This is a genomic window from Bacteroidota bacterium, assembly GCA_016195025.1.
GTDB lineage: Bacteria > Bacteroidota > Bacteroidia > Palsa-948 > Palsa-948 > Palsa-948.
The window spans coordinates 1-43,475 of sequence record JACQAL010000067.1 but is presented as its reverse complement, the minus strand read 5'-3'; the positions used below and the strand labels follow the sequence as shown (position 1 = coordinate 43,475).

Sequence of the window (43,475 nt, the reverse complement as noted above, 5' to 3'; positions counted from 1 at the left end):
GCATTTTGGTTTTCATTTGTTACTTTGGCATTTTCGCTTTCAGCCGCGCAATTTCTTTTGCAATCCACTTCTCCGTTGGCATCATGCACTTTTGAATGCGCGCGGCATAGCGGATGCTTGCAAGAATTTCTTCCTGCTTTTCTTCTATTTTCTTTTTCTGCTCGCTGATGAGAATGTTTTTCTTTTTGATTTGCGTGTAGGCGCGGAGAATAAACGCAGCGAATGCAACGACCAACAACAAACCACCAACAACAAACAGCAGTATTATTTTTTGTTTGCGCGCTTCGGCTGCTGCAACGGCATCCTTTTTTTCCTGTTCTGCTTTTGTGGCGGCTTCTTTCTTTTCAAACTCGTAATTCATTTCGGTGCGGGTTTGTTTTTTCTGGTTCTCCTCGCTGTTGATGGTATCGCGGGCGGCTATGTATTTTTTGTAATGCTGAAAAGAGAGTTTGTAGTTTGTGGTTTGTAGTTTGTAGTTTCCAACTGACAACTGCGCAAGCGTATCGTAAAGTTGGGAGAGGTTTTGATTAACTTCTTTCACTCCTTCCAAATCGCCAAGCGTATCGCTGAGCGCGACCGAATGTTTCAGATACTCCTCCGCTTCTCTGAACTTTCCTGTTTTGGAATAAAGCGCACCGATGTTGCCGAGAGTGCTTGCAATTAATTTTTTTGCTCCGAGTTCTTCCCGCATCTTCAATGCCCTGAAATAATAGTCGAGGGCTTTAGTGAAGAGTCGGTCCCGATACGCTGCGCTATCGGGACTTCGCTGACACTCAGCTTGCTCCTTATAGACAATTCCGATGTTGCCGAGATTGATTGCCATATTACTTTTGTTTCCTGATTCTTCATCCAACTTCATTCTCCTGAAATAATAGTCGAGGGCTTTGGGATAATCGGCTTGCTCCTTATAGACAATTCCGATGTTGCCGAGATGTCTTGCAATTCCATTTTTATTCCCGAGTTCTTCATCCATCTTCAATGCCCTGAAATAATAGTCGAGGGCTTTGGGGTAATCGGCTTGGTCAGCATAGACAAGTCCGATGTTGCCGAGACGGGTTGCGACCCCTCTCCTTGCCTCTCCCCAAAGGGGAGAGGAATGAGGCAGCGTGTTTACAAGACCTTCATCAATTTTTAATGCAGCAAAATGATTTTCTAATGCCTTGGGATAATCGCCTTTCACCCAATAGCCGACACCCGCAGTGCCGTAAGCGTTGGCGAGCAAAGTCCCAAGTTTCAAGTCCCAAGTCCCAAGTCCCATTTCTTTTCCTTGGAATTTGGAACTTGATACTTGGAACTTGGAACTTAATATTTGAATTGCCTGCTTGGCGAGGAGAATAGTGGAATCGGGGTTGGTGTAGTAAAGAGCGAAAGCGAGGGCGTTGAGGTGGTTCACCTTATTCGTATCCTCTTTGTCTTTCTTTAGGAGGGAGAGGAGGGAATCGGTCTTCGCATTTTGCGAAATGGATAATGTAGAATGGATGATGGATAATGTGAATACAAAAACCACATTAGCCATTAAACATTTTCCATTAACCATTTTATTTACATTAGCCATTAAACATTTTCCATTAACCATTTTATTTACATTAGCCATTAAACATTTTCCATTAACCATTTTATTTATTTTGGTTTTCTTTTGAAACTTGAAACTTGATACTTGATACTTGTGTCTTTTCTTCATTTTTTCTTCAAATAGGCATACTTTGTGTACCGCTTCGGTTAGTTTGTGTACCGCTTCGCCTTCTTTGTGTATGGCTTTTCTTGCTTTATTTACAAAGACGCTTCCATATTGCATGGCTTCGCTTAGTTGGTTGTCAACTTTCATTAGTTAGTTGGCGGTTTCGCTTTGTTAGTCATCCGCTTTGGTCAGGTTGCCGTGAATGAACATATACTTGTCTTGTCTTGTGTGTTCGTTGTTGTGAATAATGCTTTCCTGCTCTTGTTTCCTGCTTTCCTTTCCGCACATAAACAGACAGCAGTTCTGAACTTAAAGAAAGAGAGCGGGAAAGTGAGAGAGTGAGAAAGTGAGATTCGCTCACCTACCCGTTTTCCCGTTTTCTCACTTTTCCGTTTTCTCACTTTCATTTTTTTCCGCAAGGTCATTGTTTTGATTTGCCTGCTGCTGCTTTATGGAAATCATTTCTTTTATTTTTTCTGCCACTAAGGAATTGAAAAGTTCGGGAGTGATTTGCGCGAGGGAAAATTGCTGCTCCGTTTTTTTCAGTGAGCGGGGCGGCTTGTCCTCGCGGTCATTCACATATTCGGCAATCACGGATATTTGCTGCAGGGCATAGTTGCCGAGCACGGTAATAATGAGTGCGATTCCCTGCGCCAGTTCGGGGGCGGCAATGTAATAGTTTTCATAATCCTTATAGAGCAGGTTGCTTTTCACATCTATTGCGGGCGGCTGGGCAAAGGGTTTAATGTGCGGCAGGTCGCTGCTTTTGTCCCTGCGCCTTTTGAGCGCGAGCGCCTGGCAATGCCTGCCCCGGAGGTTGCTGAGAATATCAATCATGGCGGGGTGAATGATTTGAGCAAGCGCGTTTTTGAAATCAGCAACAAACGCATTTTGTTTGCGCCATACCTGCCGCTGGGCTTCGTCTGTCTTTTTTTGCTCCTCTTTTACGGAGTTAAAGAGTTGGTCTATTTGGTTTGTCATGGTAAATGGTTTTAAAAGCAAATGTATTTATTCCTCACTCTGCTTAAACTTGCGTTCAAATAAATTTTTCTGCTGTTCGCTTCCAATGGAAAACTCGTAGGGGGTTTGCCCGCGCTCGGTTTTGAGCGAACGCTTATCAGATTTCAAATCCTGAATGGCTTTGTTGAAGTTGTTATCGCTCGAAACGGCTGTGAGCAATCCTTTGGTGTAGCGGAAATAATACCAGTTGTTTTTATCCACCTGCAGAAGAATATCGAGAATGTCTCCGGTGCGTTTTTTCGAGAGGGCAATTTTTCCGTCCACCATTTTGTTCACTTGGTTTTTGCGGACGATGCCGATGCCGATACCGCCTGTTGAAACATAGGCGTTGTTCTTTTTATTCCATTCCATATTCAGTTGCGTGATAAAGAGCGTGTGCTCCAGTTCATCAGGGAATTTTTTGAACTTGCCGTAGAGGTTCACTTCGGCAATCAGTTTATCGGCCCGTTCTTTTCCGAGGAGTTCGTGCAAGCCCTTTTCGTAATTGCCGCTCACGGGCACGCCCGTAAGATTTTCAGTGGCGGTAATGAGGTCTGCCATTTTATCGAGAGCCCCGTTATCAAAGAAGAAATCTATTGCCATCATCAGTTCAAACTCGGCAGAATCGGATTTCAAATCGTGCGAAACATTTCCCACGGCATCAATCTTCACCTGCCCCAAATCCAATCCAAGCCCGCCCATTTTCCCTTCCCCGTAAATGGTGCAGGCATCGGTGTTCAGGCGCAGGTAATTTCCGTTTAGGGTGAGTTCGTTGAGTTTTTCTTTTGAAGCAATGCGGTATTCTTTCGCGGCATTGTCATAAAATAAAAATCCGGTGGCGGTGAGAACATCCTGGTCGGTCTTGCGGAGTTTATGGGTGAGGAACGCGGAATAAATTCCGTTCGTATCTGCCGCAACGATTACGCCCGAGCCGAGTTCTTTGTCTTTTTCATCGAGTAATTTATCGGAAATGGGAATGAGAATTTTTTCAGGATTGATTTGCGCAGAAAACTGAAACCAGGTTTTTCCGTTTCCAAGGGCAGCGCAGGCATGAGAAATTTTTGTTAAGCCGGTGAAGACAAGGAACTGGTTGTTGGAAGCCAGGTTCACTTTTCCTTTGAACTCGTAATTGGGGCTGAGCATGAAGTGCGTGGTGTCTTTTATTTCGGCTTCGGCAATGGTCTGGTACGTGGTATCCACTTTTATGTTGGCGAAATAAATGGGTTGCTTGTTTTTCATTTCATCCGTGTAATCATACCAGCCCGAAGAGGCGTAACTTTTCTTGCCGAAGACATTGGTGTTTGCCTTGTAAATGGTATGGTAAGCGGTGATGCTGTTCGCCACAATTTTTGAATTGCTGAGCGTTTTCATTTCGGCATCTTTCAGAATGGTAACGCTTCCGCTGTCGGGATAAATTTTTGCATCCGCCACGTTAATCCACGCCACATCTTCTGCCGAAATAATATACTTGCGGAAATCAAATTTCGCCTTGGGCGCGTTGAAGCGCAGCGAATCCTGCTTGGGATTGGTGGAAATAAATTCAGGTCCCGAAAGTTCCAACTGGCGGGCATCTTTCGGCTTGTTGGCATCGCGCGAAGAAAGTTCAATGTCGCCTTTATCCATGTACCATTTGAAATTATCCATGTAGCAGATGTACTGGTTCACGGGAAATTCCACCACTGTTCCTTTTCCGTTGGCAGCAAAATCGCCCGTGCGCTTTTCAAAATCAATTACGGCATTCACGTTCTTGGTGGCAAAAGCAAACTGCGCGGTCTCGAGCGCTTTCAAACTGAAGTTGGCGGAATCAGACAACACTTTCTTGTTCTGAAATTTCATGAGCGAGGCAGACATGGTGGCTCCGGAGAAATCCAGTTTGCCGTTTCCGGTGAGCGCTTTGGGAGAGTAATCGAGCCGCCCTTTCATTTGCGACTGCCCGCTGTACAAATCGAGCGGCTTGAGTTGAGAAAATACCTGCAGCACATCCTGTTTGGGTTTCCAGTGCACATACACCGTGTCGCCTTTCACGGGGGGATATTCCGTTTTGCCGCTTCCCTTCGCCACTTCGCGCACTTCAAACTTCTGCGCGGTTCCGTTGGTGGAGTCGGGAAAGAAAATAAAATCGTTTGAAACGGAAGTGGACGTGAGAAAATCTATGGTGCCGTCTCCGCGCAAGCCATCGTTGCTGAGGCGAATCTTGTTGTTGAATTTTCCGGCATTGTTGTAAACCGGAAAACCTCCGGCAGGCGTGGGGCGGATGAAGCCGAGCGAATAATCCTGCTGAACGGAAAGCGTATCGCGGAAGGTGGGAAAAATTCCTGCGGAAGCCAGTTGTCCGGTGAGTTTCAAACTCTGCGTGCTGAACCGTCCCAAACTATCGAGCGAGTAGGGGTCGAGTTTGAAATAAAACTTATCGCGCCTGTAAACTCCGTGCTGAATGCCGCGCTTGTCGTAATACACAAACGATTCTTTGGCGGAGTTGAAGATGGGATATTTCTTCAAACTTTTTCTTCCCGATTTGTTGTCAATGCGGTCAATGAGCAAATCGCCCTGCACCTGCTCAATGACTGATTTCACGCGCACTTCGGAATAATTTCCAAAGCCATCGGGCGTAAACCTGCGCACAGTAAACGTGAGCGAATCCGCGCTGTTAATGTCCACTTTGAATTTATCGTAGTTGAAATAATAATCTTTTCCGAAGTAGGTGAATTTTCCTGCCGTCATCACTCCGCCAAAAGTAAAGTCGCGGTTTTTCTTCAGCACAATCATTTTGCGCGAAGGATAAATGGCAACGTTCTGCGAATCGCTGAGGGCAATCTGCGACACGCCATAAATGCGCAAATCATAATTGAGAAGATTCAGCACGGCATTCACCGCACCGCCTTTTACATCCGAGTGAATTCCGATTACATCGTAATCGGTGGTGCCTGCTTTGGCTTTCAGAAAAGTGAACAGCCGCTCCTGCAAAACAACTTCATCGGTTTGCGGATTATAACTGATGAATCCTCCGTTGGCAATGGGAATAAGATAGGGGCGAATGGCTTCGGCAGTTGCGTGCCTGCACCTTGCATACTCTTCACCGGTGAACGTGTTTCGCTTCAGTTTCTCTCCGCATTCTTTCAGCGCATAGAGCGGATTCACGGGGTCTTGCCCCTGCAGTTCATAAAACAATTCGTTGCGGAAATAATTTGCCGAAACAAAATCGGCAATGCCCTGCGAACTTCCAATGAGCGTTTTGAAATCCATTTTTGCCGAATCAAGTTTCCAGTCAATTTCTTCCACGTACATATCCACTTTGTGAAACGTGTTGAAGTAAGGCGTTTTTGAAATTCCTTCGAGTGTGCGGATGAGAACAAGGAATTTGTTGTCAATGTCAAATTTCACTTTGATGGAAGGATGGTACACCGAGTCCTTATCGAGATACATGGTGATGGCGGCATCATCGCTGGTAATCCTGTCCTGCCGGAAAATAAATGTTTTGCTCGTTGCTTTCACTAATGGCTTGTTGTTGCGCTTGAAGAAAAGCGAGGCGTCACCGGTTTTGCTTCCCGAACCAATGAACTTGCTTCCGCGCAGCGAAAACCCGCCTGAGAAATCAACTAATCCGTTGGCAATGTTTTTTATTTCGAAGCGCGTGCTGTAGGACTCAAAGCGCGGATAGGTGGAATTTTCGGGCGTGGCATCGGGCACCGCTTTTTCTTCGAGCGTGCCGGGGAGGGGCGACTGAAAATAAATTTTGTTGGTGAACACCACCGAATCGGCTGAGTAACTTTGCTTGGTGGTGAGAATGGTATAGTTGTTCAGTTCGGCATACACGAGCGCATCGTCAATGCCCGCGCGCGTCCAGGTAACTTTTCCTCCCTTGCCCACCCATTTTTTTTCGGTGGGATAATACACTCCGCTTGTTCCGAAAATGGTGGCGGTGTCGGCTTTCACCGCGCAGTATAAGTTGGTGGAAGAGAAAATAATTTTCGGCAGCGAGTCGAACTGAAAATCGTAGTTGTTGCTGCCGGTGAACCATTCCACCGAGGATGACTTGTATAATTTGTTGGAAGAGAAAATTCCGTTGGAGGCATCGAGGAAGGCGGAAAGTTTTGTTCCGCTTCCTTTCGCCAGCAGTTTTTCCAAACTCTCGCGCCACGACTGAAAACTGCTCTCCTGCAACTTCGCCACGTTGTAAAAGTTCATGATGGCGCTGAAGAAATTGAAGTAATCGGGAAAGGGGCGCATGTTTTTTTTGAGCATGGCAGCGCTGGTGTTGTAAACAAACATGCGCTTGTCATCTGATAACGTGCCGCTGAACCAGAAGGGCTTGAACTGCTCCTTGATGAACTCATGCCCTTCTTTTTCTTTTCCCTTGATGGAAGAAAACCAGTCGTCCATTTCGCTGAGGAACTTCACCGAATCGGCAGAGAAAGATTTGGGCGCCTGTGCGAATGCAGCGGAAGGCAGCAAGCAAGCAGTAAGCAGAAAAAAGAAAAGGCAAAAGTGTTTAATCATATTTAATCAGGCGACTTTCAGAAGTGTTTTCTTCGCTGCTTTCAGAATGTCAAGTGCTTTTTTCTGCGTGGATGACTCTGCGTATAATCTGAGAACCGGCTCTGTGCCCGATGCGCGAATCATCAGCCATTCTTCTTCGTTGAAAAAATATTTCCAGCCGTCAAGGTCTTCTGTTCTTTCCACTTTATATTTTCCGAAGGAGGAATAGTTTCCCTGTTTGCAGTTCTCCACAATTTTATTTTTCAGTTCTTCCGCAAGATGCCAGTCATCGCGCTCGAAGGCGAAACTTCCGGTAATAGCGTAGACCTCTTTAATTAATTCTTCGAGCGTTTTTTTTGACTTCGCCATGAATTCCCAGAGCGTTAACCCAATCCAGATTCCATCGCGCTCGGGAATATGCCCTTTAATGGCAATGCCGCCCGATTCTTCTCCGCCCAGCAGAACGTCTTCCTTAATCATGATTCCGCAGATATATTTGAATCCGATTTTCACCACATCGAGCGGAAGATTATAGTGCGCGCACATTTTTTTTATGCGCACGGTGGTGGAAAACGCGGTGCAGACCTTGCCGCGCATCTTTTTGTATTTGCAGAGATAATGAATGAGCAGCAGAATGATGTGATGCGAGTCCACAAAATTTCCTTTGCTGCCGAACAAGCCGAGGCGGTCGGCATCGCCATCGGTGGCAAGGGCGCAAGAGATTTTATTTTTTCCCTTCGATTTTTTTATGAGGGAAGAAATCTCCAGAAGATTTTTTGCAATGGGCTCGGGCGCAGTTCCGTTGAAGGATGGATTGTTTTCGCAGTGAAGCATAATCGTGTCGGGCAGAATCCGTTTCATTACGTTTTGCCCTGCGCCAAACATGGCATCGTACGCGAGTACCATCTTTGATTTCTTGATTGCTTTCAAATCAAAGTTCTTCTCCACCTGTTTGCAATAAAGATTTTCGAGGTCAATGGTATGTATCATCGGGTGAGGAAAAGAAATGGAATCAACATTCACCGAGCATTTTTCGGGAATGAGGTTTTCAATTTCAGAAACATGCTTGGGCAAAAGCGGTCCGCCATAAGGTCCTTTCAGTTTATATCCGTTGTACGATGGCGGGTTGTGGCTGGCAGTGATAATGATTCCGAGGTTTGCTTTATGTTTCACCGTTCCGAAAGAAACCATGGGAGTGGAAACAAAACCTCCCCGACCTTCGGTGCGGGGTGAAGCATTTGCGAGCAAAACTTCTATTCCGTAATGCGCGAGAATTTTTGCAGTGGTTTCAGAAAATAATTTTCCGCCAAAGCGGCAATCGTAGCCCACTACCACGCGCAGCGATTTATCGGGCGAATGAGCCACCGAGTTTGAAAGCCAGATGGCGGTTCCTTCCGCCACGCGCGCCACATTTTCAACGGTGAAGTCCTTTGCAATGATGGCACGCCAGCCGTCTGTTCCGAATTTGATTTGCGTCATTTGACTTTTTTTTGCGAAAATACAAAAGTACAGATACCCAATCACCACGAATCTACGAATGAAGCGAGCGGATATTTATTCGCAGAGCAGAAGCCGATTCGTTATCCGTACCTTTGGCAGAATATTTGTATGTTTGATTGCAAACCAAAATAGTTATCTATGAAAACTTTCAAAAACATTCTCGCAAGTTCTTTTTTATTTCTTTTTTTCTCCTGCGCTTCCACGGGGCAGATTGACTGGAACAAAGCCGCCAATGATGCGAACAAAGAAATCAACCAGATAAAATCGGGCAGCAAGCCGCTCTCCAATGACGAAGTGATTCAGGGATTGCGCGAAGCGCTGAATGTGGGAACAAATAATTCCACGGCATCGGCATCGAAAGCAGATGGCTTCTACAAAAATCCGCTCATCTTTATTCCGTTTCCCTCCGAAGCGCAAAAAATAAAAAACACGGTGGAGGATTTGGGAATGCATAAGCAGGTGCAGGATTTTGAAATGAGCATCAACCGCGCTGCCGAAGAAGCAAGCAAGGAGGCAGCGCCTGTTTTTCTGGATGCAATCAAAGGCATGAGCATTGCCGATGGATTTTCTATTCTTCATGGCGCTGATAATGCCGCCACGCAATACCTGAATGATAAAACATCGGGAGAACTCACCGCGAAGTTTACTCCGATAATAAAAAACGCCATTCAAAAAGTGGAAGTGACAAAATACTGGAATCCCATCATCACTACCTATAATAAAGTGCCCGGAGTGGAGAAGCAAAATCCCAATCTTGAACAATACATTACTTCCAAAGCGCTCGAAGGGCTTTTCAAATTAATTGCGGGAGAAGAAAAGAAAATCCGCACTGACCCTGTGGCGAGAATCAGCGATATACTGAAAAGAGTTTTCGGAAATACTAAGTGAAGGGAAAATTTATCTCGTGAACTCCGCCTTGTAAGTTCGTGCATTGTCTTTTCCATCGGCAACAGTAATTTCAATGAAATGTTTCCCTTTTGAAATTCGTTCATCAAATTCATAAAACAGCATTCCTTTTTTATATTCGTATTGCATGAGAATCCATTTTCCGTCAATGGTGGCGCGGTAAGATTTTATATTAGTCAGATTATCTCCAATAGTCACTGCAATCGTTTTCGCCTTCGACATATTCTTTCCATTATATATATTGTATGGCTTTATAGAAGGAGGAACTGTATCGAGCGTAACAGTATATCTTCCAAAATATTTTGTCTGCGTTGACACCCATCCGTCTTTGTATTCGCCTTTCTGGTCTGTCTTGTTATTATTTCCATCGAGCAAAACAAGAGTTGCTTTGCTCTGAAGTTTTTCGGGGAGAAGTTTTGTTTTAATGGAAAGCGTGTAAGCATAATGCACCGGCACATTGCTGTAGTGAATGGAATGCACCGCAGAAAAAGTTCCGGGCAACGTGTCTTTGCTTATTGAATAATCGAAATCAATATTCTCATAGAGTGAACAGGGAGGAATATCAATCTTCATATCATTGGTTTCAAATTTATTTTCTTCATTGCACTTCATTTTAGTCAGGAGTTGGGAGTTGGGAGTTGGGAGTGTTTTGATTTTTTTCACTGAACTCCGGACTCCGAACTCCAAACCTGAAGCATTCTGAAAAAAATCTTTCACGATAAATTTTACCTGGTGAGAAGAAGAATCATTGAACAAAAATAATCCATGATTCACCGCGCATTGATAAATGGAAAGTTTGTTGGCTTCATCCACAAAACATTTCTGGATTTCTTTATTTGATTTCGCTTCTTCGGCATAATCAATATGAGAATTTATGTAGCGCGATTCGTCAAAGCCAATTTCATTCAACTCGTGATAATAAATTCTTTTCCCGTCAATATCCATCTCGATTGAATACGCGCCAAGTTTTCCGGCTTCCTTTATATTGGAGTAATCTGTTGTTTCAATTCCAAAGCCGATGTTGCCGTTCACAGTGATTTTTTGCGGAGCAATATGATATTTTCCCCGCCATCCTCCAACAGAAATTTTCTTCGCTTCATTTTTTCCGTTGATAGAAGAAGAATCATCTGCCGGATAAATTTTCAAAAGAGAAATCTTTGGCGGAACCGTATCTTCTATTTTATACCCGAAGAGAAAAGGATTGTAAGCATGTTCTGTTACCGCATCTCTGACTTCAAAATGCAAATGTGGCGACTGCGAACCGCCTGTGTTTCCCGAAATCGCAATCGTGTCACATTGCTTAACTTTCAGCAAAGTTGAATCAACCGTCAAATCCACTTCAAAAGATTCCAAACGGTATTGCTCGAGTTCGAGATACTGTGCAAGTTTTCCATAGAGCCGTTGCAAGTGCGCATACACCGTTACAAAACCATTCGGATGAGTGATGTACAAACATTTTCCATAGCCAAACGCAGAAATTTTTATCCGTGAAACATATCCATCGGCAGCGGCAAGCACAAAAGTTCCTTCTCTTCCACCTGTTTTCACATCAAGCCCGGCATGAAAATGATTCGGGCGGATTTCTCCGAAGTTGCCTGCAATCTTCAGCGATGAATCGGTGGGCTCAACAAAATATCCCTGCGGAAATTTTTTCGGAGAAGGTTTGTGGAAAGTAGAATCTTGAAAAATAATTGCGCTTCCTAATTTGAAAGGAAGAAAAAGAAAAAGAAAAAGTAGCCCCGACCCTAAAGGGAGAAAAAACCGAAACATAAATACAGTTAAATAAATATAATAAAAACTGAAAGATTTTTTCATTTCTTGTTCAAAACAACAATAAATATTCTTGTCAAATCAAATTGAATGTTATTTTTGTGAACAAAGATTTTTTGAAAAGATGAGCGATATTAAATCCTTAGTTTCCAACTTGGAAAAGAAAGTAGAAAAGTTAGTAGATTTGCATCGCCAAACTTCAAAAGAACTTTCGGCACTCAAACAAAACAATAACGAACTCAAAAAAAATATAGAAGAACAAAAACAAATAGTAAAAGAGTTGGAGGACAAAAATAAAATCCTCAAACTTTCAAAATCAATATCAGGTAATAACGAAAACACACACGAACTAAAATTAAAAATCAACGAACTGATACGGGAAGTAGACAAGTGCACTGCGCTTTTGAATAAATAATGAATGATAAATTGTCCATAAAGGTTTCGGTGGCAGGAAGAATTTACCCGCTGGCAATTGAACGTGATGAAGAAGAAAACGTTCGCAAAGCGGTTAAACTCATCAATGAAAAAGTTTCTGAATTCGAAAAAAACTTTGACATAAAAGACCGGACCGATTTACTCGCAATGACTGCGCTTTATTTTGTTCCGCAATACCTGGAATCGAAAGATGCGCTTCAGAAAGATGATAAGGGAACTATTGAGCGATTGGAAAAACTGGACAAATTTATTTCGGCAGAGTTAGAGAAAGCGTAAACTGCATTTCAAAATATTTCTCCTGTATTGGTTCTGAAAAAGAATTAATGCGGGAATTTTTATTTACATATCACTCAAATCTATTTTTATGAATCTCGACACAATAACGATAGTACTTATAGCAGGCGCAGCAATAGCCGGACTTCTCATCGGAATCCTGATTGCAAACACACTACTGAAAGGCAGTTTGCAAAAAAAAGGACAACTGAAAATAAAAGAAGCAGAAGTGGAGGCCGAAAAAATTAAAAATGAAAAACTTTTGCAGGCAAAAGAAAAATTTCTGCAGATGAAATCAGACCATGAGCATGCTGTGAATGAAAAAAATAAAAATATTAATGCGCTCGAGCAACGGGCAAGACAGAAAGAACAACAAATGTCTCAGAAACTCGAACAGGTTCAGCGGAAAGAAAGAGAACTTGATACGGTAAAAAATAATCTGAACAATCAACTTGAAATTATCGAGAAGAAAAAATCTGAACTCGATAAAGGATTGCAGAAACAAATTCAGCAGTTGGAAGCAGTAGCTGGAATTTCAGGCGAAGAAGCGAAAGCGCAATTAATTGAATCGTTAAAAGCCGAAGCGAAAACCGAAGCCATGGCATTCATCAAGCATGAAATGGATGAAGCAAAACTTACCGCGAGCAAGGAAGCAAAGAAAATCATCATACAAACTATTCAGCGCATTCCTACGGAAGCGGCTGTAGAAAATTCCGTGACTGTTTTTCACATCGAAGGAGATGATATGAAGGGAAGAATCATCGGGCGCGAAGGAAGAAACATCCGCACGCTTGAATCTCTGACCGGAGTTGAAATTATTGTGGACGATACGCCTGATGCAATTCTTCTTTCCTGCTTCGACCCGGTGCGCAGGGAAATTGCGCGCCTCTCGCTTCATCACCTTGTTGCCGATGGAAGAATCCACCCCGCGCGCATTGAAGAAATTGTGGAGAAAACAAAAAAACAAATTGAAGAAGAAATTATTGAAATCGGAAAACGTACTGCAATTGATTTAGGAATTCACGGACTTCCTGCTGAACTCATTCGCTTGGTTGGAAGAATGAAGTACCGTTCTTCTTACGGACAAAATCTTTTGCAGCACTCGCGTGAAGTGGCGAACCTTTGTTCAGTAATGGCGGCAGAATTCGGACTCAATCCAAAAATCGCAAAGCGCGCAGGACTTTTGCACGACATTGGAAAAGTTTTTGAAGAAGAACTCGAACTTCCGCACGCTGTGGCAGGAATGAAACTCGCAGAAAAATTAAAAGAGAAACCGGAAATCTGCAATGCAATCGGTGCGCACCACGATGAAGTGGAAATGACATCGCTCTACTCGCCCATCGTACAAATCTGCGATGGAATTTCAGGAGCGCGTCCCGGTGCAAGGCGCGAAGTACATCAGCAATATATTCAGCGCCTGAAAGATTTGGAAAACATGGCTATGTCACAAACAGGAGTTGAAAAAGCGTATGCTATTCAGGCAGGAAGAGAATTGCGTGTACTTGTTTCAGCGGAAAAAATTTCTGATAAAGCGGCTGAAGAACTTTCATTCAATCTTGCCAATAAAATTCAAACTGAGATGACTTATCCGGGGCAAGTGAAAGTGACTGTGATTAGAGAAACAAGGTCAGTGAATGTGGCGAAGTAAGAAACTTTATTTGGTGGTATTAGTATGCTTATAAAAACTGAAACAAATTATTTTTACATTTGACTTTCCAAATAAATGAAATATTTTTCATCTGACTAATAAAAAATAGTTTTATGCTTAAAAATCTGATAGTAAAATTGACTTCAAAAAGGTACGTTGTAACAATAAGTGCCACTGCTTTGATTATGTTTTTTATATCACTGTATTATACAAAAACTGTTAACCACAGCACCGGAAAATTATTCAAGATGAATTACTTTATAAAAAGTAATTTCCCAAAAGGAAAAGGATATGCTTTTTCAGAATTGAAAGAAATTATTACTGCATTTCCCGAACGAAGCAGAGTTGATTCAACTTCCATTTTTTATAATAAAAACATTAATGCAACCCTTTCTTTTACCAAACGGGAAGATTTCGCATATGAAGTGCTGATTCAAACAACCGACACTTCAATAACTGATGCATTAAATACCACGTTAATTAAATACATCAATACCCAACCATTGGTACTAAAACTTTTATCAGAGAATAATAAGAAAAATAAAAAAATGATTGATTTCGTTTCTCCTCTAATCCAGAAAATTAAGGAAACTGACATTAAAGAATTAAAATACGATGCTATTGAAGCGCTCATCAAACTTCAGAAATTAAAAATACAATCGGAATATGAAAATGAATCTTTGAGAGGGTATGAAATAATTGCCGGCCCATTTATTTCTGAAAACACTTATAAATCTCCGAAATACATTATAATATTTTTATTTACTCTAACAGGATTTTTACTGGGAGCAGTTCTGGCTTATATATCCGAATTTTTTAAATCGACTTCATAGTTCTTTATAAAAATTTCTTCGGAACTTATGAAAAAGGATTTGCTTGTTACCTATGTTTCCGAAGCAATTACTTTAGCAGCAGGAGTTGGAGTTTATAAATTATCTGCCCTTAATTTTTCAGAAGAAAATTTTGCTGTTTATGCTTTATTCAGAAGAGTTATTTCATTTGTTCAGCCGGTTTTACTCATAGGATTAGCAGTAGCGTTGCCCAGATTTATTTCGCTTTCCGAAGAAAAAGATTCTACGTTGAAAGATAGTTTTGCATTTTCCGGTTTGATAATTCTCGGGTTATCTTTTTTATTTTTTGCAATCTTGTCGCTGTTATATAAACCCGATTTATCTATTCTTTTTTTCGGCAATGAATCATTTCAAAATTTAATAATTCCTCTTTTGATTTATGTGCTTGGTATTTTAATTCATAGTTATTGCTATAGTTTTTTTCGAGGTAAATTAAAAATGATGCATGCAAATGCTCTCCAGATAATTAATTTGGGAATAGTACCTCTTGTTTCATTTTTTAACAACAGCGTTGATAAAGTTATCCTGATTAATGGAATACTGCTTTGTTCCGTTTCCGGAATTGTATTATTATTTGTGCTGATGAATATTCGCCCAAATGTTCTACAATTATTATCTTGTTCCAGGCAATTATTTTTTTATGGTGTCCAGAGAGTTCCGGGTGATATTTCAATGGCTGTCTTATTTTTAATTCCCGCTTCCATTACTACTTATTTTTATGGAATAAAGGAAGGCGGATATGTGGCTTTTTCAATTACGATGATAAATATGCTGTCAACTTTTTATTCGCCTGTTTCCATTCTCATTTTACCGCATGCCGGAAAACTTTTGGCTTCAGGAAATATTGAATTGTTAAAATCGTACATTATGAAAATTTTAAAATGGGCTGTTGTGTCTTCGCTGGCAATAATTATTTTTTTAGAAATTTTTATAGACACAATCATTCATTATTATCTGGGAAGTAATTATGTTGACTCCGTTTCTTTTTCTTTAAGAATAATTCTTGCCGGTGGAATCTTTATGGTGATTTTTGTTACTATGCGGGGCGTTATTGATGCTTATTACCACCGGGGTATTAATGCAGTTAATCAGATTTTGGCTTTGCTTGCTTTTTGTATCCTGTCGGCTGCTGGTCAATTTGTTTTTAAAACAGGATATATATTTACATTAATTGCATTTGTAATTTCAATTTCCATACTTGGAATTTTTACGCTATGGGAAATCACAAAGATTTTCAGAAAAATGAATTCGAAAAGAACTTATCCCATAGTTAATGAATCGTGAAAATGATATGAGAATTTTGTATATTGTGCCCAGAACAAAATCGGGTAACGGGATGATTTTTGCTCGCCAGCAGATTCAAAGTTTAATAGAAGCCGGAATAACAGCCGAAATATTTTTTCTTAATTCAAGATTAAATCCACTTTTGTTGCTTAAAGATTTTTTCAAATTCTTCTCTGTGTCTAAAAAATTTAATACGCATATTATTCATGCGCATTACGGAACAGTATGTTCTTTTTTTTCCGCCCTTTGCGCATTTTTTTTACGATTGCCTTTAGTAATCACTTTTCACGGAAGTGACATAAATAATACAGCAAAGGTGGATGGGTTCTGGAGAGATTTAATCGGTCGGACACTGTCTCAAATTTCGTCCTTATCAGCCACAAGAATCATCTGCGTTTCAAAAAAAATAAAAGAAAAACTTTGGTGGTCTAAAAAAATTGCCGCCATAATTCCTGTGGGAGTTAATACAGATTTTTTTTATCCGGTTCCCAAAAATGAGGCAAGACAAAAATTAAATATTTCATCTTTTGAAAAAATTATTTTATTTAATGCAGGAAAAAATCCGGAGATAAAAAGAATTGATATTGCAAGAGAAGTTTTTCAAGCAGTGAAAAAAAATATTCCTGAAGCAAGAATGGAGATTTTAGATGGAAATGTTGCATACGATAAAATTCCATTTTATATGAATGCTGCCGATTGTTTATTATTAACAAGCGATTCGGAAGGAAGCCCAACCATTGTAAAAGAATCTTTAATGTGTAATTTGCCCGTGGTGAGTGTTGATGCGGGAGATGTGGAAGAACAATTAGATGGAATATATCCTTCAAAAATTGTAAGCCGAGACCTTAATCAAATCTCAAATGCAGTAAGTGAAATTCTTTACTTGAATCAAAATTCAAACGGACGAACAAAACTGGAAAACTATTCTGATAAAGAAATTGCAAAAAAGATAAAAAAAATATATTCTGAAATTATTCAATAATTCAAAATGGATTTTTATTTGCTGTTAACGCTTTCTACAATTATTATTTTTTTATTGGGCTTTTTTATTTTTATCAGAACGAAATCTCTTGCATTTCCCATTGGCATTTTACTTTTGTATTTTTTTTCTCTTTATGGAGCATGGTTTATAGTGTATGATAAAATGAATCTTGAAAAAGGTGCAAGTTTCGGACTACATTATTATTATTTAATGCTAAAAATGTTTAACGTGGAGTTAGATCAATACTATTTTAATACTCTTCTAATGTATTCTTTATTTATTGTGATTATAGAATTAACAATTCTTTCAATAGTTCCCTGCAATAAAAATAAACCCCATTATGCAAACTTTGTAATTAAGATTAATCATTATTATTTAATTGCAGGATCGTTTATTTGCATGTTAGCAAGTGCTGCGCTTGTTTCGGGAGCTCTTAGGACGATGCTTCAAAGCGGAGAAAGCGCATATCACATCGCCAGAACATCAACCGAAACAAATTTATTTACGTTGCACCAACTTTTAAACCGGGCAATTATCCCCATCGTAATAGGATTCACTACTCTATTTATGCGTGACAATAAGTTTTTTGATACAAAAAAAATATCACCGCGCATTTGGATATTATATTTTTTCACTCTTGTTTGCTGGATATTTTATCTGACAATTCTTGGAAATAAACACGAGTTCTTTGTCGCTATTGCAGCATCCGGTTTGATTTATCTTGAAAGTGAAAAGCAAGTTAAAAAATCATTAATAGTATTTGGAGTATTTCTTGGAATACTTATGCTTGGAAGCATTAATGTTTTAAGACAATATTCGCTTATGGAAATTTTTTCTAATATAAATCCTCAATTAATTTCATTGGCATTTTCTGATGTTATTTTTAGTAACGAAATGATGGGAGCACATCTTTCCCTTTATGGCATATTATATTATCATGTGCCGATTGCTGGCGGCTTTTCATTAATCAGCTTATTTGCATCTACAGTGCCAAAAATTTTTTGGACGGGTAGGCCTGACGATATTTATAATTACTATGCGACTTCTGTTGGTGCAATGGAAGGTCAGGGTTATACAATTCATCATGCTGCGGGCTGGTACCTAAATTTCGGGTTGCCGGGGATAATTATTGGTGCTATTTTTTTTGGATTTCTTTGGGGATGGACGTATAAAAAAATTTTTTCTCCTTTAGGAAACAGTAAGTTTGCCATATTAAAATTATTCCCCTTCTTCCTCATAACAGCTGCCATTCCAACTCTTATCCGCGCTGGAATTGAAGGATACAAATCACTATTAATTGATGCTTTACTTATTCCGCTTGTATTTCTTTTTATAGTCTCAAAAATGAATAAAGTAGGTTCCTAATTAATTTCTTCATGCACATCTGGCTCGTACAAATCGGTGAACCGCTTCCGTTAGATTCTTCAGTAAAAAAAATGAGGACTGCATTGCTCGCAGATAAACTCATTGAACGAGGGCATACCGTTTTGTGGTGGGCAAGTGCTTTTGACCATGTGAAAAAAAAATGGGTTGCCCAAAATGATTCGGTGGTTGAAATTAAAAATGGGTATGAAATTTTTGCATTGAAAGGAATAGGATATAAAAAAAATATTTCTTTATCTCGTTTTATTGACCACCGGATCATCGCCCGGAATTTTAAAAAATTCGCTCTACAAAAAACAAAACCCGATGCTATGATTGTTTCCATGCCTGCTCATGATTTGGCTTACCAAGCAGTAATGTTCGCAAAAAAAAATAATATTCCGGTTATTGTAGATGTAAGAGATGAGTGGCCCGATTTGTTTGTAAATTATGCACCGTCAGTTCTGCGACCGTTCACATGGTTTTTTTTGTTTAATGATTTTGCCATGGTGAAAAAAACAATGCACTATGCCGATTCACTCGTATCAATGATGGATTCGCTTCTGCAATGGGGATTAAAATATGCAGGAAGAAAACAAACAGAAAATGATAAAGTATTTTATCTTGGCGGAAAAAAAATAGTTAATGAAAACAAAAATATTAATTTGAGTTTTTCAGAAAAATTGAAAGATAAATTTGTTGTAACATTTATAGGAACATTTGTAGAAAACAACGACCCTGCAATTTTAATTGTGTGTGCAAAAAAATTACAAAACGAAAAAATACATTTTCTTCTTGCGGGAGATGGCGAATTGTTACATGAAATAAAAAAAAAGACAAAAGATTTAAACAATGTTACTTTTCCCGGATGGCTAAATGAGAATGAAATCAACGAACTCCTGAAAATTTCTAAAATCGGAGTTGCTCCTGCAAAAAAAATCAGAGATGCTTTTCCGAATAAAGTTTTTTCTTATCTCTCTGCCGGCTTACCCGTCATCACTTCATTTCATGGTGATTTGAAAAATAGTATAGAAGAACATCAAATTGGATATTTTTACCTGCCAAATGATGTAACTGCACTTACAAACTGCATCTTGAAGTTATACAAAGATCAAGACCTTTACAGAAAAATGTTAGTCAATACAAAAAAAATATTTGAAGAAAAATTTGATGCGGAAAAAATTTACGATGAATATGCAAAGCACGTTGAATTAATTGCTGAAAAATATAAACAATGAATCATCCCGACTTTTCCCAAATTACCGAAGCACCCGGATTGCAGGCAACACAGGAACAGCTTGAGAGAATTTATCATCGCTATCATTTTGCAAAACAATTTTGCAAAGGCAAAGATGTGGTGGAAGTGGCCTGCGGAAGTGGAATTGGTTTGGGATATCTTTCTTCATTTTCAAATGAAGTTTCTGCCGGAGATATTGATGAAAAAAATATTTCTATTGCACAGAAACAATACAGCACTAATCCGAAAATAAAAATTCAGAAAATTGATGCGCATCAATTGCCTTATCCCGATAATAGTTGCGATGTGGTTTTACTTTATGAAGCAATTTATTATTTGCAAAATCCCCGGAAGTTTGTAGATGAAAGTTGGAGGATATTGCGTAATGATGGCACTTTAATTATCGGAACAGTTAACCGAGAATGGAAAGATTTTCATCCTTCACCTTTTACGCATAAATATTTTTCATCAAAAGAATTGCATGAATTAATCAGCGAAAAATTTTCTTCTGTTCAAACCTTTGGCGCTTTTGAAGTTGAGCAGGGTTTTAAGGCAAGTGTATTTTCTTTGCTTAAAAGAATGGCAGTAAAGTTTGATTTAATTCCCGGCAGTTTAAAACTTCGGGCATATTTGAAGAGGATATTTATAGGAAAAACCTTTTCTTTGCCGGATGGAATTCACGAGGGAATTGGAGAATACAGAATGCCGGAAAAATTAAATTCTTCTGAAAAGGTTATTGCTTTCAAAATATTATATGCGGTTGGGAAAAAATGAATTTTAGTTATGCTCAAACGAACCTTTGATTTTTTTTCTTCGCTTTTCGCTCTGATAATTTTTTCCCCGTTTCTTTTAATTACCGCTTTGCTGATTAAACTTCATGATAGAGGGTCTGTTTTTTACATGGCGCCACGAGTGGGATTGAATGGAAAATTATTCACTATGTATAAATTCCGTTCAATGGTTGTAAACGCAGATAAACTCGGGCCGTCTTCAACAACTAAAACCGATTCGCGTTTAACACCAATCGGAAAGTTTTTAAGAAAATATAAACTGGATGAGTTGCCACAGTTACTCAATGTTTTCATAGGAGAAATGAGCATTGTGGGTCCCCGCCCGGAAGTAAAATACTTTACCGATATGTTTAACGAAAAAGAAAAAGCGATTTTATCTGTGAAGCCCGGCATTACTGATTTTGCATCTGTATGGAATTCCGATGAAGCCGCCATACTTGAAGGAAGCGATGATGCCGATAAAACATATATGGAAAAAATTCGCCCCCATAAAATCAATCTGCAATTAAAGTATATTCGCGAGCAGAATTTTTTTACTGACATGAAAATAATATTTCTTACTATTAAAACTATTTTCTCAAAATCGGAAAGTGCGAAATAAAATTCCAGATGAAATATTCTTCCACATTACTTGAGCAGTTATACCACATGATGGTGAAAATCCGTTACACCGAAGAAAGTTTGGTGGAACCGATTATGAATGGAACCGTTCGCTGCCCCGTGCATCTTTATACCGGGCAGGAAGCAGTCGCAACAGGAATGTGCACGCATCTTACCAGAGAAGATTATGTTTTCGGAAATCACCGTTCGCACGGACACTACCTGGCGAAAGGCGGTGACCTGAAAAAAATGATTGCAGAAATTTATTGCCGCGAAACCGGCTGTGCGAAAGGACGGGGAGGTTCCATGCATCTCATTTCTCCTGAGAATGGCGTAATGGGAATTGTTCCCATAGTGGCAGGAACTATTTCACTTGCAGTTGGCGCAGCAATGGCTTCCAAAGTGAGAAAAGACAAACGAGTCACCCTCAGTTTTTTTGGAGATGGCGCCACAGGAGAAGGAGTGCTTTACGAATCACTGAACTTTGCTTCACTTTATAAATTGCCCATCATTTTTGTTTGCGAAAACAATTTATACTCCACGCACATGACCGTGAAAAAAATAAGGCCGCCTCAGAAGATTGCAAAGATTGCCTCTCCCTTCGGAATAAAATCATTTTCGTCTGATGGCAATGATGTGCTGAAAGTTTATGAAGTTTCAAAAAAAGCAGTTGACTATTGCAGAAGTGGAAAAGGCCCGGTGTTTATTGAATTTTTTACTTATCGCTTAAGAGGACATGTCGGTCCTGATGATAACATACAGGGCTCTCACACAGAAATCCGTCCGCTGAGCGAAGTGGAGAAATGGAAAAAGCGTGACCCGGTTTTGCGGTTTGCTAAATATCTGATTTCAAAAAAAGTTTTATCGCAGAATAAAATTAATCAAATCATTCAGGAAGTAAATAATGAAATTAACCAAGCCCACACCTTCGCTCAAAACAGCGCGAGGCCACTGGCAAATGAAGTTTTAGAATATGTCTTTAAATAAAGAAAGAAAATTAAATTTCGCTCTCGCCATCAACGAAGCACTTACGCAAATGCTGGAGAGCGATCCTTCCGTAATGCTCATAGGGCAAGGGGTGATGAGTCCGTGGTATGTTGGGAACACCTGCAAGGATTTGTTGGAGAAGTTTGGCGAAGCGCGCGTACTTGACACACCCGTTTCAGAAAATGCAACTACCGGAGCCGCAGTGGGCGCTGCAATTGCCGGAATGAAAACAATTGTAGTTCATCCGCGAACCGATTTTGCCGTTTATGCTCTTGACCCCATCATCAATGAAGCTGCCAACTGGCATTACATGAGCGGTGGCGCGTCAAATGTGCCTGTGGTTTTCTGGCTGATTGTGAATGGCGGTGGCGAACAGGCAGCGCAACACTCACAAGCGCTGCACACAATTTTTGCGCATGTTCCCGGATTGAAAGTGATTGCTCCTTCCACTCCTTATGATGTAAAAGGCATGTTGATTGCAGCAATCAATGACCCGAATCCCGTTGTGTTTATTGACAACAGAAGTTTATATGGTTTTGAAGAAAGCGTTCCGGAAAAAATGTATGAAATTCCTCTCGGAAAAGGGATCATCAGAAGAAAAGGAAAAGACATTACTCTTGTTTCGTTTTCGCATCTCGCGCAGGAAACTTTGAAAGCCGCAGAAACGCTCGCCCTCGAAGGAATAGATGCTGAAGTGATTGATATAAGAACGCTGAAGCCGCTGGATGAAAAAATAATTTTCGACTCGGTTGAGAAAACACAAAGAATAGCAATCATTGACAGCGCATGGAAGTTTTGCGGGTTCTCAGCAGAAGTGGTTGCACTTCTTGCTGAAAAAACATCGCTCGAAGGAAAATCAATAACAAGAATAAATATTCCGGATGCACCGGCAGCGGCAAGTAATTCGCTGGAACAGGCATATTATATCAATGCAGAAAAAATAGTAAGTCGTGTGAAAAATTTTTGTTCTGATAAGGTAATCGCAAATTAAATCAATAATAAATTATGAAGGTTCGATTTGTAAATCCGGGAAAATTATATCAAGCATTGAAACCCGAACTTGATGCTGTTTATTTCAAAGTAATGTCAAAAGGTGATTTGATAGACAGAGAGCATTTAAAAAGTTTTGAAAAAAATCTTGCAAAGTTTGTCGGAACAAAATATGCCGTTGGAGTGAACAGCGGATACGATGCGCTTCATCTTTCTCTGCGAGCTGCCGGAGTTGGAATGGGAGACGAAGTGATTGTTCCTGCACATACATTCGTGGCATCCTGTTCGGCTATTGTGAATGTTGGTGCAGCTCCGGTTCTTGTGGATGTAACAAAAGATTTTAACATTGATGTTTCAAAAATCGAAAAAGCAATTACAAAAAAAACAAAAGCAATCATGCCCGTTCACCTCAGCGGATGGATGGCAGATATGCCCGCGGTAATGAAGATTGCCGGAAAATATAATTTGAAAGTTGTTGAAGATGCCTGCCAGAGTTTGGGCGCAAGCATTAATGGAAAAGGCGCAGGCGCATGGGGACTTACCGGATGTTTTAGTTTTTATCCTTTCAAAATTTTAGGCGGATACGGAGATGGTGGAGCTATTACAACCAACGATGAAGAGGTTGCTATCTATGCACGAAGAATGCGGTTTAACGGTGAAGAAAGAGAAACCGGAGAATATCACGGACATGGATTTACTTGCCTGCTTGATAATTTACAAGCAGCATTTTTAGATGTCAAGTTACGCTATATGAGAAAATGGATTAAGCGAAGAAAATCTATTGCTGACAAATATAAAAAAGCATTTTCTGATTTGCCGAATCTTTTATTGCCGCATTATGATAAAAAAGAATTTGACCATGCCTATCAGAATTACACGCTGAGAGCAAAAGAAGGAAATAAATTTTCTGAATACATGAAAAAAAACGGAGTGGAAGTGCTCACTCAATTCCGCAAGCCCTATTACACGCACGAAGGTTTAAACTTGAAAGACCTCGGATTCCCCGAAACAGAAGCATTGAGCCGCGAAGTTTGTTCGTTGCCCATGTGCGTAGAAATAGATGATCACGAAGTGGATTATGTAATAAAAGTTGTGAGAAGTTTTTATAAAAAATAATTTTCTCATTCGCAATATTCGCATGAAAGAACTTTCCCGCATAACAGAAACATTTACCGAATCGGTAATCCGCGAAATGACGCGCATCAGCGATTCAATGAATGGAATTAATCTTTCGCAGGGCTTTCCTGATTTTGATGCTTCGGAAGAAATAAAACAGGCGGCAATTCATGCCATTAAAAATAATTTCAATCAATATCCTGTAACATTCGGAGAGCCGGAATTAAGAGAAGCCATCAGCAAAAAAGCCTGGAGTTACAACAAAATAAAATGCAATCCCGATACGGATATAACAGTAACCTGCGGAGCAACCGAAGCGATGCTTGCTTCATTGCGCGCCATTATTAATCCCGGAGATGAAATAATAATTTTTGAACCTTTCTACGAAAATTATGGACCGGATGGAATTTTATCCGGAGCCACACCGCGCTATGTAACGCTTCATTCGCCCGACTGGAGTTTTGATAAAAAAGAACTTGCCAAAGCATTTAACAAACGGACAAAAGCAATTGTAATCAATACACCCAATAATCCTACCGGAAAAGTTTTTTCTGAAGAGGAATTGAAATTTATTGCTGAACTCTGCAACAAGTGGAACACTTACGCAATCACCGATGAAATCTACGAGCATATTTTATACGATGGAGAAAAACATATTTCGCTTGCTTCTTTGCCAGGAATGAAAGACAGGACAATTACAATCAACTCCATTTCGAAAACTTATTCTGTAACCGGATGGCGCGTGGGCTGGGCAATTGCGAATGAAAAAATAACGAAGCGAATCCGGAAAGTGCATGATTTTATGACCGTAGGTGCTCCTACTCCATTACAACATGCTGCCGTTGAAGCAATGAATTTTCCCGCAACCTATTATCACAACCTTCGGCAGCATTATAACGAGGCAAGAAAGTTTTTATACGATACACTACTCCAGTACGACTTCAAACCTATTCTTCCCAAAGGCGCCTATTATATGATTGCCGATGTGAGCAACCTGAACAAGAAAATGAAAGCGAAGACTGATTTTGATTTTTGCCGGAAACTAATTCAGAAAACACGTGTAGCAACCGTTCCGGGCTTTTCATTCTACTCAAAAAAGATCAGCCACACCAACCACGTTCGTTTTGCTTTCTGCAAAAAAATGGAAACGCTGAAACTCGTGAAAGATTTATTTTCTAAAAATTTACAATGAGTTTGCTGAATATTAATTTGGCTAATTGCTCTTCTCTAAATAAGATTCTTTTATATGTAGTTCTGCTCATAATTTTTTTTCTTCCTCTTTCCGAAAAAATTATTCCACCTCTTATTGTAATTTGGGTTTTGTTGTGGCTTTTTGATGGTAACGTAAAAGAAAAAATAATTTCTCTTATCCGCTCCCGTATTTTTTTTCTTCTGATATTTTTTTACTTATTGCATGTAATAGGAATGATTTATACAGAAAATATTTCCGAAGGACTTTTTGATTTGGAAGTAAAATTTTCGTTGTTGCTGTTTCCTATTCTTATACTTTCCGACAAAGAAAATTTTCAGAAAAACCATCGAATAATATTTTTTGCATTCGTTCTTGGAAATATTGTTGCTGCGCTGTCATGTTTTATTTTTAATATCTATTGGTCTTTGCGATATAATGTGGATTATTTTTATTATTCAAATTTTACTTTGTTCCTTCATCCTTCTTATGCATCCATGTATGCAATTTTTTCTATTTGTATTATAATTTATTTTCGGTTTTATAAAGTAAAATCCGAATCATATAAAAATTTTTTGCAAAAGAGTTTTTCAAAAAAATGGTTCTCGGTAATTTTTATTCTTGTTTTACTTGCTTATGTATTTAATCTCGGTTCTCGAACGGGAATTGCAGCGGTTATCATTGTTACGGGAACAATCATTTCTTATTATTTTATCTTGTATAAAAGAGTAATTCTTTTTTTTGTTTTTGCAACTGTAATTTTTTGCGGAACAATTTATACCCTGAATAAATTTCCGAGGTTTGCTCCTGTAATTGAGTTTTTAAAAACACCCCTGGATTCCGTCAATGTTTCTTCAAGAGAAAATGTTGTGGTACGATATTTTATTATTAAAGAATCGCTGGAACTGATAAGAGGAAATTTTTTATTTGGCATTGGCACTGGAGATATAAAACAAGAACTTATAAAAAAGTATCAGGAAAAAAAAAATACTTTGGCGATAGAAGAGAATCTAAATCCGCACAATCAATTCATTGAGACTTTTGCAACACTCGGTATTTTGGGTGAAGTTTCATTATTGATGATGATTTTTATTCCCTTTTATTCCAGTACATACGGAAAAAATATTTTTACTATTAGTTTTATTTTATTAATCATAATAAATTTTTTATTTGAATCCATGCTAAATACCCAGGCGGGAGTTGTTTTCTTCGCCTTTTTTAATTCTCTTCTTTCGAATACAAAAAACAACTGATGTGATTATTTTTTCAGGAGGAAAAATTCTCAACTGATGGCGTCAAGAAGTTTCTGAAGTTCATCCTGCTTTTCCGCATATCCTAATTTCTTATAGGAGAAAACAAGATTTCTCAGCAATCGTTTTATCATTTCCAGATTGGTGCACGGCTGGTAATGTTCAGATTGTGGTTCAAGATTCATTTTCTTCAGGTAAATCTCTAACTGCTTTTTGCCGAATACAGCGCCTTTACTGAACGGATTAATGTAAAATAAAATTCCCTGCTCAATCATTTCCTGGTCGCGTTTTGTTTTCACGAGCATCAACTGATGCACATCTTTATAGCAGAGAACGAAATGTTCAGGAAGGTTCACGCCATAGATGGGAATTTTTAAATCCTGTGCCACTATTAAATAAACTACAGAAAGTGAAAGCGGATTTCCTTTTTTACTTTCGAGCACATTGTTTATATAAGAGTTTTGCGGAGCATGATAGTTCTGCGTGTTTCCGCTGAAGTTATGCACATCAAATAAAATATGGTTAATGATTTTTACTTGCTCCAGCGCGGTTAACTTATCATTTAATTCAAGCCAAACATCCTGCCGGATTTGTTGAATTTGCTTTTTGATTTTTTGTTCATTCAAATCAGGATACTGATATTTTGCTATGAGAAGAGCGCCTGCCAAAAGATTTTGTTCCGGAGTTGCTGCCCATTCTTTCAGTGCCTGCGCGGTGGTATTAAATTGAATATTGTGAATGATGTTTTCAATCCGTGTCTGAAGTGAAGTATCGAAGGACTGTTCCCATGCGCCTTCCAGCATTGGAATGGCTTGTTCTCCCAGAGATAAAAATTTTTCTCTTACATGAAGGAAGACGTCTTTGTCGGGGTCATCGAGCAAACTCAACAGAGCGTTCAGTTCTTTTTTATCCATAGAAAACCATACGAACTTTTTTACAAAGTTCCGCTCAAAAATTAAATCTTCGAAAAGGAAAAGTGAAAGATGTTAACACTATGCAGTTAATCGCTCCAGAACCGTTTTAATAAGAAACGTCATTGCAGGATGATAATCTTTGGAAAAGTTTTTTGTAATTCTGTTCCCTACAATCACGCAAACAGTGCAGGCATTATGCCCTAAAAGTTTTGATAATCCATAGAGTGCGGAAGTTTCCATTTCAAAATTCACGATGCGATTATTTTTATATACGAAAGAAGAAAAATTCTTTTCAAGATTTTTAACAGAAGCAGATAGACGCAATTCTCTTCCCTGAGGAGCAAAAAATCCAGGAGCAGTTGCAGTAATTCCCTTTTGCATTCCTTCCCCGATTTTTCTCAAAAGTTTTTCCGAAGATTTTATTACGTAGGGAAAAGGAAGATTTTTATTCCACTTCACATGTTTTACAAATGCTTCTGAAATTTTGCTTTCATCTACTTTTTTTGAATCATAAAAATGAAGCAAGCCATCCAAGCCAAGCCCGAATTCTGATGCTACAAACGAATCTACTTCAATATCTTTTTGCAAAGCGCCCGAAGTGCCGATGCGCACAATGTTCAGCGAAGTTTTATTTTTTTTAACAGTGCGCGACTTCAAATCAACATTTGCAAGCGCATCAATTTCATTCATGAAAATATCTATGTTGTCTGTTCCGATTCCGGTAGAAATCACGCTCACACGCTTACCTTTATATATACCCGTATGCGTAGCAAATTCCCGATTCTGAACTTTGTGTTCAATAGAATCAAAATGTTCCGAAACCAATGGAACTCTTCCTTGATCGCCTACAATAATAATGTCATTCGAAAGCTGTTCGGGAAGAAGCGCCAAATGATAAATGCTCCCGCCAGCATTCAAAATTAACTCCGTAGATGGAATTTTTTTCACTTTGTAAATTTTTACTACTTTCGCCTCCCAATTCAAAATGCAAATCTAACAACATTTATATCCCTATGGCAAAGTCAATTAAAAATGAAATCCTTGTCCCGATTGATTTCTCTGAGCAATCATTAATTGCACTCGGACAATCTTATAATCTGGCAAGAGAATATAATGCCGAAATTCTTCTTCTGTATGTTATAGAAGAAAGTGGATTTCTGAATATTGCTACTGCAAAAATGATTAGTGATATGAAAAAAGATATTCAAAAAAAACTTGACAAACTTGCTGAAGAAACGCAAAAGAAAAGCAACATGCATGTTGATACAATGATTGCCCGCGGAAAAGCATATGAAAAAATAATTGAAGTAGCCGATCTGACCAGTGCGCTGATGATTATTATGGGGTGCAGCAGCAGAAAAAAAATCGGCAAACTTTTTATCGGCTCGAATGCGCTGCGCGTGGTGCGGGAAGCAAATTGCCCGGTGATTACGATTAAGGGAAAAGCGCATCGCGAAGGATGTAAGAACATTGTTCTTCCGCTCGACCTTACGAAAGAAACGAGAGATAAAGTTCGCCAGGCAATTGAAGTAGCAAAACTCGGTTCATATAAAGCGGCCATTCGCGTTGTTTCTGTTTTGCAAAGCACCGATGAATTTATTGTAAACAAACTTACGCGCCAGTTGGAGCAAGTAAAAGTTTTCATTCAGAAACAAGGCGTGGAATGCACGGCTGAAATTATCAAAGCGGTGAAAGGAGAAGATTCTCTTGCGCAGTGCATTATTGATTACGCGCATAAAGTGGACGGTGACCTTATGATTATTATGACTCAGCAGGAAACAAATTTTACGCGCATGTTCATTGGTTCCACTGCGCAGGAAGTTGTTAACAATTCCGATATTCCTGTGATGAGCATTATTCCCCAGATGCGCAAGTACAAAACGGCTTTTGATGGCGCTCGTTAATGACATTTAAAATAATCAAACGGCTCTTTGCAATCATTGCACCGGTAAAGCGCTTTGCAAGCCGTTGAGCCAAACTGAGAAATTACTTCTGTGTTTTCGGAGTTGCAGTGCGGACATTTCACTTTTCTTTGAGTTGGCGGAGCAATTCCAAACTTTCTGAGTTTTTCTTTTGCTTCATCGGTAATCCAATCGGTCGTCCACGCTGGAGAAAAAATCGATTTCACTTTCACATTTTCAATTCCGTTTTCTTTTAGTTTCGACACAATATCATTTTCGATTTGCTTCATTGCAGGGCAACCGGAGTAAGTAGGAGTAATAATTATTTCCACTTCCTTTTCGTTCACAATAACATCACGCAAAACCCCAAGCTCATGAATATTAATAACAGGAATTTCCGGATCTGGAATTTCAGAAAGAAGATTCAGAATTTCTTTTCGTGAATATTTAACGTCCGTATTCATTCAAGTTAAAGTTACGAATAAAAAAGGAGATTTTCAGAATGACATTCGTCATATTACCACTGCACTCCGGGATGTGTTCGGTGCAGGTGCTGCATTTCGGCAAGAAGATAGCCGAGATGTTCGGTATGTTTTCCATCGCGGGAGCCGCGTTGCATAAAAGTATTCACAGGAATTTTCAGAGTTGCGCGCTGTAAAACTTCATTCACAAGTTTTTCCCATTTTGGTTTGATGGATTTTAAATCCACAGAAATTTTTTCTTTCAAAAGAAGTCCATCCACTTCATTCATTTCAAAAAGTTCGGCTGTGAATCTCCAGAGTTCATCCAAAGCATTTTGAATTCTCGAATGACTTTCTTCGGTTCCATCGCCCAATCTTTCTGCCCAATTGGAAGAATGCCGGAGATGGTAAGTAATTTCTTTATGTGCCTTAGCAGCAATTCCCGCAAGAGTTTCGTCAGAAGATTTTTTCAGCTCGTCATAAAAATAAAAATCAAACGCACTCATTAAAAATTGCCGCATGATCGTGAAAGCATAATCACCATTCGGATGTTCGGCAAGAAGCGTGTTAAAAAATTCCCGATCATTTCTCAAATAAGCCAAATCATCTTCGCTGCGTCCTTTCGCTTCGACTTTTGCCGCGTATTGCAAAAAAGAATTTGCCTGTCCGAGCAAATCAAGCGCAATGTTGCACAATGCCATTTCTTCTTCAAGCATCGGTCCGCGCCCAGTCCATTCAGACAAGCGATGGCCGAGAATTAAATTGTTATCGCCAAGGCGGAGACAATAATTGAAAAGTGCTTCCTTATTAGTCATTAGTTTTTAGTCATAGAAAAAAATCCATCTGCCTTTTGCCATCTTACATTTTACATATGGCTGATTCCTTCCGGTACAGTATAGAAAGTCGGGTGACGATAAATTTTTTCGTTTGCCGGATCAAAGAAAGGACCGACATCTTCGGGCGAGGAAGCCACAATATATTTTGCGGGAACTACCCAAAGCGCAGTGCCTTCATTTCTTCGCGCGTAAAGGTCGCGGGCGTTTTGCAATGCAAGTTCGGCATCGTGCGCGTGAACATTTCCGCAGTGAACGAACGGCTGTCCCGGTTTTTTCTGCACGAAAACTTCCCAAACTATTCCCTGGTCTGACATAGTAAAATATTTTTATGCTGCGACTTTTTTCTTTTTGTTTGCGTATGCTTCCAATGCTTCGCGAACCCATTTTCCTTCTTTGTGTGCTGTAACGCGTGTGCTCAATCTTTCTTTATTGCAAGGCCCGTTTCCGTGAATCACATTCTGAAATTCTTCCCAGTTCGGTTCACCAAAATCATAATTCTTTTTCGATTCATTCCATTTTAATTTTTCATCGGGGAAAGTCAAGCCAATCATTTCTCCCTGCGGAACCGTTTGGTTTACGAATCGCTGGCGCAACTGGTCGTTGGTCTCGCGCTTAATTTTCCATTTCACCGCCTGCGCTGTGTGAATTGATTCTTTATCGGGCGGACCGAACATCATCAGCGTTGGCCACCACCAGCGGTTCAAAGCATCCTGCGCCATTTCTTTTTGTGCGGGAGAACCTTTTGCGAGCGTGCACATAATTTCATATCCCTGGCGCTGATGAAAACTTTCTTCTTTGCAAATGCGAACCATCGCGCGCGCATAGGGACCATAAGAAGTTCGCTGCAGCATCACCTGATTCATAATTGCCGCGCCATCCACGAGCCAGCCGATTGCGCCCATGTCTGCCCACGTGAGCGTAGGATAATTAAAGATGGAAGAATATTTTGCTTTGCCGGTATAAAGCTGGTCAAGAATTTCTTCGCGGGAAATTCCCAGAGTTTCACAAGCGGAATAAAGATAAAGCCCGTGCCCCGCTTCATCCTGCACTTTAGCGAGCAGCACCATTTTTCTTCTCAGCGAAGGCGCGCGTGTAATCCAGTTTCCTTCGGGAAGCATACCAATGATTTCGGAATGCGCGTGCTGTGAAATCTGGCGGATGTTTGCCTTGCGGTAATCTTCGGGCATCCAATCCTTCGGCTCAATATTTTCATTGCGCGAAAGTTTGGATTCGAAGTTGTCTTCAAAATTAATATTTTCCATTTTGAAATTTATTGTAGCGAAGGTAAATATACGAATGAAATCTCAACTATGATTTTTGTCATCTATGAAATCAATAAAACTTATCTTTGGCTCGCGAAATGTTTTTGACGCAGTGATTTGCACTTTATTTTTTGATTTATGTACAGTAATTTTTTGCTTCTGACATTAGTTATAACTCTTGCAGGAATAATTTTCATCCCGCTTCTTCCTGCCGGTTTGAAATCCAGAATTTGTTTTCTCTTCGTCTTTTTGAATGCCGTTGCAACATCGGCTCTTGCAGTTGATGTGCTTTCAGGAAATTCTTTTGACATGATTTTTCCGGGAAATAATTTTTTGGGAAATATTTCTCTTCGCATTGACGCGCTTTCCGCCTGGTTCATTCTTGTTATCAATTTTACGGCTGTCACTGGCGCTCTTTATGGAATTCATTATATGAAAAAATACGAAGAGCAGAAATCAAATCTTTCATTGCATTGGATTTCATATATACTGATGCACACTTCATTGCTTGCTATCTGCTGCGTGCAAAATAGTTTGCTCTTCCTTATTATATGGGAAGTGATGACGCTTTCTTCTTTTGTGCTGGTAATTTTTGAACACACAAAACGTGCTACACTCAAAGCAGGAATTAATTTTCTCATTCAGTCGCACATCGGAGTTCTTTTTCTCACCATCGCGTTTATATGGATTGCTTCGCAAACCGGCTCGTACGATTTTTCTTCCATCCGGAATTTCACTTCGGAAAAATCCGCATTAACCGGGATAATTCTTTTTATCTGCTTCTTTTTCGGATTTGCTTTCAAAGCAGGATTTGTTCCATTTCACACGTGGCTTCCATATGCACATCCTGTTGCGCCTTCGCATATTTCCGGAGTGATGTCGGGAATTATTATCAAGATGGGGATTTATGGAATCCTGAGAATGCTTTTTTTTATTCATACGGATTTTACTTTCGTTGGATATTTTATTCTTTTCATCTCGGTGATTTCAGGAATTTACGGAGTGATGCTCGCCATTGTTCAGCATAACTTGAAAAAACTTCTCGCATATCACAGCATTGAAAATATCGGAATCATTGGAATCGGAATCGGACTTGGATGCATCGGTATCGGGACAAATAATTTTCTTCTCGCTTCGCTCGGATTTGCAGGCGGATTGCTTCACGTGCTGAATCACTCTCTCTTCAAATCGCTTTTGTTTTACTGCGCGGGAAATGTTTACCTGAAAGCTCAAACGCTGAATGTGGAACAACTTGGAGGGCTTATTAAGAGAATGCCTCACACGGGAATTTTATTTTTGCTTTCTGCACTGGCAATTTGCGGGCTTCCGCCTTTTAACGGATTTGTTTCGGAGTTTTTAATTTATTCGGGTTTGTTTAAAGGAATTGCGGGCGCGGAAAATATTTCCGTTTTATCTTTTGTGTTTTCCGTTCTCGGGCTTGCGCTCATAGGCGGGCTTGCGCTGCTCTGCTTCACAAAAGCGTTCGGAATTGTTTTTCTCGGAACTCCCCGGAATTCGCTTTCCATCGAAGCGCAGGAAGTTTCTGCAGGAAATTTATTTCCGATGTATCTCGTTTTGGCTTTAATTATTTCTATTGGAATCTTTCCCGAATTTTTTGTCCGGTTGCTTTCCGCGCCAATCGCAATGTTTACTTCCAGGATAAATTCTCCTATGGGAATAGGGGTTTTTGACAGCACAATAAATACAATGACGCTCATCGGAATTTGTTCGGCAGGATTTATTTTGCTTTGCAGTTTTATTTTTTTAGTGAGAAGACAAATCACAAGAGAAAAAGAAATTTCCTTTTCTTCAACCTGGGGCTGCGGCTATGCGGGCGATGCAGGCAGAATGCAATACACCGCAAATTCCTTTATCCGCTCCTACCGCAAACTTGCAAAACCGGTTTTATCCATTCATAAAAAAGAAAAACTCATAGATGAAATTTTTCCCAAGCCGGTTTTTTATGAGACGCACGCTGAAGACAAACTGGAAGAAAAATTCATAGACACAATTATTTTCCTGCTGAAAAGCTTTCTCAACAGGTTTTCATTTCTTCAGAGCGGCAATGCTCAGCATTATGTTTTATACGGTGTGATTTTTATTTTGCTCGTAATATTTTTTCCGCTCATTGCCGATGTAATCAATTCATTGTTTTCATTTTTAAAGAATATGTGATATGCCAAGTTTCGTTCTGATAATTTTCGCTTCTTTGTTTTTCCCGGGAATTATTATCCGTACAAAAAGCATTGCTTCCGGAAGAAAAGGTCCGGAAATTTTTCAGCCGCTTAAAGATATTTTCCGCCTATTGAAAAAAGGAGCAGTATACAGCAAAACATCGAGCATCATTTTTCAAATAGCTCCGGCAATTTATTTTTCTTCAGTGCTGGCGGCAATCCTTGTCGTTCCATTCGGAAATCACAAAGGAATAATTTCTTTTGAGGGCGACTTTTTATTTTTTATTTATATCCTCGCGCTCGGAAAATTCTTTATGATTGTTTCTTCGCTTGATACCGGAAGCAGTTTTGAGGGAATGGGCGCTAGCCGCGAAGCGCTTTATTCCATGCTTGCCGAGCCGGCACTTTTTATTCTCATAGGATGTTTTGCGATGATGACTGGAAAAATTTCTTTTGCGGATTTATTTTCATCGCTCCATTTTGGTTCGTACATTTCTTATGCTATTGGTGTATTGGGCACATACATGCTTGTGATGCTCGCGATGGTGGAAAATTCACGCATGCCTGTGGATGACCCGAAAACTCATCTTGAACTCACGATGATTCACGAAGTGATGATTCTTGACAACAGCGGTTTTGATTTGGGATTAATTCTTTTCACAGGCAATTTGAAATTCGCAATGTATGGCGCGCTTATAGCAAATTTTTTCTTCGGAGGATTTCCGATTCATATTGACATTTTAATTTTCGCTGCTACGCAAATCGCATTTGCAATAATCATTGGATTGATTGAATCATTTATGGCGCGTTTCCGAATGAATCACAATCCGCAATTTATTTTTACGCTTTCATCGGTTGCACTTTTAATTTTCATAGGAATTCTTCTGATGAAAAATAATTTGCTCTGATATGACAAACGTTCTGCTCATAACTTTTATTATTACGCTCGTTTATATCGGCATTGCTAAACGACTGCTCACCTATATAAAAATTCTTGCTTTCCAGGGAATACTTCTTTTCGGAATTGCATTTATCAACCTGATTGAAATCAATCCGCTCAATCTTATTTTCATTCTGCTGGAGACAATTATTTTCAAAACCATTGCCGTGCCGTGGTTTTTGAATTATGTAATCCGGAAAAATAAAATCACCCGCGAAGCCGAGCCCTATCTCCATAATTTTTTTTCGCTCATCATCATCACCGTTATCATAGTGCTTTCCTATATTTTATCTTCCGCCATTGTGGATGGAAGCATCAACAAAATATTTTTTGTAGTTGCGCTCTCCACTTTGTTCACCGGATTGTACATCATTGTCACACGAAGAAAACTCATCACGCACGTAATGGGCTACCTCGTTCTTGAAAATTGCGTATTCATTCTTTCTCTTGCTGTGGGAAGCGAAATGCCGATGCTCGTGAATACCGGAATTCTTCTTGACATTTTTGTAAGCGTTCTTCTTCTTGGAATTTTTGTGAATAAAATAGGCGATGTAATTAAAGACGGTGATGTGGAACAATTAAAATCACTGAGAGATTAAATGATTGCAATTTATTTAACAGGGGCAGGAATTATCAGCGGAATAATTTTTTTCAACCGACACCGTACAATAAATTATTTTCTGGTTTTTATTTTTCTGATTCTTCAGTGGGCATTCACGATTTATTCTTATACGCATCTTCATAGTGAAGAACTTAGTTTTTTCAGGATTGACGCGCTGGCAATTATTCTTCTTGCAACACTCAGCATCATCAGCATTCCGGCATTTTATCACAGTTATATTTATTTTCTGAAGCATAAAGAAATTCCGCGGCAGCGCGCCATTTATTTTTCTGCAATGGTCGTTTTAATTATGGCAATGAGCGCTGCGTATCTTTCTTCTCACATTGCAGTCACCTGGGTATTTATTGAACTCACCACGCTTTCTGCTTCCGCACTTGTTTATCACAGGAGAAATATCCGTTCGCTCGAAGGAACCTGGAAATATATTTTTGTTTGCTCCATCAGCATTACGCTCGTGTTCATCGGAATTCTTTTTCTCAGCATTGCGCTCCAGCAGAGCGGCAGCACCGATTTATCTTTTTCATCACTTCTCGCACACGCTTCTTCGCTGAATGAATTCTGGATGCGGCTTGCTTTCATTTTCGTGTTCACGGGTTTGACAGTGAAAGCAGGACTTGTGCCGATGTATACTGCCGGTATTGACGCGAAGGATAAAGCGCCTTCGCCAGCGGGCGCGCTTTTTTCCAGTGCACTGATGAATGTGGGCTTCATAGGCATTTTTCGTTTTTACGAAGTGGTTGCGCAAACTTCGCTGCGCGTGTGGGCGAGTAATCTGCTCATCATTGCGGGCGCGCTTTCGGTTTTTGTGGCGGCAGTATATATGCTTAAGGTGAAAAACATCAAGCGAATGCTTGCTTATTCAAGCGTGGAGCACATGGGAATTATTTTTTTAGGAATTGCCGCAGGAGGAATCGGTTATTATGCCGCCATCCTTCATATTATTTTTCACGCCTTCACAAAAGCAGGAATGTTTTTTCAGGTTGGGCAGGTTTACCGGATTTATAAAAGCAAAAATATTTTTGACACAGGAAATTATTTCAATTATAACCTTGCAGGTGCGCTCGTACTTCTGTTCGGATTTCTTTGTGCAGCTGCAATACCCCCTTCAGGAATGTTTATAAGCGAATTTTTAATTTTCCGTTCTCTCTTTGAAGCACATTATATTTTTGTTCTTGTTATCATCTTAATTCTTCTCGCTGTAATCATATGGGCATTTGGAAAAAATATTTTCAAACTTCTTTTTACTCCCGCTGTAAATTTTAAGGATGAAAATGTAGAAAATATAAAATGGCATGAATCCTCTTCTCAATTTATTTTACTCGGTTTGGTAATTTATCTGGGATTTAATCCGCCCCCGCAAATGCTGGATTTAATAAATGAAGCAATAAAAAATTTTCCCCGCTGATGAACCACATTGAAATAAAAAATAACCAGCGGATTTCTTTGCCGTCAATTCCAACTTTGGAGTATAAAAAATTTCTGGAACAAAATGTTTCTCTACTGAAGGAACCGAATAATCATTGTGTGAACTACTATGGATTTCCATCCGGTGGAAAAATAAAATTGCTTTGCTGCATCGCAAATGATAAAGAAGGAACTATTTTGGTTTCCTCTTCTTACGCTGAACAAAATCAACTGCTGCCTTCATTTACAAATTACAACCTTGCCTTTCACATTTTTGAAAGGGAACTCCACGAAAATTTTGGCATAAAATATTCTGACCATCCATGGCTGAAGCCCGTTCGTTTTCCATTTGACAGGGCGGATAAAAATTCTTCCAGTAGAAATTATCCGTTCTATAAAATTGACAGCGAAGAACTGCACGAAGTCGGTGTGGGACCCATTCATGCGGGCGTGATTGAACCCGGGCATTTTCGTTTCATCTGCAACGGGGAACAAATCCTTCATCTCGAAATTCAATTGGGGTTTCAGCATCGTGGAATTGAAAAACTTTTTTTAGAAAAGAAAATTTTTTTACAGCGAACAACTCTCGCAGAAAATATTGCCGGAGATACCGTTGCCGGACACACAACCGCTTTTGTAAATCTCTGGGAATCTCTCTGTAATTACAAAGCCGAAGATGATTTGAAATTTTCCCGCACGCTCGCTCTTGAACTGGAACGCATCGCCATTCACACAGGAGATTTGAGCGCACTCTGCACCGACATTGCTTACCAACTCGGAAGTGCAGTGTTCGGAAGATTACGGACACCACTCATCAATTATTTTCAAATCTGGTGCGGAAACCGTTTGGCAAAAGGATTAATCCGCGCAGGGAAAAATAATTTTCCTTTCACCAATGAATTAAAAAATATTCTTGAAAAACTTCTGCATGATTATGAAAATGACTTTGATGAAATCTGCAAGGAAGCATTTTCGCTTTCAACGGTTCTTGCTCGCTTTGAAAAAACAGGAACAGTTTCTAATAAGGATGCTTTTTCCATCGGCACTGTCGGAATGTCGGCAAGGATGAGCGGAATAGAAAGAGATGTGCGCAAATCACATCCTCACGATTTATATTCTTCATTCAATCATCAGCCCATTACAAAAAATCACGGAGATGTATATTCGCGCGTGCAAATTAGAAAAGAAGAAATAAAACAATCCATCGGATACATTCGGAAACTTTTAGAAAATATTCCGCAGCAAAATAAAAATCGGAATCCTTTATCGCTTTCTCAGCCGGATTCTTTTTGTATTTCACTCGTGGAGGGTTGGCGCGGAGAAATTTGTCATTGCGCCATCACCGATGAAAAAGGAGAACTTGCACATTACAAAGTGAAAGACCCATCATTTCACAACTGGCTTGCGCTTGCTTTGGCAGTGAGACAGAATGAAATTTCTGATTTCCCCGTGTGCAACAAAAGTTTCAATTTATCTTATTGCGGACACGATTTGTAAAAATGAAATTATGTTAGACAACCTCAAAATATTATTTCACCAGGGGAAACAATACATTCCCGATGTAACTAATGCGGAAATGCCGGGAATTTTCAGAGGCAGACCAATTATCAATTCCGAAAAAATAAACGAAGATGAATTCATGGAAATTTGTCCGACCAATGCGATTGAAAAAAATCCTGTGAGCATTGATTTGGGCAAATGCACTTTTTGCGGTGAGTGCGCATTTGCTTTTCCGAATAAAATAAAATTTACGACTGACTATAAAATTTCTTCCAACGAAAGAGAACGATTAATCATTAAAGAAGGAGAGGACAAGCCGATTGAATTAAATCCCTCCCTGATTCGCAAAGAAATCTCAGAATACTTCAGCGGCTCATTAAAGTTAAGACAAGTTTCTGCAGGAGGAGATAACAGTTGTGAATTGGAACTGAACGCTTGCGGAAATGTGAATTTTGATATGGGACGTTTCGGAATTGAGTTTGTGGCTTCTCCGCGCCATGCCGATGGAATTGTAATCACGGGACCAATTTCAGAAAACATGGCGGAACCATTGCAGATTTGCTACGATGCAACTCCCGAACCTAAAATTATCATCCTCGCAGGAACGGACGCCATCAGCGGAGGAATTTTTTCTGGCAGTCCCGCGCTGAACAGAAATTTTCTCAGCAAATACAAAATTGATTTGTTTGTTCCGGGAAATCCTGTTCATCCGCTTACATTCATCAATGGAATTTTAGAGTTGATTAGGAAAAGGAAATGAATTAATATTTTATTTTTGTCGTTTCACTATGGCAAAGTTCCACAAACTAAAAATATCTGATGTGCGCAAGGAAACTTCCGATTGCGTGTCGGTTGCATTTGAAATTCCGGCTTCGCTGAAAGAAGAATATAAATTCATCCAGGGGCAATACCTCACGCTGAAACTTTTTGTAAGCGGAGAAGAAATCCGCAGGAGTTATTCCATTTGCAGCGGAGTTCACGAAGGAGAATTACGAGTTGCAATCAAGCGCGTGAAAGAGGGCAAAGGTTCCAACTTTATCAATGATAATTTTAATGTTCGACAAGAAGTGGAGGTGATGACTCCGATGGGAGGATTTCATTCCCCGATGAATCCCTATCACAAAAAAAATTATGTGCTGTTCGCGGGCGGAAGTGGAATCACTCCGATGTGTTCCATCATCAAAACTGTTTTGCATGATGAGCCGAACTCAACCATTTTACTTTTCTACGGAAACCTGAATGAAGACGCAACCATTTTCAGAAAGCAACTGAACGAACTCAAGGATAAAAATTCTCAGCGGCTGAAACTATTTTACATTCTTGACAAACCGCAGCATCCTATTGACGAAACTTTCAAGGGAATAATGACTGGAGAAAAAGTTCAACTGCTCATCGTAAAATTTGTGGACATGAGCAAGGACAATGAATTCTTTATTTGTGGTCCCACACCCATGATGGATAACGTGCGGAAAGTTCTCGAAGATTTAGCGGCAGAAAAAAATAAAATTCACATAGAGTATTTCACTTCTTCATCAGAACCCGTTGGCGCCACCATTGCACCACTTCTTGAAAAAATAATTTCGCAGGTAACTGTTTCACAATACGGAGTCGAAACTTCTTTTAAACTTTCTTCCGATGGAAAAGCAATTCTGGATGCAGCCATTGAGCATGGAGTGGATGCCCCTTTCGCCTGCAAAGGCGCAGTGTGCGCAACGTGCAGGGCAAAACTCCTCGAAGGAAAAGTTCACATGAATAAAAACTTCGCGCTCACCGATTCCGAAGTTAAAGAAGGATATATTCTCACCTGCCAGAGCCATCCGCTCACGCCTGTGGTGAAGGTGGATTACGATATGTAAATCATCAGGGTTGCAAGACCTTCCAGGTTTTCAAAACCTTGAAGGTCTATAACGAATCACTTCACGATAGAAATCTGCCGGAAGAAATTATCTTTTTCAATAAGCGCTTTATACATGCCGCGCTTCCAGCCGGTGGCGGAAATTGTTTCGGTAAAATTAGTTCCGCCTGCTTCAACATTCTTCGAGAAAATTTTTCTTCCGCTTGCATCAAACACCGAAAGCGCGTACATGCCCGCAGGAAGATTTTGCATTTGCAGGTTCAACACATCGGTTACCGGATTGGGATACGCTTTTATTTCCGCGCTCTCCTCTGCAAGATTTGCTGTGCCGGTAATGCTCCATTCATTGATTATCACATGCACTTTGTTCCAGTGGTCGCCCGTATCAGCGAGTCCGTTTGCGTTCACCGCATTCAGTGCCGCCCATATTGAAATGGTGCCGGTGCCCGAAGCAGGTGCCGTCCAGTTAAATGTTTGTGAATAGATGGTTCCCATTCCGCCCGTGCCCGAAGTGGGGGAGAGCGATGCCGTGTGTTCCACCACGCCCACCACATAATTTCCCGGTGAAGGGGCAGCATAATGTGTTAAAGTTGGATAAGGCGAAGCCCACGTTCCTGCGTTGGTGGGAGTAACCACTGCAAAAGAACCCTTAATGCTTCCCATCTGGAAACCGTATTTGGGAAGAACGGTGGAAGTGTTATTGGTGCCGGTGAGTATAACGGTGTAGGATTTTCCGCCCGAGTAATGCGTGGTGGGAACTCCGGCAGAATCCAGTTCAATGGCAATGCTGATGCCGCTGGTGGCAGCGGAGCCGTGGCAGGTGGTGCAGCCGCTGGGATTGCCAAGCCCTGTTTCAGCGCCCGTGCAATCAAAGCCGTTTGTGCCGGGTCCTGAACTATAACTGCTCAGAAGGATGTAAAGCGAAAGGGCGCAAGCGAGGAAGTAAGCGAAAGAAATTTTTTTCATATTAGACATTATTCATATTAGATATTTATAGAGGTTTGTCATTTCGAACCCTGCTTTGAGGGTGAGAAATCTCCCCCTGAATGAGGAGATTTCTCCCTTCGGTCGAAATGACAACATACACATAGTTTCTTATTTTGAATAATGTCTATTTCTTTTTTTGACGGTTGAAAAAGAAGGAACAAAAATAATAATTCAATTCAAAACGCCAAATAAAAATCCCATCGAAGTACGAATTGGTACGAACATACGAACTACGAACTTTGTAAAAGAGTAATTATTCTTTATTGCCTAAGGCGCGCGGTGCGTGAAGCCCTCCGTAAAACTCATAGAGATAAACAGTGAGGTTGAGTTCGTTTTCATTGCTGTCGAACGTGAATTTTGAAGTCATGTTTCCTTTTTTATCGTAGAGCATGATGTACTTGCGGTAAAGCATGTTGTTTGAAACGTAGCAATAAGTTTCCACATTGTTTCCTTTTTCATCGTACTTGTATTCCCATTTCTCCTGCTGGTTTCCGAAGGCATCGTATTCTGTTTTTTCGTTCAGCCGCTGGTTTTTATCAAAGGCGAACTGCAGTTTGTACGCAAAGTTTCCGTTGGCATCGAAGTGAAGTTCTTTCACTTTATTTTTATGCACGTCTTTCTTGAAAATCCAGTTGCCGCACAGTGATTTTTTGTAAAGCGATGTCTTTTCCACCACTTTTGCATCGGCAAGCAAATTAGAATTCTTCTTTTCATTGCTCATTTCTTTCAATGAGTCGCTGTAAAATGTTTTTCCATACACCGAATTTTTATACTGCGACTGGCTTTCCAGTTTTTCAAACTGTTCTTCGCTCATGGGCGCGTAGTTCCAGCGTTCATCCATTATATCTTTTCCGTCCAGCCCTGCCCTGCGCAGTTCATTGCCGTTCTCATCAAAAAAATACTGGCAGGAGAAAACCGTGCGCCCCAGTGAATCGTACTCCACTTCTTCGGTTCGGTTGCCGCTGCGGTCGAAGCGCTCGAAAGATGTTTCTCTTCCTTTGTTAACCATCACTTTGTTGTTGTAGGGAAAATTCCAGCCGTGCACGAGCCACACTTTATTTTCCTTGTAGAGATTTATTTTTTGCAAAGCGGAAAAATCGCTTTCGTAAATAGTGGCGGAAGAGAAAGGAGAAAGCGGAAGAAACAACGAGAGGATGAAAGCGAATGTTACAGCATGTTTCATTGGCGATGAATTTTTATGCGCGCAAAAGTATAACTTTTTTGAAACACAGCACTTCTGCGCCACACGCAGTTTTCAACAGTTACGGGCTGCGGTTAATATTCCGATATTCGAAGCATGAAAATATCATTGGTCATTGGTCATTGGTCATTCGTCATTTGCTTTTTATTTTTTCTTCCTGCGGTAAATGCCCAGAATGCCGATATCAATCTTCTTCACTCCATTAACAGCGGCAACTCCGCTTCGTGGGATAACACCAACAAAATTTTCAGCCAAAGCATGACGCCCGTAAGCATTGCAGTGCCTTCTTCTTTTTTCCTCTACGGTATTTTTGCGCATGACAGCGCGGCAAAAAGAAATTCATTAGTGATGGGCGCTTCGCTGGCGGCTTCCACGCTTATCACAGTGGGATTAAAATATTCGTTCAACCGCAAGCGCCCGTTTGTTACCTATCCCAATTTGGTTACGCAGAAAAGCGAGGCGGGCTCTCCTTCTTTTCCTTCGGGGCATACTTCAGCGGCATTTGCCACCGCCACTTCGCTTTCGCTGGCGTATCCCAAGTGGTATGTGATTGCTCCCTCTTTTTTATGGGCGGGCGCAGTGGGCTATTCGCGCATGGAACTGGGAGTGCATTATCCGAGTGATGTGCTGGTGGGTGCGCTGATTGGAGTGGGTTCTTCTTTTTTAATGTGGAAGGTGAACGGGAGGTACAGATAACGGGTTTCATCACCGAAGTACGAATCTTTTACGAACTTACGAAGTACGAACATTTCGTAGTTCGTAGGTTCGTATTTTTTTCGTACTTCGATGGAATTCGGATACCGATGGCTATCGGGACTAATGCCACAAAAGCACAAAAGCACAAAAAAATACACACCAAAGTTTAGTGGGATTTGGTGCTTTAGTGTTTTAGTGGCGAAACTGCGTAAGTCCTAGGGGTATAAGGCATAGCCAAATTCAGCGAAAAACACGCTCTTTTGAATAATCCGAGTGCTGACGTGCGCAATCAGCACTCACTCTGCACACGTCAGCAGTCAGACGTGCGCAATCAGCACTCACTCTGCACACGTCAGCAGTCAGACGTGCGCAATCAGCACTCACTCTGCACACGTCAG

Annotated in this window: 38 protein-coding genes; 25 read left to right on the top strand and 13 right to left on the bottom strand. The window is 40.1% G+C overall.

The window, feature by feature from the left end; translation table 11 throughout:
* Window positions 1-19: 19 nt before the first annotated feature.
* From HY063_13080 to HY063_13065, 4 genes are all read right to left on the bottom strand, one after another.
* The gene (locus HY063_13080) at window positions 20-1,825 is read right to left on the bottom strand and encodes a tetratricopeptide repeat protein (GenBank protein ID MBI3502718.1); all 1,806 of its coding nucleotides are present in this window, start codon (window positions 1,823-1,825) and stop codon (window positions 20-22) included.
* 234 nt (window positions 1,826-2,059) lie between these two features.
* Window positions 2,060-2,659 (bottom strand): hypothetical protein, encoded by a 600-nt coding sequence (locus tag HY063_13075; GenBank protein ID MBI3502717.1) that lies wholly within the window; start codon window positions 2,657-2,659, stop codon window positions 2,060-2,062.
* Window positions 2,660-2,686: 27 nt separating this feature from the next.
* Window positions 2,687-7,174 carry a hypothetical protein gene (locus tag HY063_13070; protein MBI3502716.1) on the bottom strand — a complete coding sequence of 1,496 codons (4,488 nt, stop codon included), beginning with the start codon at window positions 7,172-7,174 and terminating at the stop codon, window positions 2,687-2,689.
* Between the two features lie 6 nt (window positions 7,175-7,180).
* Window positions 7,181-8,632, bottom strand: a complete 1,452-nt coding sequence (locus tag HY063_13065) for a phosphoglucomutase/phosphomannomutase family protein (GenBank protein ID MBI3502715.1) — start codon at window positions 8,630-8,632, stop codon at window positions 7,181-7,183.
* A 159-nt stretch (window positions 8,633-8,791) separates the two neighbouring features.
* On the opposite strand from HY063_13065, the gene HY063_13060 reads away from it, so the two are divergent.
* Complete coding sequence (locus HY063_13060) at window positions 8,792-9,541, top strand: DUF4197 domain-containing protein (protein ID MBI3502714.1); 750 nt, start codon at window positions 8,792-8,794, stop codon at window positions 9,539-9,541.
* A gap of 9 nt (window positions 9,542-9,550) precedes the next feature.
* Here HY063_13060 and HY063_13055 read toward each other — a convergent pair whose 3' ends face one another.
* Entirely contained in the window at window positions 9,551-11,329 is a 1,779-nt protein-coding gene (locus HY063_13055) for a M23 family metallopeptidase (GenBank protein ID MBI3502713.1), read from the bottom strand.
* A 124-nt stretch (window positions 11,330-11,453) separates the two neighbouring features.
* Here HY063_13055 and HY063_13050 point away from each other — a divergent pair, with 124 nt between their 5' ends.
* From HY063_13050 to HY063_12980, 15 genes are all read left to right on the top strand, one after another.
* Complete coding sequence (locus tag HY063_13050; GenBank protein ID MBI3502712.1) at window positions 11,454-11,744, top strand: hypothetical protein; 291 nt, start codon at window positions 11,454-11,456, stop codon at window positions 11,742-11,744.
* Complete coding sequence (locus HY063_13045; protein ID MBI3502711.1) at window positions 11,744-12,040, top strand: cell division protein ZapA; 297 nt, start codon at window positions 11,744-11,746, stop codon at window positions 12,038-12,040. Before HY063_13050 ends, HY063_13045 begins: the two co-directional genes overlap by 1 nt.
* A gap of 109 nt (window positions 12,041-12,149) precedes the next feature.
* Window positions 12,150-13,685 carry a ribonuclease Y gene (gene rny, locus HY063_13040; protein MBI3502710.1) on the top strand — a complete coding sequence of 512 codons (1,536 nt, stop codon included), beginning with the start codon at window positions 12,150-12,152 and terminating at the stop codon, window positions 13,683-13,685.
* Between the two features lie 248 nt (window positions 13,686-13,933).
* Window positions 13,934-14,518: a hypothetical protein gene (locus tag HY063_13035; GenBank protein MBI3502709.1), complete on the top strand. Its 585-nt coding sequence runs from the start codon at window positions 13,934-13,936 to the stop codon at window positions 14,516-14,518.
* Window positions 14,519-14,545: 27 nt separating this feature from the next.
* On the top strand, window positions 14,546-15,820 hold the full coding sequence (locus tag HY063_13030) for a hypothetical protein (protein MBI3502708.1): 1,275 nt from the start codon (window positions 14,546-14,548) through the stop codon (window positions 15,818-15,820).
* Between the two features lie 25 nt (window positions 15,821-15,845).
* Entirely contained in the window at window positions 15,846-16,802 is a 957-nt protein-coding gene (locus HY063_13025) for a glycosyltransferase (GenBank protein ID MBI3502707.1), read from the top strand.
* A 6-nt stretch (window positions 16,803-16,808) separates the two neighbouring features.
* A complete protein-coding gene (locus HY063_13020) occupies window positions 16,809-18,167 on the top strand; it encodes an oligosaccharide repeat unit polymerase (GenBank protein ID MBI3502706.1) in 1,359 nt (452 codons plus the stop codon).
* 11 nt (window positions 18,168-18,178) lie between these two features.
* Window positions 18,179-19,402 (top strand): glycosyltransferase family 4 protein, encoded by a 1,224-nt coding sequence (locus HY063_13015; protein MBI3502705.1) that lies wholly within the window; start codon window positions 18,179-18,181, stop codon window positions 19,400-19,402.
* Window positions 19,399-20,175 (top strand): class I SAM-dependent methyltransferase, encoded by a 777-nt coding sequence (locus HY063_13010; GenBank protein MBI3502704.1) that lies wholly within the window; start codon window positions 19,399-19,401, stop codon window positions 20,173-20,175. Before HY063_13015 ends, HY063_13010 begins: the two co-directional genes overlap by 4 nt.
* A gap of 9 nt (window positions 20,176-20,184) precedes the next feature.
* Entirely contained in the window at window positions 20,185-20,793 is a 609-nt protein-coding gene (locus HY063_13005) for a sugar transferase (GenBank protein ID MBI3502703.1), read from the top strand.
* 8 nt (window positions 20,794-20,801) lie between these two features.
* The gene (locus HY063_13000; GenBank protein ID MBI3502702.1) at window positions 20,802-21,779 is read left to right on the top strand and encodes a thiamine pyrophosphate-dependent dehydrogenase E1 component subunit alpha; all 978 of its coding nucleotides are present in this window, start codon (window positions 20,802-20,804) and stop codon (window positions 21,777-21,779) included.
* Window positions 21,766-22,770 carry an alpha-ketoacid dehydrogenase subunit beta gene (locus HY063_12995; GenBank protein MBI3502701.1) on the top strand — a complete coding sequence of 335 codons (1,005 nt, stop codon included), beginning with the start codon at window positions 21,766-21,768 and terminating at the stop codon, window positions 22,768-22,770. The genes HY063_13000 and HY063_12995 overlap by 14 nt, the downstream gene beginning before the upstream one ends.
* A 14-nt stretch (window positions 22,771-22,784) precedes the next feature.
* Window positions 22,785-23,885: a DegT/DnrJ/EryC1/StrS family aminotransferase gene (locus HY063_12990; GenBank protein MBI3502700.1), complete on the top strand. Its 1,101-nt coding sequence runs from the start codon at window positions 22,785-22,787 to the stop codon at window positions 23,883-23,885.
* Window positions 23,886-23,907: 22 nt separating this feature from the next.
* Window positions 23,908-25,077, top strand: coding sequence for a pyridoxal phosphate-dependent aminotransferase (locus HY063_12985; protein MBI3502699.1), 1,170 nt, complete (start codon window positions 23,908-23,910; stop codon window positions 25,075-25,077).
* Window positions 25,074-26,327, top strand: a complete 1,254-nt coding sequence (locus tag HY063_12980) for an O-antigen ligase family protein (GenBank protein MBI3502698.1) — start codon at window positions 25,074-25,076, stop codon at window positions 26,325-26,327. Before HY063_12985 ends, HY063_12980 begins: the two co-directional genes overlap by 4 nt.
* A gap of 29 nt (window positions 26,328-26,356) precedes the next feature.
* On the opposite strand, the gene HY063_12975 is transcribed toward HY063_12980, so the two are convergent.
* On the bottom strand, window positions 26,357-27,238 hold the full coding sequence (locus HY063_12975) for a hypothetical protein (protein MBI3502697.1): 882 nt from the start codon (window positions 27,236-27,238) through the stop codon (window positions 26,357-26,359).
* Between the two features lie 78 nt (window positions 27,239-27,316).
* Window positions 27,317-28,186 (bottom strand): nucleoside phosphorylase, encoded by an 870-nt coding sequence (locus HY063_12970; protein MBI3502696.1) that lies wholly within the window; start codon window positions 28,184-28,186, stop codon window positions 27,317-27,319.
* 65 nt (window positions 28,187-28,251) lie between these two features.
* On the opposite strand from HY063_12970, the gene HY063_12965 reads away from it, so the two are divergent.
* Window positions 28,252-29,142, top strand: a complete 891-nt coding sequence (locus HY063_12965) for a universal stress protein (protein MBI3502695.1) — start codon at window positions 28,252-28,254, stop codon at window positions 29,140-29,142.
* On the opposite strand, the gene paaJ is transcribed toward HY063_12965, so the two are convergent.
* The 4 genes from paaJ to paaA are packed head-to-tail and all read right to left on the bottom strand — an operon-like array spanning window position 29,139 to window position 31,698.
* Window positions 29,139-29,603, bottom strand: coding sequence for a phenylacetate-CoA oxygenase subunit PaaJ (paaJ, locus tag HY063_12960; GenBank protein MBI3502694.1), 465 nt, complete (start codon window positions 29,601-29,603; stop codon window positions 29,139-29,141). The two genes, HY063_12965 and paaJ, sit on opposite strands and share 4 nt — an antisense overlap.
* Before the next feature lie 53 nt (window positions 29,604-29,656).
* Window positions 29,657-30,415 carry a phenylacetate-CoA oxygenase subunit PaaC gene (paaC, locus tag HY063_12955; GenBank protein MBI3502693.1) on the bottom strand — a complete coding sequence of 253 codons (759 nt, stop codon included), beginning with the start codon at window positions 30,413-30,415 and terminating at the stop codon, window positions 29,657-29,659.
* Window positions 30,416-30,465: 50 nt separating this feature from the next.
* Entirely contained in the window at window positions 30,466-30,750 is a 285-nt protein-coding gene (paaB, locus tag HY063_12950; protein ID MBI3502692.1) for a 1,2-phenylacetyl-CoA epoxidase subunit B, read from the bottom strand.
* Between the two features lie 12 nt (window positions 30,751-30,762).
* Window positions 30,763-31,698, bottom strand: coding sequence for a 1,2-phenylacetyl-CoA epoxidase subunit A (gene paaA, locus HY063_12945; GenBank protein MBI3502691.1), 936 nt, complete (start codon window positions 31,696-31,698; stop codon window positions 30,763-30,765).
* Window positions 31,699-31,836: 138 nt separating this feature from the next.
* Here paaA and HY063_12940 point away from each other — a divergent pair, with 138 nt between their 5' ends.
* The 7 genes from HY063_12940 to HY063_12910 are packed head-to-tail and all read left to right on the top strand — an operon-like array spanning window position 31,837 to window position 40,194.
* Window positions 31,837-33,873, top strand: coding sequence for a hypothetical protein (locus HY063_12940; protein ID MBI3502690.1), 2,037 nt, complete (start codon window positions 31,837-31,839; stop codon window positions 33,871-33,873).
* 1 nt (window position 33,874) lies between these two features.
* Window positions 33,875-34,780 (top strand): NADH-quinone oxidoreductase subunit H, encoded by a 906-nt coding sequence (locus tag HY063_12935; GenBank protein ID MBI3502689.1) that lies wholly within the window; start codon window positions 33,875-33,877, stop codon window positions 34,778-34,780.
* A gap of 1 nt (window position 34,781) precedes the next feature.
* Window positions 34,782-35,411: a hypothetical protein gene (locus HY063_12930; GenBank protein ID MBI3502688.1), complete on the top strand. Its 630-nt coding sequence runs from the start codon at window positions 34,782-34,784 to the stop codon at window positions 35,409-35,411.
* Window positions 35,412-36,839 carry a hypothetical protein gene (locus HY063_12925; protein ID MBI3502687.1) on the top strand — a complete coding sequence of 476 codons (1,428 nt, stop codon included), beginning with the start codon at window positions 35,412-35,414 and terminating at the stop codon, window positions 36,837-36,839. It abuts the gene before it with no gap.
* A gap of 14 nt (window positions 36,840-36,853) precedes the next feature.
* Window positions 36,854-38,335, top strand: a complete 1,482-nt coding sequence (locus HY063_12920) for an NADH-quinone oxidoreductase subunit C (protein MBI3502686.1) — start codon at window positions 36,854-36,856, stop codon at window positions 38,333-38,335.
* Window positions 38,336-38,345: 10 nt separating this feature from the next.
* Window positions 38,346-39,098: an NADH:ubiquinone oxidoreductase gene (locus tag HY063_12915; GenBank protein MBI3502685.1), complete on the top strand. Its 753-nt coding sequence runs from the start codon at window positions 38,346-38,348 to the stop codon at window positions 39,096-39,098.
* Between the two features lie 28 nt (window positions 39,099-39,126).
* Complete coding sequence (locus tag HY063_12910) at window positions 39,127-40,194, top strand: 2Fe-2S iron-sulfur cluster binding domain-containing protein (protein ID MBI3502684.1); 1,068 nt, start codon at window positions 39,127-39,129, stop codon at window positions 40,192-40,194.
* Window positions 40,195-40,250: 56 nt separating this feature from the next.
* On the opposite strand, the gene HY063_12905 is transcribed toward HY063_12910, so the two are convergent.
* The gene (locus HY063_12905; protein ID MBI3502683.1) at window positions 40,251-41,159 is read right to left on the bottom strand and encodes a T9SS type A sorting domain-containing protein; all 909 of its coding nucleotides are present in this window, start codon (window positions 41,157-41,159) and stop codon (window positions 40,251-40,253) included.
* A gap of 274 nt (window positions 41,160-41,433) precedes the next feature.
* Window positions 41,434-42,363 (bottom strand): hypothetical protein, encoded by a 930-nt coding sequence (locus HY063_12900; protein MBI3502682.1) that lies wholly within the window; start codon window positions 42,361-42,363, stop codon window positions 41,434-41,436.
* A gap of 114 nt (window positions 42,364-42,477) precedes the next feature.
* Between HY063_12900 and HY063_12895 the strand changes: the two genes are divergently transcribed.
* Complete coding sequence (locus tag HY063_12895; protein ID MBI3502681.1) at window positions 42,478-43,077, top strand: phosphatase PAP2 family protein; 600 nt, start codon at window positions 42,478-42,480, stop codon at window positions 43,075-43,077.
* Window positions 43,078-43,475: the final 398 nt, after the last annotated feature.

What these genes read in the sequence shown, in the direction of transcription:
- HY063_12925 (MBI3502687.1), top strand. Translation starts at nt 35,412, where the DNA reads ATGATTGCAATTTATTTAACAGGGGCAGGAATTATCAGCGGAATAATT.
- HY063_13050 (MBI3502712.1), top strand. Translation starts at nt 11,454, where the DNA reads ATGAGCGATATTAAATCCTTAGTTTCCAACTTGGAAAAGAAAGTAGAA.
- HY063_12975 (MBI3502697.1), bottom strand. Translation starts at nt 27,238, where the DNA reads ATGGATAAAAAAGAACTGAACGCTCTGTTGAGTTTGCTCGATGACCCC.
- paaC (MBI3502693.1), bottom strand. Translation starts at nt 30,415, where the DNA reads ATGACTAATAAGGAAGCACTTTTCAATTATTGTCTCCGCCTTGGCGAT.
- paaA (MBI3502691.1), bottom strand. Translation starts at nt 31,698, where the DNA reads ATGGAAAATATTAATTTTGAAGACAACTTCGAATCCAAACTTTCGCGC.
- HY063_12900 (MBI3502682.1), bottom strand. Translation starts at nt 42,363, where the DNA reads ATGAAACATGCTGTAACATTCGCTTTCATCCTCTCGTTGTTTCTTCCG.
- HY063_13060 (MBI3502714.1), top strand. Translation starts at nt 8,792, where the DNA reads ATGAAAACTTTCAAAAACATTCTCGCAAGTTCTTTTTTATTTCTTTTT.
- HY063_12910 (MBI3502684.1), top strand. Translation starts at nt 39,127, where the DNA reads ATGGCAAAGTTCCACAAACTAAAAATATCTGATGTGCGCAAGGAAACT.
- HY063_13045 (MBI3502711.1), top strand. Translation starts at nt 11,744, where the DNA reads ATGAATGATAAATTGTCCATAAAGGTTTCGGTGGCAGGAAGAATTTAC.
- HY063_13075 (MBI3502717.1), bottom strand. Translation starts at nt 2,659, where the DNA reads ATGACAAACCAAATAGACCAACTCTTTAACTCCGTAAAAGAGGAGCAA.
- HY063_13035 (MBI3502709.1), top strand. Translation starts at nt 13,934, where the DNA reads ATGAATTACTTTATAAAAAGTAATTTCCCAAAAGGAAAAGGATATGCT.
- HY063_12980 (MBI3502698.1), top strand. Translation starts at nt 25,074, where the DNA reads ATGAGTTTGCTGAATATTAATTTGGCTAATTGCTCTTCTCTAAATAAG.
- paaB (MBI3502692.1), bottom strand. Translation starts at nt 30,750, where the DNA reads ATGTCAGACCAGGGAATAGTTTGGGAAGTTTTCGTGCAGAAAAAACCG.
- HY063_12935 (MBI3502689.1), top strand. Translation starts at nt 33,875, where the DNA reads ATGCCAAGTTTCGTTCTGATAATTTTCGCTTCTTTGTTTTTCCCGGGA.
- HY063_12995 (MBI3502701.1), top strand. Translation starts at nt 21,766, where the DNA reads ATGTCTTTAAATAAAGAAAGAAAATTAAATTTCGCTCTCGCCATCAAC.
- HY063_13000 (MBI3502702.1), top strand. Translation starts at nt 20,802, where the DNA reads ATGAAATATTCTTCCACATTACTTGAGCAGTTATACCACATGATGGTG.
- HY063_12915 (MBI3502685.1), top strand. Translation starts at nt 38,346, where the DNA reads ATGTTAGACAACCTCAAAATATTATTTCACCAGGGGAAACAATACATT.
- paaJ (MBI3502694.1), bottom strand. Translation starts at nt 29,603, where the DNA reads ATGAATACGGACGTTAAATATTCACGAAAAGAAATTCTGAATCTTCTT.
- HY063_12940 (MBI3502690.1), top strand. Translation starts at nt 31,837, where the DNA reads ATGTACAGTAATTTTTTGCTTCTGACATTAGTTATAACTCTTGCAGGA.
- HY063_13080 (MBI3502718.1), bottom strand. Translation starts at nt 1,825, where the DNA reads ATGAAAGTTGACAACCAACTAAGCGAAGCCATGCAATATGGAAGCGTC.
- HY063_13070 (MBI3502716.1), bottom strand. Translation starts at nt 7,174, where the DNA reads ATGATTAAACACTTTTGCCTTTTCTTTTTTCTGCTTACTGCTTGCTTG.
- HY063_12905 (MBI3502683.1), bottom strand. Translation starts at nt 41,159, where the DNA reads ATGAAAAAAATTTCTTTCGCTTACTTCCTCGCTTGCGCCCTTTCGCTT.
- HY063_13005 (MBI3502703.1), top strand. Translation starts at nt 20,185, where the DNA reads ATGCTCAAACGAACCTTTGATTTTTTTTCTTCGCTTTTCGCTCTGATA.
- HY063_13010 (MBI3502704.1), top strand. Translation starts at nt 19,399, where the DNA reads ATGAATCATCCCGACTTTTCCCAAATTACCGAAGCACCCGGATTGCAG.
- HY063_12985 (MBI3502699.1), top strand. Translation starts at nt 23,908, where the DNA reads ATGAAAGAACTTTCCCGCATAACAGAAACATTTACCGAATCGGTAATC.
- HY063_12965 (MBI3502695.1), top strand. Translation starts at nt 28,252, where the DNA reads ATGGCAAAGTCAATTAAAAATGAAATCCTTGTCCCGATTGATTTCTCT.
- HY063_12895 (MBI3502681.1), top strand. Translation starts at nt 42,478, where the DNA reads ATGAAAATATCATTGGTCATTGGTCATTGGTCATTCGTCATTTGCTTT.
- HY063_12990 (MBI3502700.1), top strand. Translation starts at nt 22,785, where the DNA reads ATGAAGGTTCGATTTGTAAATCCGGGAAAATTATATCAAGCATTGAAA.
- HY063_12930 (MBI3502688.1), top strand. Translation starts at nt 34,782, where the DNA reads ATGACAAACGTTCTGCTCATAACTTTTATTATTACGCTCGTTTATATC.
- HY063_13055 (MBI3502713.1), bottom strand. Translation starts at nt 11,329, where the DNA reads ATGTTTCGGTTTTTTCTCCCTTTAGGGTCGGGGCTACTTTTTCTTTTT.
- HY063_13030 (MBI3502708.1), top strand. Translation starts at nt 14,546, where the DNA reads ATGAAAAAGGATTTGCTTGTTACCTATGTTTCCGAAGCAATTACTTTA.
- HY063_13015 (MBI3502705.1), top strand. Translation starts at nt 18,179, where the DNA reads ATGCACATCTGGCTCGTACAAATCGGTGAACCGCTTCCGTTAGATTCT.
- HY063_13065 (MBI3502715.1), bottom strand. Translation starts at nt 8,632, where the DNA reads ATGACGCAAATCAAATTCGGAACAGACGGCTGGCGTGCCATCATTGCA.
- HY063_13020 (MBI3502706.1), top strand. Translation starts at nt 16,809, where the DNA reads ATGGATTTTTATTTGCTGTTAACGCTTTCTACAATTATTATTTTTTTA.